Origin of the sequence: Myxococcus sp. AB025B, assembly GCF_006518215.1 — a bacterium.
Classification (GTDB): Bacteria; Myxococcota; Myxococcia; order Myxococcales; family Myxococcaceae; genus Myxococcus; species Myxococcus fulvus.
The window spans coordinates 1-44,562 of sequence record NZ_SRLW01000040.1; the positions used below are offsets into that span (position 1 = coordinate 1).

A 44,562-nucleotide genomic window follows, 5' to 3' on the forward strand; every position below is an offset into this window, starting at 1 on the left:
CGTCCACGTCGGGGAACTCCTCGGCCTCCTCGCCAAAGGAGGACCATCTCGGTTTGGTTTCACCGAGGAGCTTCCCTCTTTTCCGCGCCTCCGTCCTTGCCGACTACACACTTATAGGGACACGACCACCTCCACCTGGGTGGACACCGCCGGCAGCGGCAGCGTGAGGTACGCCGAGCGTCCGCTCATCAGGTACGTGCGCAAATCGCCGCCCAGATCACTCACGCCCTGGAAGGACTGCGCGAACGCCCGCTTCGGGTCCTCCGCGCGGGCCAGCCGCGTCTGGAACGCATCGAAGCGCTCCGGGTGCATGTTGATGAGGTAGTGCACCCAGAGCCACGCGGAGGCGTAGTGCTGCTGGCTCTCCGCGCCGCTGAGCAGCTCCTTCTGGTCCCACTCCCACAATTCGTCGATGCCGAGCCAGCCGTTGCGTGTCACGTAGTTGCGGCTGTTCGCGTTCACCCGGCCGAGCACCGCCTCGCCCGTGCTGGGCTTGATGTGCGTGGTCTCCAGGTACTGCGCCAGTCCCTCGGCCAGCCAGCGCGGCTGCCGCAGCAGGACATGCTGGCTCAGGTAGTGCGCCAGCTCATGTGTCTGCAGTTGCAGCTCGGGCCCGTTGTCCAGCAGGTAGCCCTCGCCCGACATGACGAGCAGCGGGCCACGCTCCGTGGTGGACACGAAGCCGACATAGCGGCCCTGGGTGAACTCCGCCAGCTCACTCGTGTTGCGCAGCAGGATGACGTCGAGCGAGCCCGGAGGATTGAAGTCCGTGCCCCACGCCAGCAGCAGCGCCCGGCGCAGCTTCTCCAACTCGATGGCCGACTTCGCGGCGACCTCCGGCGACAGGTCCGTGTGCATGCGGAAGTGCTCGCTCCTCACCTCCGACCAGGCCCGGCCACCCTCGCGCGGACACAGCGCTCGCGAGCCCGCGCAGCCCGAGAGCACCAAAAGCCCCAGCAATCCCATCCACACCTTTGACATTGGCATGCGGGGCTTCTGGCACATCCGCTCCACGATTCCCACGGACCCCGGGGTGGGTTCATCCCACTCTCATGATGAGTCCTTGGCGCCCCAATCAAGATGTCAGGGGAATCCAGGGCACGAGCGCCTCCAAGTCGGCGGCGTCGCGCAGGAGCACGACGTCCATTGAGCCGGAGATGTCCTCATCCCCGCCCCACAGCCGCGACACCGCGCCGCGGAGCGCCTCCAGCTCGAGCGCGGCGTGCGTGGCCGTCTGGGCCTCCACGTTCGTCAGGACGCGGAAGTGTAGGCTGCGGACCTCGGTCCAGGCCGCGTCCTCCTCACGGGGAGATACTGCCCGCGTGCGCGCGCAGCCCGACATCATCACCAGCATCCACCCCACCCAGAGAACCCGGAATGCCATCCGCGATTCTTGTCACGGCCGTGAGGCGGGATGCGACTCATTCCTTCGCGGAGCCACCCAGGATGCGCGGCGCGGAGTGATGCACCGTCATCCTGCTCAGCGCTCGACGGTGACGCTCCCTCGACCCGGGTGAACGGTGGGAGGGCCACCGCTTCGACTCCAGCTCAGTGCAACCATGCAGTCCGGGAACCCGGTGAGGGAGGGGGAACGGTCCATGCCGTGAGCAGGTGCTTGCAGCTCCGCGAGGCGGTAGCCGCGAGGCATGAGACCTTGCTTCGCGAACGACCTGGGGATTCCCGTGAGGTGGACCCTGGAAACATGTTCCAGGAGAAGTGCGACGCCTTCCCCAGGTTGGAAGCGAGGAAGACTTTGAATCGCGAAGGGCGTGATGAGCCAGAAGGGCTCATCCGTGGGGGAAGAGCGCCTCAACAGTTCGGGATGCTGCGCATCCGTGGAGCCATGGTGGGCGACCTTGAGGGCCGCATGCCTCGGCGCATTGCCGTCGAAAGCCAGGACGTTGGTCCATCCCTGCCCCGGGTTCTCCACCAGGTCGGAGCCCAACACGAGTCGTAGCCCCTCCCATTCAACCTGGAGCACGGTGGAGATGCAGTTGGCATCGAACTGCTTGCCCGCTGCCCCTTGTTGAAAGGCTTGAGTCCGAGCCTCGGGCGAAGGAGCCAGCACCTTGACCCGGGCCTCTCCCAGCGGAATGACCTCCCCTTGCCTGAGCTCCAGTCGACAGGAAGGGGCGCGTTCCCAGCGGTCGAAGATGGTACTGATGGCTTGTTTCGCCACCGCACCGTCGTAATACCGGGTCAAGCAGGTGAGGTCGTCGTCACGTATCCCCTTCGCGGACCACACGAGCCCGATCCTTGGCCAGTCCGTCGGCTCCGTGTCACTCGTCGCCGCGTCGATGACCTCCGATACGCCCTTGGCATGGTCGAGGTGTGGATGCGTCAAGATGATGAGCGATGGGACCGCACCGTAATGGTCCATCAACTGCTGCCCATAATGCTTCCCGCCCACGGAGCACCCGTCCATCACCAGCCAATGGTTGGGGGGCGCCCGGATGGCCACCAGCTCCCCCATTCCGGGTCCGAAGACGAAGAGCTGCAGGGCGTTGGTATCAAGCGCCGGGAGGTCCACGCCGCAGATACCTGTCAGGAGGAGGGAAGAGGGACGGCAGGTCTACATCCTCGAAGGGGGTGACGGGATGGCACCGCAGAAACTCCGTCTCCCCCTTGAACTTGATGACCTCCACGAAGGTCCCCGCCGAAAGAAGCTCCTCGCGGTCCTTCGTATCCAGCGCGAGCGCCTGGTACTCCTCGATGCTCAGGTCCCTCCAGACGAACGAGGGCTCCTCGCCAGGGGGCGGCGGGAGCGCCATCCGGAGATGGACCTCGGTCGAACTGGCTTCCGCGATACGCCCCGGAGCCCAGTGCTCGACCCGCGCGCTGTCCGCGGCCCTGTGCAGCAGATGCGGACCCTTCCACTGCTCCTCAGGCGAGATGTGCGGGGGGAACACCTCGTCACCCGAGGCCGCGACCCAGAGGGCGTCATGCAATCGTCTCAACGCTCGATACCAGGGGAGCCCTGGGCGTAGCTGCAGGGGGACGTCATTCAGTACATCGCGGGCGAATTCGAGCTGGCCCCGATGAAGAAGGAGTCGTGAGAGCGCTCCGTGAAGCTCCCGATAGAGAGGTTCGTTCAGCGAGGAGCCGGAGGGGAGCAGCGCATCGAGGGCCGCCTCCCAGGCGCTCCTCGCCTCTCGCACCCTGCCTCGCGTGACGAGGAAATTGATGTGCCGGCCGTGGTACCAGACATGCGAGGGGTTTGCCCGGATGGCGCTCTTGAAGTGCGCCTCGACCTGTTGAGGGCTCTGCGCGAGGATGTCGAGGTTGTAGCCGAGATAATGGTGGGCGTAGGCATCGTCCGAGTCATGGGCGAGGGCACGCTTGTAGGCCTGAACCGCCTCGTCATGACGACCCTGCTGGCTGAGGACCTTCCCCAAGGCGTCATACTGCTCGACGAAGAAGAGGGAGCGCTCCAGGAGCTTCGTGGCGTCACCTGCGTGGGTCAGGTGATGGATGACCTCGAGCTCATGGCGTACCGCGGCCCGGACCTTGAACTTCTCGTTGGAGTGGCGGTAGCGCGCGTCGTGGTAGCGGGCCGCCTTTCGATGCGCCTGGATGCGTCCGTGGGAGGTCAGCCACTGCCAGCGGGTAGCCTCCTGGGCGATGGACTCATGCAGGAGCAGGCCTTCCGGAGGACCGAAGAGGAAGGTCTGGCGCAAGAGACTCTGACAGCGTGAGGAGAGCTCACCTGCGCCCATGTCATCGAGCGCTTCCAGGTCGAAGGGCACCCTGAGGAGCGCCAGACGCCCGAGGACCTGCTTGAGGTCCGCGCTTTGCGCTCCCACCTGTTCGAGCAACTGGCCGATGAGCTTGTGCAGGGCATGCCGCGGCCCAGCGGCCTTGGTGGGACTGGTTCCGGTGGCGACGAGCCCCACGCGCAACCTCAGTTCCAGCGGAGACTGGTCCGTGAGGAGGTCTCCTCCGGCTGCCAGCAACTGCGTCGCGGCGGACGCGAGGACAGGGTCCCAGTTGTCGGGAGAGAGAATCTCCGAGGGAGCTGAGCGCCTGGCGACCTCGACGACATGTGCTTCTGGAAGCGTGCTGGAGGTCGCGACGACCTTCCTGAGCCCTTTGATGTTGAGCAGGGTCCGGGACAGGTCCGCGGCGCGGTCCGCGAAGACCGAGGAGAGTGGGCCTGGGCTCGCGTCGAGGAGGGGCTCGTCGAAGAGGACCAGTGTCCGGGGAGCGCGGCTGACGAGCTGATGTGTGACGTCCTCGAGCTTCCCCTTCCAACGGACGTCGTTGCGCTTCACCTTCTGGAGGAGCTTGTTGTCGTCGAGCTGGGCCGCGAGCTCCACGAGCGCCACGAGCCCGGAGTCCAGGCTCTGCTCACCCTTCGGCGGAGCAATCAAGACGACATCCTTGAACGCGCCGAGTGGGCTCGACGCGAGTTCTCTCAGTGCCGATGATTTCCCCGCGCCGGTCTGCCCCGACAGCACCACCGTGTTCGCGCCGTCATCCAAGGCCTGTCGAACCTGGGTGACAGCCTGTCGGACCGAGAATGGAGTGACCTGCGTGCCCACGAAACCTCCGGTGACGCGCTTCTATCATGGGCCATCCACCCTTACCTCGGCCAGGTGGAGCGAATCCGCTCAGGACCCGACGCTCTCTGCCTCCACTCCAGGGACGGAACAACGCCTGTTTCGTAGAGCTATCCTTGCTTGTCGCCACCCAGGATGCGCGGCGCGGCGGCGCGGTGGAAGCCCTCGTAGGGCTTGGAGGCGCTGGTCTCCTCCAGTGGAAAAATCTTGGTGTTGCAGGACGCGCCACCGTCAATCTTGATGACCTCGCCGGTGATGAACGCGGCCACGTCCGACAGCAGGAACACAATCGCGCCGCTCACCTCGGCCTCGGTGGCGAGCCGGTGCAGGGGCACCTCCTGCTTGAGCATGGGGATGAGCGCCTTGACGCCCTCGTCCTGGTAGCTGTCCATGCCGCTGGAGGCCACCCAGCCGGGCGCCACCGCGTTGACGCGCACCCCGGCGAAGGCCCACTCCACCGCCGCCGTCTGCGTCAGGTTGAGCATGCCCATGCGCGCCGCGCCCGAGTGCCCCATGCCCGGCATGCCGCCCCACGCGTCCGCGAGCATGTTGACGATGGAGCCGCCCGTCTGGCTCATCGACTGGTTGAACACCTCGCGCGCCACCAGGAAGCCCCCCGTCAGGTTGGTGGCCACCACCGCCTCGAAGCCCTTCTTGGAGATGGCCGACAGCGGCGAGGGGAACTGTCCGCCCGCGTTGTTCACCAGCCCGTGGATGCGCCCGCGCGCCGCGACGATGCGCGCCACCATGGCCTTCACGCCCTCCTCGTCGCGGATGTCCACTGTCTCCAGCGAGCACTCACCGCCGTCCTCGCGGAGCTCCGCCGCCACCTTCTCCAGCTTGTCCGGCTTGCGGCCCACCAGGATGACGTGCGCGCCGAGCGCCGCCAGCTCGTGCGCCGTACAGCGGCCGATGCCACTGCCGCCTCCGGTGACGATGATGTTCTGTCCCTTGAACAACCCCGGCGCGAATACGGAGCGGTAGCCCATGTTCTCTCCCGATGTGGCCCCGCCCGAGTGTCGTCGGGGCGTGTTGTCGCGAACGTCGCGGCCCGTCAGTCCTCCGCCTTGCGCCCGGACCGGGGACGCAGCGCGTCCTCCAGCGTGAGCGCCCAGCGGTGGAGAATCTTCTTTCGCCGCGCGCTGTCGTCGCGCAGCAGGTTCGCCAGCCCCAGGCCGCGCACCAGGTCCAGCGTCGCCTGCACCAGCTCGCGCACGCCCGGCTCGCGCTCGTCCACGCCGAGCAGCGACACCGTCAGCCGGTGCACCTCCCGCCCCACCTTCGTCTCCACCGGCACCAGCTGCGAGCGCAGCTCCTCGTCCGTGCTCGCCGCCACCCACAGCTGCACGGCCGCGACGAACAGCGGGTGCGTGTAGAAGCCCGCCAGCATGTGGAGGATGCTCTCCGTGCGCCGCTGGTCCGCCGGCAGCCGGGCCGCCCGCCGACCGAGCTCCTCCATCTGCTGATGGCCCACGTACTCGACCGCGGCCGCCACCAAATCACCGCGCGTGGGGAAGTGGTGCTGACAGGCGCCGCGGGACACGCCGGCCCGCTCGGCGATGACCGTCATCGTCGCGCCCGCCCACCCCAGCTCCGACAGGGCGCTGATGGCCGCCTCCATCAGTCGCTGCCGGGTGACGCGGCTGCGCTCCTGCTCCTGTCGTCCTGTCGCGGCCGGTGCCTCGCTCACGAGGTCAGCTTGGAAGCCGCCCTGGAAAAAAGCAAGCGCGCTTGCTTTTTTAGGCATGGCCTCCCACACTGCTCCGCATTCAGGCAGGACGTGGAGAGCGCATGAGCGAGTCCCCCCTCCGTATCGGCAACGCGTCGGGTTTCTACGGTGACCGGTTCTCGGCCGTCCGGGAGATGCTCGAGGGCGGCCAGCTGGACGTCCTCACGGGCGACTACCTGGCGGAGCTGACGATGTTGATTCTCGGTCGGGACCGGATGAAGGACCCGGCCACCGGCTACGCCAAGACCTTCCTGCGGCAGATGGAGCAGTGTCTGGGATTGGCGCTGGAGAAGAAGGTGCGCATCGTCGCCAACGCGGGGGGCCTGAATCCGGCCGGACTCGCCGAGGCGCTGCGCGCGCTCAACGACAAGCTGGGGCTCAAGGCCCGCATCGCGCACGTGGAGGGGGATGACCTCTCCGGCAGCGCGGACGCGCTGGGCCTGGGCTCGCCCATCACCGCGAACGCGTACCTGGGCGGCTGGGGCATCGCCGAGTGCCTGCGCGCGGGCGCGGACATCGTCGTCACCGGCCGCGTGACGGACGCGTCCCTGGTGGTGGGGCCGGCGGCCGCGCACTTCGGCTGGAAGAAGGATGACTGGGACAAGCTCGCGGGCGCGATGGTCGCGGGCCACGTGCTGGAGTGCGGCACGCAGGCCACGGGCGGCAACTACTCCTTCTTCAAGGAGCTCGACGTGCGCCGTCCGGGCTTCCCGCTGGCGGAGGTGTTCGCGGACGGCTCGTCCGTCATCTCCAAGCACGCGGGCACGGGCGGCGCGGTGACGGTGGACACGGTGCTCGCGCAGCTGCTCTATGAAGTCACGGGAGCGCGCTACGCGGGGCCGGACGCCACGGCGCGCTTCGACTCGATTTCGCTGACGTCGGAGGGCAAGGACCGGGTGCGCATCAGCGGCGTGCGCGGCGAGCCGCCTCCGCCCACCGTGAAGGTGTGCCTCAACCACCTGGGTGGCTACAAGAACGAGGCGACGTTCGTCCTCGTGGGCCTGGACATCGAGGACAAGGCGCGGCTCATCCGCGAGCAGATGGAGGCGGCGCTCACGCGCAAGCCGCGCGAGGCGCACTGGACGCTGGTGCGCACGGACCGCGAGGACGCGGCCACGGAGGAGCAGGCCGCCGCGTTCCTGCGCGTGGTGGTGAAGGACCAGGACCCGAAGCTCGTGGGCCGGGCGTTCAGCGGCGCCGCGGTGGAGCTGGCGCTGGGCACCTATCCGGGCTTCACCATGACGGCGCCGCCCTCGGATGGCGCGCCGTATGGCGTCTACACGCCGGCCTATGTCGACGCGAGCAAGGTGGAGCACGTGGCGGTGCTGCCCGACGGCACGCGCACCGTCATCCCGCCGCCCGCGCAATCTCAGGCACTGGCGCCGGTGGAGCCGCTCCCGTTGCAGGAGCCGCTGGCCTCGGGGCCGACGCGCCGGATGCCGCTGGGGCAGCTGGTGGCGACGCGCAGTGGTGACAAGGGCGGCATGGCGAACATCGGCGTGTGGGCGCGCTCGGACGAGGCGTGGCGCTGGCTGTCGCACTTCTTGACGGCGGAGAAGCTGAAGGAGCTGCTCCCGGAGGCCGCGGCCTTCCCGGTGGAGCGGCACGTGTTCCCGAAGCTGCGCGGGTTGAACTTCGTGGTCGATGGAATCCTGGGCGAGGGCGTGTCGTCGTCGACGCGCTTCGACCCGCAGGGCAAGGCGCTGGGCGAGTGGCTGCGCTCGCGTCACGTGGACATTCCCGAGTCGCTGCTGCGCGAAGGAGAGGGGTGAGGCCGATGCCGAGAATCACTTCCAAGGTCAACCCGGGCTCGGAGACGTTCCAGGCGCAGCGCGCGGACATGCTCGCGAGGCTGGGCGAGCTGCGCGGCGTCGAGGCCAAGGTGCGCGCCACCGAGGAGAAGGCGCGCGAGAAGTTCCACAAGCGCGGCCAGCTGCTGCCCCGCGAGCGGCTGATGATGCTGCTGGACCGGGGCTCGCCGTTCCTGGAGCTGTCCACGCTGTGCGGCTACGGCTACCACGACGACAGTGACGGCTCGCTGGCGGGCGGCAACAGCATCGCGGGCATCGGCTACGTGTCCGGGGTGCGGTGCTTCGTCTTCGTGAACAACTCCGCCATCAAGGGCGGCACCGCGTCGCCGTGGGGTGTGCAGAAGGCGCTGCGCGGGCAGGCCATCGCGCTGCAGAACAAGCTGCCCATGGTGTCGCTGGTGGAGAGCGGCGGCGCGAATCTGATGTACCAGCAGGAGATCTTCATCCCGGGCGGAGAGACCTTCTACAACCAGGCGCGGATGTCCGCGGCGGGCATCCCGCAGGTCACCGTGGTCCATGGCTCCAGCACGGCGGGCGGCGCGTACCTGCCGGGTCTGTCCGACTACGTGGTGATGGTGAAGAAGAAGGCGAAGGTGTTCCTCGCGGGCCCGCCCTTGCTCAAGGCGGCCACGGGCGAGGTGGCCACGGACGAGGACCTGGGCGGCGCGGAGATGCACGCCACCGTCGCGGGCACGGCGGACTACCTGGCCGAGGACGACGCCGACGCCATCCGCATGGCGCGCGAAATCGTGTCCAAGCTCGGCTGGAACGAGCGGCTGGCGGCCCAGGCGATGGCGCCCTACGCGGAGCCGCTGTACTCGCCGGACGAGCTGGCGGGCGCGATTCCGGCGGACTACCGCAAGCCGTATGACTGCCGCGAAATCATCGCGCGCATCGTGGACGGCTCGGAGTTCACGGGCTTCAAGGACGCGTACGACGCGCACACCGTCTGCGGCTGGGCGAGCCTGTTCGGCGGGCCCATCGGCATCATCGGCAACAACGGACCCATCAGCCCGAAGGGCGCGACGAAGGCGGCGCAGTTCATCCAGCTGTGCTGCCAGTCGAACACGCCCATCGTGTATCTGCAGAACACCACGGGGTACCTGGTGGGGACGCAGCCGGAGCAGGGCGGCATCGTCAAGCACGGCTCGAAGATGATTCAGGCGGTGGCCAACGCCACGGTGCCGCAGGTGACGCTGCTGGTGGGCGGCTCGTTCGGCGCGGGCAACTATGGAATGTGCGGACGTCCGTTCCATCCGCGCTTCATCTTCGCGTGGCCCAACGCGCGCACGGCGGTGATGGGCGGCGAGCAGGCGGCGAAGGTGATGTCCATCGTCTTCGGCGAGAAGCTGGCGCGTGGGGGCGAGGTGGTGGACGAGGAGGCCCTCCGCGCCTTCACTCAGCCCATCGTCGACCAGTTCGACAAGGAGTCGCATCCCTTCAACGCCTCGGCGCGGCTGTTCGACGACGGCATCATCGACCCGCGCGACACGCGGCGGGTGCTCGGGTTCGTGCTGTCCATCTGCCGTGAGGCGGAGGCGCGGCAGGTGAACCCCAACAGCTTCGGCGTCGCACGCCTGTGAGAGGAGCGGACGGGATGGAGCGTTTCAACAAGGTCCTCATCGCGAACCGGGGTGAAATCGCGGTGCGGGTGATTCGCACCTGCAAGCGGCTCGGCTTCCGGACGGTGGCGGTGTTCTCGGAGGCGGACCGGGGCGCGCCGCACGTGCTCGCCGCGGACGAGGCGGTGCCCATCGGCCCGTCGCCCGCGAAGGAGTCGTACCTGGTCATCGAGAAGCTCATCGGCGCGGCGAAGGCGTCGGGGGCACAGGCCATCCACCCGGGCTACGGCTTCCTCTCCGAGAACGCGGCCTTCGCGCGCGCGTGCAAGGACGCGGGGCTGGTGTTCATCGGTCCGGACGCGGAGGCCATCACGCTGATGGGCAACAAGCGTCAGGCCAAGCTGCGGATGATTGCGGCGGGTGTGCCGTGCATCCCGGGCTACGAGGCCTCGGACGCGGATGATGACGCGCTGGCGAAGGAGGGCGAGCGCATCGGCTTCCCGCTGATGGTGAAGGCGGCCGCGGGCGGCGGTGGTCGCGGCATGCGGCTGGTGCACGAGGCGTCGCAGCTGAAGGCCGCGCTGAAGGGCGCTCGCTCGGAGGCGACGAACGCGTTCGGCAGCGGTGAGCTCATCCTGGAGCGCGCGGTCATCAACGCGCGGCACGTGGAGATTCAAGTCTTCGCGGACGAGCACGGCAACGTGGTGCACCTGGGCGAGCGCGACTGCTCGGTGCAGCGGCGTCACCAGAAGATTGTCGAGGAGAGTCCGTCGCCGGCGGTGCTCCCCGAGCTGCGCGAGAAGATGGGGCAGGTGGCCGTCACGGCGGCCAGGGCGATTGCCTACAAGGGCGCGGGCACCATCGAGTTCCTGCTGGCGCCGAACGGCGAGTTCTACTTCATGGAGATGAACACGCGTCTCCAGGTGGAGCACCCCGTCACCGAGCAGATTACCGGGTTGGATTTGGTGGAGTGGCAGCTGCGGGTCGCCTCCGGGGAGAAGCTGCCGCGCGCGCAGGAGGACATCACCTGGACGGGCCACGCCATCGAGGTGCGGCTGTGCGCCGAGGACCCGGCGAACCAGTACGCGCCGCAGGCGGGGAGGCTGCTCACGTGGCGGCTGCCTTCGCGTGAAGGTGTGCGCATCGACCACGGCGTGCGCGAGGGGCAGGACATCCCACCCTTCTACGACTCCATGCAGGCGAAGGTGATTGCGTACGGCGCGGACCGCGAGATGGCGCGGCGGCGGCTCGTGGAGGCGCTACACGAGCTGACCGTGTTCGGTGTCACCACGAACAAGGACCTGCTGCTGCATGTGCTGGAGGATGGCGCGTTCCGCTCGGGGGCATACGACACGGGCTTCATCGGCAAGCACGCGGACGGCGCGACGCTGGAGCGGCTGTACCGCACGAGCACTCGCGAGCGGGCGCTGGCGGCGGTGGCGCTGTTCCATGACGAGGCGCTGCGGCTCTCCAGGACGCGCGGGGTGGATGCCTCGCTGGTGAACTGGAACACGGCGTATTCGCACGCGGTGACGATGACGCTCGAGGACCGGAGCGGCGAGGCGAAGGTCTCCGTGCGCCCGGTGACGGCGGATCAGTACGAGGTCGTCACGGGCGAGGAGAAGCTGGAGGTCTCCGTGCTGGGCCTCGCGGAGGGTGTGTTCGACCACGCCGTCTCGGGGGCGCGGGGGCGCGGGCGGTATCTGCGCGCTGGGGACTCGCTGTGGTTGGATCTGGGCACGGGGGCGCGGTGCCTCACGGACGTGACGTTCCGTCCGCCGAAGTCGGCGGAGGGCGCGGGGACGGGGCGGCTGCTCGCGCCGATGGATGGCCGCATCCTGCGCGTGGAGACGAAGCCCGGGGCCACGGTGAAGCCGGGGGACGTGCTCGTCGTCCTGGAGGCGATGAAGATGGAGTTCCAGCTCGTCGCGGACATTCCGGGCACGGTCGAGGCGGTGAACGCCTCGGTGGGTGGTCAGGTGAGCGCCAAGGCGTTGTTGGTGGTGCTGACCCCGGAGGCGAAGCCGAAGGAAGCGTGAGGTCGCGAGCAACGGGGCGCTCGCATCGTCGAGACATGGACGCTCGCCGGGCGTCCGTGTTGCGAGGTCGCGCGGTGGGCGGCTACTCCGCCCGTCCATGCGCGCAATGGTGCTTCCCCGCTTCGGCGGTCCTGAGCTGTTCGAGGTTCGTGATGTCCCCGCTCCGACGCCGGGCCCCGGGCAGCTCGTCGTCCGTGTCCTGGTGTCGGGCACCAACCCCGTGGACGCGAAGCTGCGGCACGACGGCTCCTGGGCGGGGCTCAAGCCGCCCGTCGTCCTGGGCTACGACGCGTCGGGCGTCGTCGAGCAGGTGGGCCCGGGCGTCACCGACTTCAAGTCGGGGGACGAGGTCTTCTACACGCCGGAGATTTTCGGCAACCCGCATGGCTCCTACGCGGAGCTGAACCTGGTGAACGCGAGCATCGTGGCGCGCAAGCCTTCGAGCATCTCGCATGAGGAGGCCGCGGCGATTCCGCTGGCGGGAGGCACCGCGTGGGACGCGCTGGTACGCAGGCTCCAGGTGCAGGTGGGCGAGACGGTGCTCATCCACGGCGGCGCGGGGGGCGTGGGCTCGTTCGCGGTGCAGATTGCGAAGGCGGCGGGCGCGCGGGTGCTGGCGACGTCGGGCCCGGGGAACCTGGAGCTGCTGCGAGAGCTCGGCGCGGACCTGGCCATCGACTACCGCAAGGAGGACGTGGCGCAGGTGGCGCTGCGGGAGACGGGTGGGAAGGGCGTGGATGCGGTGTTCGACACGGTGGGTAGCAACATCGTCCCGAGCATCCCCGCGACGCGGCCTTTCGGGAGGCTTGCGACCATCCTCGATGTGAAGGGCGATGTGTCGGGGATGTACCCGCGCAACCAGACGTTGCACGGGGTGTTCCTCACGCGCGAGCGGCGTCGGCTGGATGAGATGACGGCGCTCATCGAGCGCAAGCAGCTGCGCCCGGTGGTGGACCAGGTGCTGCCGTTGGAGAAGGTGGGGGACGCGCACCGCCGGCTCGACTCGGGGCACGGGCGGGGCAAGGTGGTGCTGACGGTGGCGAGCAAGTAGTCGCCTGTCACGAGGGGCCTGGGTGGAAGCTCAGGCCTCGCGTCGGTGGCTCAGCGCGAGGATGGCGAGGCCGATGACACAGAGTGCCGCGCCCGCCGCGCAGACGCCCGTCCAGCCGGCGTGGGTCCACGCGGTGGTGCCGAGCCAGGAGCCGGCCGCGCCGCCGGCGAAGTAGGTCACCATGTAGAGCGTGTTGAGGCGGCTGCGAGCCTCGGGGCGCAGGGCGTAGACGCGGGTCTGGTTGGAGATGTGGTTGCCCTGAACGCCCAGGTCGAGCAGCACGACGCCCAGGGCGATGCCCCACAGCCAGCGCCCCAGCGGCCACATCACGACGAAGGACAGCAGCAGCACGCCGATGGCGAACATGTTGATGCGCCGGCCTCCGTGCGAGTCCGCGTAGCGACCGACGACGGGGGCGATGAGCGCGCCCACCACGCCGATGACGCCGAAGAGTCCGGCGACCTGGGGGCCGTAGTGCTCGGGGAGGCTCTCCAGATACAGGGCGAGCGTGGACCAGAAGACGCTGAAGGCGCCGAAGGTGAGGGCGCCGAGCACCGCGTGGATGCGCAGCACGGGCTCGGTGCGCGCCAGGTGGACGAGCGAGCGCATCAGCTCCGGGTAGGGCATGGCGGCCACGGGCGGCTGCGAGGGCAGGGTGAAGCGCAGCACGACGGCGAGCAGGAGCATGAAGCCCGCGGCGAGCCAGAACATGGCGCGCCAGCCCAGGTGGGTGCCCACGAAGCCGGCGGCGGTGCGGGACAGGAGGATGCCGATGAGCAGGCCGCTCATCACGGTGCCCACCACGCGGCCGCGCTGCGCGGCGGGGGCCAGGTGCGCGGCGAAGGGGACGAGGAGCTGGGGGACGACGGTGGTGGCGCCCACGAGGAAGCTGGCGATGACGAGCCAGGGCAGGGTGGGGGCGAGCGCGGCGCCGACGAGGGCCAGGCTCACGAGCGCGGACATGGTGACGATGACGCGTCGTCGCTCCAGGCTGTCGCCGAGCGGGACGATGAGCAGCATGCCCGCCGCGTAGCCGACCTGCGTGAGCGTGGGCACGAGGCCGAGCATCCCGCCCGAGGCGCCGAGGTCCCGGCCGATGTCTCCGAGCAGGGGCTGGTTGTAATAGAGGTTGGCGGCGGTCGCACCGGAGGCGGCGGCCATGAGCCACACGAGTCCGGGGCTGAGCGTGGCGTGCGGCGATTCGGAAGGTGCTGACGTGGACATGGCGGACGCGGCGCACTCTCCACCCGGGGGCAGGTCGGGTCCAGCGCCACGTGCGTGCGGTCGTGCTCGCTTGCTCTGGAGGTGCCACACACGGTCCGAGTGCGGGTCGGTATAGGCTTCGAGGATGGCTGGAGTCCCCTCGTCTGGAAGTCTGCCTGTCATCGAGATGTCCCCGCTGTTCGATGCGTCCCGCTCCGAGGCTCGGCGGCAGGTGGCGCGAGACATCGAGCAGGCGTGTCGTGACACGGGCTTCTTCTATGTCTCGGGCCATGGGGTGCCCGACGCGCTCCTCGCGCGCATGGAGGAGCTGAGTCACCGCTTCTTCGCGCTGCCGCGTGAGGCGAAGGAGGCGATGGACATGGCGCGGGGTGGCGCCGCGTGGCGCGGGTGGTTTCCGTTGGGAGGAGAGCTCACGTCGGGCAAGCCCGACCGCAAGGAGGGGCTCTACCTGGGCACGGAGCTGGGGCCCGAGCATCCGCGCGTGAAGGCGGGCTGGCCGTTGCACGGCGCGAACCTGTGGCCCGAGGACCTGCCGGAGCTGCGCGGCGTGGTGCTCGAGTACATGGACCGGGTGACGCGCGCGGCGCATGCGCTGATGGAGGGTGTGGCGGAGAGCCTGGGATTGGAGCGGGATTATTTCCACCGTGCGTACACGGCGGACCCGACGGTGCTGTTCCGCATCTTCCACTATCCGGCGGAGCCGGAGCCCGTGGACGGTGAGGAGCGCTGGGGCGTGGGGGGGCACACGGATTATGGATTGCTGACGCTGCTCGCGCAGGACACGAACGGTGGGCTGCAGGTGAAGTCACGAAGGGGTTGGGTCGAGGCGCCGCCGATTCCCGGGACGTTGGTGTGCAACATCGGGGACATGCTCGATCGGCTCACGGGAGGTTGGTATCGCTCCACGCCGCACCGGGTGAAGAACGTGAGTGGGAGGGACCGGCTCTCGTTCCCGTTGTTCTTCGACCCGGACTTCGCCGCGGAGGTGCCGCCGCTGCCGAACGTGGCGGTGGATGAGGACCGTGCGCAGCGATGGGATGGCGCGAGCGTCCATGCCTTCAGCGGGACGTATGGGGACTATCTGCTGGGGAAGGTGTCGAAGGTGTTTCCCCAGTTGGTGCGGCGGGTGCTGTAGCCTCGGTTTCGCATGTCTACAAAGCCCCAGCCCTACACGACGCTCCCCGGTGCGCGGTTCGAACCCCTGGCCACGGACGAGGGCCTCGCGCGCTACGACCTGCTCGGGGTCAGCGATGATTCGGGCGAGAGACCTGTTGCTGAGCGACGAGGCCCAGGTGTTCATCGAGGGGGACCTCAAGTTGACCGGCAACCTCGTCACGAACGTGACGGATGCGGCGCATCTGGTCGTCCACGGTGAGGCGAAGTTCAGCGCGTGGCTGCGCCCGAGTCAGCGTGGCGCCGTCTATCTCCCGGAGTCGGTGCCGGACCCCATCGAGGGGGATGCGCTCAAGGAGAAGCGGGTTCCCACGCTGAGTTCGTCACAGTCCTGGGTCGAGCACGTGCTGTCGGGACAGCGACTGTTGCGCGACTGAGGAAGCTCAGGCTTCTTCGTCGGGCAGGAGCGTACGGAGAAGCGCGTCGTCGGGACCGAGTGGGCGCCAACCCGTGGGGGGCGGGTTGGCGAAGAGAGCGTCGCTCACCTCGCGTACACGCTGCTCGTGCGTTTCAGGAGTGATGCCGAACCACAACCCGAGTGCCTTGGCGACCTTGAATCGGTTGTCGTCATCCATCACCGCGGGCCATCCGTCGGGAAGAGAACCCCATAACTCGCGCACGAGCTGTCCCCGTATCAAGCGCGTGACCTGGTGGCTTCGCTCCGCTTCGGCGACCAATCCGTTGTACACCTGTATCCCAGCAATATCGTCCGCACCCAATTCCTGAGCGAGCGCCACCAACGATGCCGTGGGGCGGGCCTCGGCGAAGGCAGTGAGCGAGTCGTAACCTCGGTCACGAACGCGCTCGTACAGACGGGCCTTCCAGTTTCCTTGCCAGGGCTGCCCGTCGGTCATCGGCTTGCTCCCTTGGTGAACTGGATGGGGATGTAGAAAGCCTTCATGCGCTCCGCGACGATGTCCAGGACCTGATTCCGCGTCAACACTCGACCTGTGAGGGCCTCGGTTTGGTGCAGAGTCCGCATGATCATCCGATTCCACTCGTCGGGCCACGTGCGTCCCAGCTTCCAGTTGCCTCCACCGTGAATCGCCTCATGGTGGGCCTGCTCCAACCGGACGCAGAACTGGTCGATGTCCATGTCCCCCTTGAAGCCGCGCTGCTCGAACCACTTGCGGTGCTCTCTCGGTAGGACATGGTGCCGTGGCGGCTCGGCCATGCCCGCGCCGGCTCTGCCTGTCACCCGCATGCCGCGCACCTCGGGGCTGTCTCCCAGGGCTTCACGCACTCCCTCCGGGAGCTCCTGATTCGCCTGGGCCATCAGCACCTGGCCACCGTGGATGCGGACCGCCGCGCTCACCGCCGGCGCGGAGATGACGCCCGCCTGCACCAGCCGCCGCCCCGCCATCCGGAGCAGCGCCAGCTCCATGTTCGGGTCCTCTACCTCCGAGGCCTCACCCATCCAGACCATCGCGCTCCCCAGCTCGCCACGCGCCCACGTCAGCTGCCGCGTCCCCTGCTCGAGATACCGCCCGAACACCCCGTCGAACCCTCGCCCCCCGAAGTCCGACGGGCGCTCCTGGAGCACGGCCAGCGCCGCCCTGCTCTCACCCAGAGACCCCTTCACCTCATCGACGGAGTGCAGGACCGCGCCGTGCACCGACGCCACGTCCTCGCGCCCACCCCGCGTCGAGCCCTCACCGAACCGCTGGTACCGCAGCAGCCCGTGGTCCTCGGAGGCACAGCCCATCACGAGCCACAGCGACACCACCATCCATCGCGCCATACCCATCCCAAAGCAAAGGGCCCGTCACCCACCCGGATGACGAGCCCGCTCCAACCCAGACGAACAGCCGCTTCAGCGCGACGTCGGCGCCTCACCGCGGGGAATCATCCGTCCCCCGAGCATCGTGATGCGCTTCGCCGCCAGTCGCTCCCGAGCCTCCGGATGGATGTCCTGCGGCGTCCACTTCAGGTCGTGGTCGAACTCCACGTGCACGGACTCGACACCCTCCTGGCCCGTGAGCCGCTGCTCGATTTCGCGCATGAAGTACGCGGCCATCATGCACATGGGCGAGGTGATGTGCAGACGCACCGTCACCTTCCCTTCCTGATGAACCACGCTCTCGATGAGCCCCATCTCCCCGATGCCCAGCGGCACGCCCGTGGCCAGGCTGCATGGGTCCGGAATCTCCTGGATGCGCTCGCGCAGCGCGCTCTCCACGGGCGTCACGGCCGCCCTCCCTGGTAGCTGTACGGCTGGATGTTCCCCTTCGCCTTCTTGCGCGCGAACTCGTCGTTCGCGATGCGCTTCTTCACCGCCTCCACATCCACGCCCGCGTAGCGCGCGTAGTTGTCGCAGAGAATCATCCGCTTCACCTCGGGCGTCACCTGCATGCCGCACACCTGGGTGAGCTCCTCGGGCAGCTGGAAGTCGTTCCAGAACTTCTCCAGCGCCGGCTGCGGGTGGCTGAACACCGTGCCGGAGCCCCACATGATCTTCGCGGGGCCCGCCCACTTGAGCAGCTGCGCCAGCGACTCGGCGAACCAGCGCTCGCGCTTCACCAAGAGCGCCCCCGTCACCTCCAGATTCACATACACGTTGGGGAACAGCGACAGCTGCATGCCCGTCTCGTCCAGGAACGCCATGCCGCCGTGGACGATTTCGAAGTTCAGGTCCGGGAACGCATCCGCCGCGCCGCCGATGTCGTCGACCTTGTACGCCTCGATGGGCACCGCCCCCATCGGCAGGCCCTTGTGCACCGCGATGTTCTTGATGCCCAGCTTCTGCGCCCGCTCGAACAGCGGGAACGCGATGCGCGGGTCATCCATCCGCCAGCCGGTGTGCTTGAACGAATCCCCCAGCCACGCCGCCGGATAGAGCTTCAGCCCCGTGGGCTTGAGCTCCTCCACCTGCTTCTCCAGGTCCTCCAGCGCCGCCGTGCCCCGCAGCGGGTCCACGCCCGCGTACACCAGGAAGCGGTCCGGGAAGCGCCGCTTGATGTCGAGCGTCTTCTCGTACGAGCACAGCCCGTCCGTGTAGAGCGTCTGCAGCGGCAGCACGTGGTGCACCGCGAGGTCGACGTCGCTCTCCACGAAGAGGATGTGGGCCAGCTCGTCCACGGACCAGTCCTTCATGAACTGCTCCGGCTTCACGACACGGTGCGTGTCGCCGGACAGCCCCGAGTGCAGGCCGAAGATGAGCTGGGCCAGGGATTCGGCGTACTTCCCGGCACGCCAGTTGGACGGGTGCAGGTTGTACGCGTGCGTAACCGCATCGATGACGAATCCGCCGCCAATCACCAGGGAACTCCCTTCAGGGGCGCGCCGGGACATCCGGCGCGGTGGTTTCATTCCAGGCCGGAGACATCACCGTCAACCCCGACGGCCAATACCTCTCCGACCAACTGCTGAATCATCTGCGCGTCGAACGGCTTCTCGATGCGCGGGTTGGGAATGCGCTCCAGGAACTGTCGCGCCCGGGCCGTGTACGAGCCGCCGGTGATGAAGATGAAGCGCAGGCTCAACCCCGGCTCCCGCTCACGCACCCGCTCGTAGACGTCCATGCCGGTGATGCCCGGCATCATCAGGTCGCAGAAGATGGCGTCGAACGGAGCGCCCGAGTCCAGCTTCGCCAACGCCTCCTCGCCGCTGCTCACCACCGTCACCTGGTGGCGCTTGCCGATGATGCGCGCCAGCGAGCGACCCACCGCGGGCTCGTCGTCGATGACCAGCATCCGGCCGGCGCGCTCGGACGAGGGCGGCAGCAGCACGGGCACCTCGCGAGGCGCCGCGTCCGCGGGCGCGGGGGGCAGCAGCACCGTGAAGGTCGTCCCGTGGCCCGGCTCGCTGCGCACCGTGATGTCGCCGCCCAGGCCGCGCATGATGCCGTGGCAGATGGACAACCCCAGGCCCGTGCCCGAGCCCACCGCCTTGGTCGTGAAGAACGGGTCGAAGATGCGCGCGAGCACGCTGGGCGGCATGCCGCTGCCCGAGTCGCTCACGTCCACCGCCACGCCCCCGTGGGGCCCCGGGCGCACCCAGAGCGTCACGTGCTGGTTCGTCGGGTCTCCCTCGGGGATGGCCTGTGCCGCGTTGACGACGAGGTTCAGGAACACCTGCCCCAGCCGCGACGCGTCCGCGTGCACCAGCGGCACGTCCTCGTACTTCTTGATGACCTGCGCGCGCGGGCGCAGCTCGCTGGAGGCCAGCTTGAGCGAGAACTCCAGCGACTCGCGCACGTCGAGCAGCTCGCGCCGCTCCTCGTCCTGGCGCGAGATGTACTTCAGGTCCCGGACGATGTTGCGCACGCGGGTGGCGCCCTCGTGCGCCTCCTTGAGCAGCTCCACCGTGTCCTTCAGGGTCATGGACCAGCTCGGCGCCAGCGCGCCGCCGTCGGGCAGCGTCCTCCCCAGCTCTCCGCCCAGCCGGTGCATCGCGTCCAGGGCCGACTCCAGGTTGGCCATGACGTAGGTGAGCGGGTTGTTGATTTCGTGGCCCACGCCCGCGGCCAACGTGCCCGCGAGCACCATCCGGTCCGACTGGAGCAGCTGGGCCTGCATGCGCTTGCGCTCGGTGATGTCGCGCGCCATCACCACGACGGCGCCCACGCCGTCGAAGTCCACGGGCAGCCCCGCGCTCTCCGCGTCGAACCAGGTGCCGTCTCGGCGCAGGTAGCGAATCTCGCGCAGCGGGGCCAGCTCGCCCCGGGCCACCACCGCGTGCACGCGCTGGCGCACCATGTCCAGGTCGTCCGGGTGGACGATGGTCCAGATGGACCGGCCGATGAGCTCGCTGGCGTGCTCGTAGCGCAGCGCGCGCAGCAGCGTGGGGTTCACGTACACGAAGCGCTGGTCGCGGTGGACGAAGATGACCTCGGGCGCCGTCTCGATGAGCTTGCGGAAGCTCTCCTCGGAGCGGTGCAGGGCCTCCTCGGTGCGCTTTCGCTCGGTGACGTCCTCGAAGGCGAACAGCCGGTAGCGGGACTCGTCGCCGCTGGCGCCCATGGGCGTGGACAGCCGGCGCAGGGTGCGGCCGTTGGTCAGCTGCGCCTCGTCCGCGTGCAGCGGCGGAGGGGTGTCGGCCTGCGTCGCGGGGACCAGGCGCAGCACGCTCGCCGCCTCACCCGCGCGCAGGCAGTGGCCGAGCACATCCTCGTGGGTCACCTGACCCTTGCGGATGGCGCTCTCCAGCGACTCGATACCCCACAGCTGGCAGAAGCGGCGGTTGGCGTAGAGCACCGCGCCCGTGCGCACCTCCACCACGTAGAGGCCCAGGGGCAGGCTGTCGCTCATCGCCCACGGCGGCAGCGGACCGCCAGACTCGGACGTGCTGGGGCCGGGCTCGAGCGCGGGAGGCGACTCCAGCCTGCGCACCGTGCAGTACAGCGGGCCGCCCACCGCGGAGCAGGCGACGCTCCACACGAGCCACGCCCACGTGCCGTCCCGACAGCGCCACCGACAGGAGAAGCGGGTGGTGCCCATCCTCCGCGCCAGCGACTCCAACCGGGAGTCCACCTGGGCGAGGTCCTCGGGATGGATGAAGCCCCGATAGCCCTCCAGCCGCAGCTCCGTGGGAGACCAACCCACCGTCACGTTCCAGGCCGGGTTGGCTTCCAGAATCCGCCCCTGCGAGCCCAGCACCGCGAACAGCTCGGTCGAGAGCTCGAAGAATCGGTGAGCCCACTGCTCCATCAACATTGCGTTCCTTCGACGTCCTGAGGCTCGACACACCACGGCCCTGGGGGGAGGTCATGGCGTCGCTGGGGTGCGTGACGGGGACTAACGTGCCTTCAGCGACATAGACACCATTTCTGGAAAAAATGCATGTCCGTATTTCTTTGACCCAGGGGAGTGAATGGGTGCCCGGGTGCAGGGCAACCACAGGGCCGAGCCCTGACGGTGGGGCTCAATTCCTGTCGCATTGCTGGAACCGCGCGAGCGCTCAGGTGGGGCGGCGCAACAGATAGAAGACGTAGCCGTAGGCGTGGCCGTGGTGACGGTAGAGGTCCGTCTCGGAGTGGGCGCCGGCGATGACCTGGCGGAGGGGCTCGTCGGCGGTGGGGGCGAGGCGCCGGGCGCGCTCGAGCAGCGGGGTGTAGTAGTCGTCCCACCACGCGGAGGGCGGGAGGGTGAAGGTGTCCAGCACCTCCATGCCCGCGGCGAGGGCGGCAGCGCGGTTCTCCTCGACGGTGCCCATGGTGGGGTAGCCCTGGGCCCAGAACTCCACGGCCTCGGCGGGGCGGGTGTCGGTGAGCCAGGTGCACTCGGTGATGGCGGCGAGGCCGCCGGGTGCGAGCAGGGGCCGCCAGCGCGTGAGGCCGGGGCCGAAGCCCAGATGGTAGATGGCCCCCTCGGACCAGAGCAGGTCGACGGATTCGTGGGGGAGGTCGAGCGTCCCCATGTCCTGACAGCGTGTCTGGATGAAGGCTTGCAGTCCTCGCGCGCGGGCGTCCCGTTCGAGCTGGTGGAGGAAGGGTGGGTGGAGATCCACCGCGAGGATGTGGGTCCGCAAGGCTTCGGCGAGCGCCAGCGTCTGTCTTCCGTTGCCGCAGCCCAGGTCCACGACTCGCGGGGTGGGTGGCAGGGATGGGAGGCGGCGGAGGGCGTCCAGGGTACAGGCGTCGCTGCCGGGGCCCAGGCGTGGCAGGCCACTGTAGAGGGTGAAGAAGGCGGCCTCGGGTGTCATGGGTCACCCTCCGTTCGTGAGCAGGGGGACCTGTTTCCAGTGCTCCTCGATGCGGTGCTTGCTCTCGGTGGAGAGGGGGAGCTGTGGGTGGAGGGAGGACCAGGTGTCCAGCGTGGCGGCGACGGTGTCCTTCACGGTGGAGAGGACTTCGTCTGGGGGGAGGTCGAGCTTGCGGGCCAGGCGCTCGAAGCTGGCGAGGGTGACGTCCTCGAAGCGCTTGGAGCGCGCGAGGTTCAGGGCCAGCGAGTCCTTGGGCATGTACTGGATGGTGGAGACGAAGTCGTAGGCGGGCGAGAGCGTGGCCTTGATGCCGTCGGGGTAGAGCAGGGACCAGTTCTTGTGGTGGGCGTCGCCGTTGCCGATGGCGATGTTGAAGACGAGGCGGCGCAGGAACTCGTTGAGGGAGTCTCGGCCGGCGACGCGGAAGATGACGTTGGCGACGGTCTCGTAGTTGAACTTCTTGTACTTCTCCTCCGAATAGAGGCCGAGGACCTGGGCCATGTCTTCCATGTGGATGCGCTGACCCGGGGAGGGACGGTCGAAGCGGCGGATGGCGTAGGCGAGGTCCTCGCGGAGGGTGATGCCCTCGGGGAGTCCCTCGAGGTCGCTGACGTTCACGAGCATCAGCTCCGGCACGGTGATGCCGATGGCTCGGGCCCACGTCATCATGGAGAACTCGTTCTCCGGCACGTGGTCGTAGCGGTTGTCGGGGAGCTTGAGGATCCAATCGCCTCCGCGGCCGCCGGTGGGGAGCGTCAGTCCTCGGTCCTTGCGCAGCATGGAGAACTTGAGCTGGACGCCCGCGAGGGAGAAGCGGAGGGGCTCCTCGTTGCTCGAAGTGGTCGAGGGCTCGGGCTCCTCCTCGGGGGCGGGGGCGTCCCAGCGGAGGCTCGTGGCGGGTCGGACGATGAGCGCGCCGGGGAGGTCCTCGCCGAGACGGGCGATGAGGAAGAACTCGCGCTGCTTGGCGACCTGCTCCCGCTCTGCGATGAGTTCGCGGAGTGGACCTTCCGGGAGGAGGTTGGAGAAGAAGGACGGGAGCCGCATCCGGCTGCTGTAGCGGCGGGTGAGGTCGTCCTCGAAGGACTGGCCCAGGATGGGACGAGGGGCGCGCTGGCGATAGGCGTCAGAGAGGACGAACTCGATGCGCTCGTCCGAGAGCAGCGTGAGCGTGCCGACGTGGACGTCGTTCAGGTGGACGTCGAGGATTCCGGAGGAGTTGGGATCCATGTCAGTCCTCTTCGTCGGAGATGACGAGTGACTGGATAGAAGGGCGTTCCGATTCATCCCATCTCATTTTGGAATAAAGGAACGCCTCGAAGTGTGTCGCGATGGTTTCAGCCCGCAGTGCGAGGAAGTCCTCAACTCGTTTTTGCTCCAAGGCCAATCGTGCGTTTGGGGAGATGAGATGACTTTGGAGAATCTCTGGTTCAGTGAGCGCCGAGCGGAGGATTTTCACCGGAGACGCGTCAGGAATCTCGGGGTGAGAGAGCTGGTTGGCGATCTCCCGGCGATGATCCGGTATGAGGTCATCAAAGCTACGAGGCGAGGCACCGACACCAGCCGGCAGGATGGGAATGAACGCGGCTGCGCCCTGTTCGCTCAGGAGTGCTGAAGTATCGAGTTTCCGTCCAGTGAGGAGGTGTCGGGGGCGAGCATCCATCATTGCCAGGTGAATCCAGGCACTAAGCCCGGACCACATGAATATTCTGAGATCGACGACGTGACCTATCGCAAAGCTGCTCTCGATGGACCCTGCGGGAAGAGAAGGTTCGTCGGTTCGCGTCAGCGCAAAAAACTGTTGAATGGAGTGCTCTTCGCTATCGCTAACGCTGTTTATGTATTTGCCGATCGAGGAACGATGGAAACCGCAATAAGCACGAATGAAGAGATCTAGCCAGAGCCAACGACTCAGCAGTGTTCTTGAACGGGGGCTGGGGGTGGGATGGAGATGGAAGAATCGAGCAAGGACAAGAAGTGGATAGGTTTGCTGTAGAAGAAAGCTGCGGTGAGGGAAGCCTGCGTCGAGCTTGAGGAAGATGATTGCGTCGCGAAGCGCTTCGCTTGTTTGGGCCAGAACAGGAGCTAGATTCTCATCTTCGCGCAGTTGCGTCTGGAAACTCTGTGTGTAGTTCAGCCCTTGCGTCGCGAGGACTGCTTGGACCAAGAACTCCGGGTCAAAACTACCGAAGCCCAGTTCTTCTAGTTCCTGCGATATGGCCTGCAGGTCGAGGCGCCTTTTCCCTGTCGTGCTTCCATATAAGGCATTGAAGACCTCTTCCTGACTCAACGGCTTCCCCGATGTGTTCAGCCGCTTGAAGATGATGCGAAGGGTCTGTTCCTCGTCAGCGTCGACGATGTACGCGGGGACCTGGAACTCACGAATCGCCTTGCCGAACCGGATGGCCGACTTCGTGTGCTCTGGGTGTTGAGCGCGGCCCGGATAGCGGTCCAGCCACTCCAGCAGGTGCTCGCTGTTCAGCGTGACGTTCAGCGGGAGCCAGTGAGTCTTGAACTCCTTCGTGTCGTCGGGGTGGATGATCTCCTCGGTCTCCAGGTCGAAGAAGAGCGAGAAGTCATCCTGCCCTCTCGTCTCTGCGGCCTCCTCTCGCAGTAGAACAGTGGCCAGGGACGAGAGGCGTTGCTGTCCATCCACCACCCACAGGGCCTGCGACGACGACGGCGCATCGATGCGCAACGGGCCATACTGGAGCCGCTCCGCCGGCGCCTCGTGCTTCCAGAACAACAGCGTCCCGATGGGATACCCCCGGTATACGCTGTCGAAGAGAGCGCGGACGTCCTCGGCGGTCCATTTCAAGGGGCGCTGGAACGAGGGGACTCGGACCTCCCCTCTTTGGACCTTGTCCATCAGGTCCTCGATGCTGAAGGCCGTCGCTTGGGGGCGTCGCGTCAGGTTGGAGGGCATGGTTCTCCTCGGACGGCCTCTAACACGCTGGCGGACAGGGCCTGGCTTCAACGGCACCATGTCTGTTCTTGGGATCCACCTACCTTGGCCTACGTTAAATATCCATGTCGCTGTAAAATTGAACCACTTCCTGGGAAAAGTTGTTCGCTTGTACGCTGAGTGAGGTGCCGGGCTTGACGGCGTTGCGAATGATCTTCAACATGCCCGCCACGTTTCCTCCCTAAAGAGTGAGACGCAGCGGCGGCTATCGCCTCCCCCAAAAGCGATACCGTCGTATGAAGTCCCAGTTGAGCCCCGCGCGCCGCGTTCCCCCTCTCGGCGCGCGGTGGCCCCTGGGATTCTCCGAAATCCTCTCCATAGTCGCCAGGCAAGCGTCCGTGACTCGCACGGTGCGTCGAGCGCATCTGGCTTGCGAGCCCTGAGGGCCGGGCGGAGAGTGGGCGCCTCTTCCGGAGGTCCTCTTGCCCGTCTCCACGCTCATCCTGTCGTCATCCCTGGCGCTGCAGCTCGTGTCGGGCGCAGCCCCCGCCGCTCCCGCGAAGCCCCAGGCCCCCGCGAGGTCCGCCGCGCCCGCGAAGAAGGCATATGCGCCGCCGCTGGCCGTGGCGGAGAAGCTGGTGGGCCCCGCGCTGACGGAAGGACACTCCTACGCGCGCCTCGCGGAGCTGACGGATGGGATTGGCCCGCGCCTGTCGGGCTCCGAGGGCGCCGCCGCCGCGGTGCAGTGGGCCCTCAAGAGCTTCAAGGCCGACGGCGTGAAGGCATGGACCGAGCCCGTGAAGGTGCCTCGCTGGGTGCGCGGCGAGGAGCGCGCGGAGATTCTCCCTTCCGCCACCACGCGCGGCCATCCGCTGTTCATCCTCGCGCTGGGTGGCAGCCCGCCGACGGCCCCCGAGGGCCTCACCGCCGAGGTGGTGGAGGTGACGTCGCTGGAGGCGCTCGCCACGTTGGGTGACTCGGTGAAGGGGAAGATTGTCTTCTTCAACCACACCATGTCGTCGCCCGCGGACTACGGACGCTTCGCGGGGCTGCGCGGTCGAGGCCCGGCGCTCGCGGCGAAGGCGGGCGCGGTGGGCTCGCTGGTGCGCTCGCTGGCCACGGCGTCGCTGCGCACGCCGCACACGGGCTCCACCCGCTTCGATGACGAGGGGCCTCGCATCCCCGCCGCGTCGGTGACGACGGAGGAGGCGGACCAACTGCACCGTCTGCTCGCGAAGGGGCCGGTGCGCGTGAAGATGGTGCTCGGGTGCTCGGAGTTGCCGGACGCGGACTCGCACAACGTGGTCGCCGAGGTGCGCGGCCGTGAGAAGCCGCAGGAAATTGTCCTCATCAGCGCGCACCTGGACTCGTGGGACGTGGGCACCGGCGCGCATGACGACGGCGCGGGCGTGGTGATGGTGATGGAGGCCGCGCGGCTCATCGCGAAGCTGCCGCAGGCGCCCCGGCGCACGGTGCGGGTGGTGCTGTACATGAATGAGGAGAACGGCCTGCGCGGTGGCCGCGCGTATGCGGAGGCGCACGCGGCGGAGCTGTCCAAGCACGTGGCCGCCATGGAGATGGACTCGGGTGGCGGGCGGCCGGTGGCGGTGAGCCTGCGCTCGGGCCCGGGTGGCAAGGAGCTGCTGGAGCCGTGGCTGTCGCCGCTGGTGGCGCTCGGCGCGGCGCAGTTCTCCACGCGTGAGGCGGGCGGAGCGGACATCAGCCCGCTGCTCCCCGCGCGCGTGCCGTTCTTCGGCGTGGAGGTGGATGCGAGCCGCTACTTCGACGTGCACCACACGCACGCGGACACGTTGGACAAGGTGGACCCGCAGGACCTGGCGCGCAGCACGGCCGCCACCGCGTGGGTGACGTACGCGATGGCCGAGTCCCCGGACACGCTCGCGCGGCCGGAGGCTCCCACCGCGCCCCCGGGCGGCGGTGCGCCGGTGGCCGCGCCTCCGAAGGCTTCGTCGGGGCACTGAGCAGGGGAGGGGGCTCGGGATTCCGAGCCCCTCCGTGGCGCCTGAGCGGGCTTGAGGTTCGGTGACTTAATTTTGTCGATATGGCGAAAATGCCGGCAAATTGCCGGCTTTTTTGCCGGCATCATGCCAGTATCGACAAAATTGAATGAAGCCCGATAGACCCCACTTCAGGGAAGAGTTCTGGAAGGACCCGCCGACGCTTCCGGCGGGCGTGGAGCTGGTGCGTCAGGAGGGGTTGATCATCCCGCGGACCGGTCCGGGAGGAGAGTCGGCGTATGACCTCGCGGAGGTCCGACTTCCGGAGGCCAGGGTCCCGGTGCTGTTGAGCTACCGCGCGCCCCTGTTCCCCGCGCAGGTGGTGGCCCAGAAGGACAAGCTGCTGTCGCTCCGCGAGCAGCTTCGTCACCGGGAAACGGATTTCGACAAGCTGCCGACCTTCCGTGTGCCGATGCTCGTCACCGACTCCGCGTCGCCTCGCGTGGTCGAGGCCTGTGCGAACGAAGAGCTCGCGCTGGTGGATCAACGCGGCACGTTCTTCCTGCGCACCGGGAGCACCTTCATCCGGATTCAGGGGCGCGGTTCCGCGAACCGTGTCCCGCGTGAGCCCGTGTTCCATGGCAAGGGCAGTCGCATCGTGCGTGTGCTGCTCGAGTCTCCTGGTCGCCGCTGGACGGTGCGCGCGCTCTCGGACCTGACCCAGACGAGCTACGCGTATGCGCATGGGGTCATCAAGCGACTCACCCAGGAGGGACTGGTGGACGTCGGTGGCGGCGTGCGCCTTCGCGAGCCCGTGGGGCTGCTCAAGACGTGGATGAAGCACGGGCGTCCCACCGCCATCTCGAAGGAGGGGTTCAACGCGCCCTCCACGACGTCGCAGGCGCTCGAGGCGGGGTATCGGAGGCTGAGCTCCCAGGGGATTCGCTCCATCTTCTCCCTGGCGAGCGGCCTCGAGCCCGAGGAGCGATTCGTCTCGGGGCTGCCCCACGGGCTCTATCTCTCCGGTTCGCAGGAGGCGGCCATCCGCGCCTTCGAGCTGCGCCGGATGACGCCGCACAACTTCTGGATTCTCCGCGCGGAGCCCTCCGCAGAGACGGAGGTGGGAGGCATCTATTTCAGTCCGCGCGCCCTTCCCCATGGCCCGGGTGTATCGCTCCCCCAACTGGCCGTGGACTTCCAGCACAGCGGCGGGCGCGGCGAGGAACAGGCGGACGAGCTGCTGCGTCGCTTCGCGAGGTCGTTGCCGCTCGTTGAGGACTTCGAGTGACCGACGAGGAGCGGTTCGACGAAATCCTGGGCGAGCTCCGGGAGCTGTTGCTCGACCTGGGAGCGCTGTCGACGCCCGTGATGCTCATCGGTGGACAGGTGCTCGCGTTGGAGTCGAAGCGTCGCGGAGGCTCGGGGGTCATCGCCGTCGAGACGGACACGGGCGTGGCCGTGGAGCGGGGGTTCTCGTTCGAGCCCGACCTGCTGTTCGACATGGACGGCTCGGAGTTCATGGCGGGCCGGCTCCCCGAGGTCTTCTCGGCACGAGGCTTCTCCCGACGCTTGAGGGATTACCGTTGGTCGAAGGACCTGCCCAGTGGCCAGCGCATGGACCTGGACCTCTTCGCGCCAGGTGATGCCGAGCTCGAGGCGTTGCCGACGCAGATGACGCCGCTGCTGGACTCTCGCGTCGCCTTGCGTCGGAGCCAGCGTGTGTCACTCCCCGTGGGCGGCAAGTCCCTGGCGATTCTCCTGCCCGACGCCGTGGGCTTCCTCACGATGAAGGAGCGCGCCAAGCGCGAGCAGCGGCCCACGAAGTCCAAGGACAGCTTCGACATGTTCGTCTACGTCAAGCTGGTGGGGACGCAGTCCACACGCGAAGCACTCGACTCGGCGGGGGACGAGGGCGCGCTGTTGCGAGCGCGGCTGAAGACGCTCTTCTGGAGCAGGGACGCGGCGGGCGTTCAGGATGTCCTCACGTACGCGTCGCAGCATTCCTCCGACGAGCAGGAGTTGTTGGCGCAGGCCGTCGTCGACCTGTTCGACGAGCTGTGAGGTCCACGCACACGCGGGGGAGGGGAGGCGGGGACAGGCACCCGCCCGCTCGCTCTCCGAGGTCTCCGTTGACGCTCCGGGTTCGTCATGGTTGCTTCGCGCCCGGCCCGGCTCGGCCCGCCGGGGGGTGGTGGGTGCCTCGTGAAAGTGAATGACGGAGACTCGCGAAGCCTGCGCGACCATGCCTTCTCGTCCGTGGTGGGCTGGCTCGCCGTGGAAGCAAGGCGTCTGCCCAATCCCGTGCCGCTGCTGTCGGGCCTGTGTGAACGGCTGACCGCGTGCGGTGTGCCCGTGTCGCGCGCCTCCATCGTCCTCTTCACGCTGCACCCGCTCCTGCACGCCCGGAGCTTCCGCTGGCGCCTCGGACATGGCGCCACCGCCGAGGTCCACCCCCACGGTCTCCAGCACCTGCCCGCGTTCTCGAAGAGCCCCTTCAAGGCCCTGCGCGAAGGGCTGCCCGTCATCCACCGCCGCCTGGAGCAGCCGCTCCCGGACGGCGACTTCCCCATGTTCACCGAGCTGCGCGCCGAGGGGCTCACCGAGTACCTCGCGCTGCCGGTGTGCTTCAGTGATGACTCGCGCCACGGCGTCTCCTGGGCCACCTCCGAGCCCGGGGGCTTCACGGACGCGCACCGCGCCCTGCTTCACGAGCTGCAGCCCATCCTGGAACTGGTGCTGGAGGTCTTCGCGCGCAAGGACATGACGGGCGTGCTGCTCGACACGTACCTGGGCCGCGACGCGGGGCGCCGCGTCCTCCAGGGACAGATTCGGCGCGGCGACGGCGAGACGACCTCCGCCGTCATCTGCCTGAGCGACTTGCGCAGCTTCACCGCGCTGTCGGATGCGCTGCCCCGTGACGCATTGCTCGAGCTGCTCAACGCCTACTTCGAGACGATGGTCGGCGCCTTCCACTCGCACGGCGCGGAGGTGCTCAAGTTCATGGGCGACGCCGTGCTGGCCATCTTCCGCATCGACGACCACGCCCTCGTGGAGGACCGCTGCGCCGCCGCCGCGCGCACCGTGCACGAGGCGGTGCGTGCCAGCGAGCAGGACAACGCCTCGCGCCGCCGCAGGGGCCTGCCCACCTACGAGTTCGGCGCGTCGCTCCACGTCGGCGACGTGATGTACGGGAACATCGGCGCGTCGGACCGGCTCGACTTCACCGTCATCGGCCCCGCCGTGAACCTGGCCAGCCGCATCGCGGGCCTGTGCGCGGGGCTCAACGAGCCCGTGCTCCTCTCCGAGTCCTTCGTCTCCCACTACCGTGGCGACGTGAAGGACCTGGGGCACCACCCCGTCAAGGGCGTGCCCCACCCCGTGCGCATCTACACGCTCGACTCGGAGTCCTCCGCGCTCACCGCCGCGTGAGCCCGGCGCTGTCCGGTCCGTGGCGGTGACACCCGGCACACCCCTCCCGTGTGCTCACACAGTGTCGGCTCGGTCCGCCTCCGTGCTCGTTGCGCGCCGCCGAGCTCACTCCGTGGGCGCCGTTGCACGCGCGCGCCCGCGTTGCAGGGGTTGCTCAGGCAGCCTCAGGGTCACCAGGAACGCGAGCAGCGCGACGAAGATGGCGCAGCGGTACACCGCCTCCACCGCCCGCGTGAAGGACTCCTTCAGCGCCAGCGCCGTCCGGTCGACCGCCTCCATCGCCCGCTGCTCCTTCGCGTCCACAGCGGAAACCGCTGACTCCGCCGCAGGCTGCTCGCGTGCGTTCGCATCAGAGGACGCTGCTTCCCGTACCTCCGGGCGCTGAAGGGCCTGCCGCTCGGCCTCCAGCTCCGCGCGCACGCGCTCCTTCACCTTCTCCGCCTGGAAGGCCGACTGCGCGGGGCCCGCCTCGCTGCCTCCGACACCGGGTACCGCGGACGCCAGCTCGGCGCGCAGCTTCGGCGGCAGTCCCTCCGTGGCGCTCGCCACGCGGGTGCCCAGTTGATGCGACAGCGTCGTCGCGAACACCGCGCCGAGCAGCGCCACGCCCAGCGTCATCCCGAGCTGACGGAAGAACGTGGCCATCGCCGTGGCCACGCCGATGCGCTGGGGTGACACCGCGTTCTGGATGGCCAGTGTGTAGAGCGGAATCGACGGTCCCAGGCCCACGCCCACCAGGACCATCTTCACGGTGACCTCCGTCTGCGTCGACGTGGGCGTCAGCGTGAACCCCATCACCGTGAAGCCCACCATCAACACCACCAGCGAGCCCAGCATCAATCCCTTGTACCGGCCGATGCGTGACACCAGTTGACCGCTCAGGATGTTGCCCGCCACCACGCCCAACGTCAGCGGGGTCAACGTCAGCCCCGAGTGCGTGGCCGACAGCCCCACCACGTTCACCATGAACAGCGGCAGGAACACCACGCCCGACAGGAACACCGCGCCGATGACGAACACCGCCGCGTTGCCCAGCGCGAACGTCCGGTCCTGGAACAGCTTCAGGTCCAGCAGCGGCTCCCGCGCGCGCCTCTCCTCGCGCAGGAACAACCCCGTCCCCACCGCCGCGAGCGCGAACAACCCCAGCACCTGCCACGAACTCCACGCCCAGCCGCCACCGTGCGCCACCTGCTCCGCGCCACGCCCCAGGCTGAGCGCGAGCAAGAGCGGCACCACCGCCAGCGCCAGCAGCACCGCGCCCGTCACATCCAGCTTCCCGCGCGAGGCTCCCGGCGGCTTGAGCGCCGGCATGCGCGAGAGCACGAGCGCGAGCGCCACCGCGCCCACCGGCAGGTTGATGAAGAACACCCAGTGCCAGCCCAGCCGGTCCGTGATGAAGCCTCCCGCCAGCGGTCCCACCACGCTCGACAGGCCGAACATCGCGCCGAACAGGCCCTGGTACTTGCCTCGCTCGCGCGGCGGATAGAGGTCCGCCACCACCGACAGCGACGCGGTGAAGAGCGCCGCGCTGCCCACCCCCTGCACCGCGCGATACAGGATGAGCGTCACCGTCGAGCGCGACACGCCGCACAGGAAGCTGCCCAGCAGGAACACGACGATGCCCGCCGCCAGCACCACGCGCCGGCCCAAGAGGTCCGACAGCTTCCCCCACACGGGCACCATCATCGTCGACGCGACCAGGTACGACGTCGTCAGCCACGGATAGAGCGCGGGGGAGATGCCCAGGTCCGCCTGGATGGACGGCCCCGCCGTGGCCACGATGGTCTGGTCCAGCGCCGCGAGCAGCAGCCCGAGCAGCGCGCCCGACATCGTGAACACCCGCTGTGCACGGGTGACCGTGAAGGGCGCGGCGGCGGGGGGCGTGGCGGACGGGGCCATGGTCTCGGGGCGTCCTCCGGCGCGCAAGAGCCACCCATGAAGGTGACGCCTGCGCACCGGATGCGCCAGCGCTCATGCACGGCAGGTCGCTCGTCGAACATCCCTGAGCACCGCCAGCCGTCATGTCCACGCGCGTCGAGCGCGCACCGGCGCTTCGCTTGACAGTCCGAAGAGGCGGACAGTACATACCGCCCCATGTTGGTGCCCGGACCTCGGTCCGAGCTTAAAAGGGAACCCGGTTCGAATCCGGGGCTGCCCCGCAGCGGTAAGTGAGAACGAGCCTCGTCATCCGCACTGGTTCCCTCGTGGAGCTGGGAAGCGACGAGTCGTAGGAAGCCGGCCCCCAAGGCCGAAGCGCTCACGAGCCCGAAGACCTGCCCGCATCCGACCGTGGGAGAAATCCACGGACGGTTTCGACCTGGAGCCGCGTGGGACGGCCGGAAGGTTCGAGCGGCGCTCGTGCCTCGACGGGCCCTCACGCGCGCTCGACTTCTCCGACCTCCATCCCCCGTGTCTCCAGTCGCCCGTGGGGGCGAAGGTCGGTCCGTGGGCTCCAGTCGGGGCCTGGTGTGCGCTCACGCGCGCATTGTGACTGCCCTTCTTCCGCGCGGGAGCCCTGTCGGGCGACCTCCGGTCGTCCGCGCTGCGTGGAGGACGGACGATGCGGGACGAAGCCAGGCACACGGTGCGCTACCCCGAGGGGAACGTGCTGCTGCGCAACCTCGCGCGCGACTTCCCCGTGGTGACGCACGGCCAGGGCGTCCACCTCTTCGACGCGAGCGGCAAGCGCTACCTCGACGCCTCCGCCGGAGCGCTCGTGGCCAGCGTGGGCCACGGCAACCGCGAGGTGGCGGACCGCATCCACGAGCAACTGCTGCGCGTCGCCTACGTCAACGGCACCCACTTCACCACCGACGTCACCGAGGAGCTCGCCGCGCGCCTGTGCGCCCTCGCGCCCCAGGGGCTCACGCGCGCCGCGTTCCTCGGCTCGGGCTCCGAGGCGGTGGAGGCCGCGGTGAAGTTCGTGCGTCAGCTCTGGGTGGAGCGAGGCCAGCCCCAGCGCGGCAAGGTCATCGCGCGCGTGCCCGGCTACCACGGCAACACGCTGTACGCGCTCTCGCTGTCGGGCCGGCCCCACTACAAGACCTTCTTCGGCCCCCTGCTGGCGGAGGTCGTCACCACGCCCGCGCCGTACCCGTACCGCTCCGGGCTGGAGGACTACGCGCAGGACGGCGCCGAGCACTACGCGCGGCTGCTCGAGGAGACGATTCGTCGCGAGGGCCCCGACACCATCGCCGCCTTCATCGCGGAGCCCGTCATCGGCTCGTCCGCGGGCGCGTCACCTCCGCCGCCCGGGTACTTCGAGCGGGTGAGCGCCGTGTGCCGCGAGTACGGCATCCTCACCATCGCCGACGAGGTCATGTGCGGCTGCGGTCGCACCGGCCGCTTCTTCGCCAGCGACCTGTTCCACTTCACCCCGGACGTGCTGGTGCTCGGCAAGGGCATCAGCGGGGGCTACGCGCCCCTGAGCGCGCTGCTCATCCGCGAGGAGCACCTGGAGGAGCTGCGGCGGGGCTCGGGCGGCTTCATGCACGCGCAGACCTACCTCCAGGCGCCCGCGATGACGGCGGCGGGGCTGGCGGTGCTCGACTACTACGAGCGGCACGACCTGGTGGCCCATGCCGAGCGCGTGGGCGCGCACCTCCAGCGCCGGCTGCGTGAGGCGCTGGGCGCGCTGCCGCACGTCGGCTCCGTGCAGGGCGTGGGGCTGATGGCCGGCATCGAGCTGGTCGAGGACACCGCGAGCAAGCGCCCCTTCCCGCGCGCGCGCAAGGTCATCGAGCGGCTGCTCGCGGCGCTGTTCGAGCGAGGGCTCGTCCTCTGGTCCAACACGGGCCACGCGGACGGGACGAACGGGGACCTGCTCATGGTCGGCCCCCCGTTGGTCATCACCGAGGCGGAGGTCGACGAGCTGGTCGACACGCTCGCCCGCGGCATCCACCACTTCTTCCAGGAGGCGTCATGAGTTTCCGCATCACCTACTCGGTGCTGGAGGCGGACCTGTCCGCGCTGCACGCGCGGTTCGACGAGGCGCTCACCGCCGTGTGCTCGAAGCTGGGCGGAGAGCTGCCGTCGTGGCTCGGCGGCGAGGCGTTCCGGAGCGGAGATCTGCTTCAGAGCCGCAACCCCGCGCGGCCGGACGAGCTGCTCGTCTCCGTGCACCGCACCCCCGTGGCCGAGGTGGACCGCGTGGTGCGCGTGGCGCGCGAGGCCCAGCGCGGCTGGGGCGCGACGCCCTGGCAGGAGCGCGTGCGCATCCTCCGTCGCGCCGCGGACCTCATCTCCGAGCGGCGCCTGGAGCTGTCCGCGCGCATGACGCTGGAGGTGGGCAAGAGCCGGCTCGAGTCGCTCGGTGACGTGGAGGAGTCCGCGGACCTCTTGCGCTACTACGCCGGTCAGCTCGAGCAGGCGGACGGCTACTCGCGGCCCATGGCGCGGCTGTCCCCCAACGAGGACACGCGCAGCGTGCTGCGGCCCTACGGCGTCTTCGTCGTCATCTCGCCGTTCAACTTCCCGCTCGCGCTCGCGGCGGGGATGAGCGGCGGCGCGCTGCTCGGCGGCAACAGCGTCATCCTCAAGCCCAGCGAGGAGACGCCCTGGTGCGCGGAGGGCCTGTACCAGGCGCTCGTCGACGCGGGCCTGCCTCCGGGCGTCTTCCAGGTCGCGCACGGCGAGGGCGAGACGGTGGGCGCCGCGCTGGTGCGCCACCCCGGCATCGACGGCGTGTCCTTCACCGGCAGCAAGGCGGTGGGCATGGCGCTGCACCGGCAGATGTCCACGGGCCGCGTGCGGCCGTGCCTCCTGGAGCTGGGCGGGAAGAACCCGGCCATCGTCTGTCGCGACGCGGACCTGGAGGCCGCCATCGAGGGCTGCTTCCGCTCCGCCTTCGGCATGTCCGGTCAGAAGTGCAGCGCGCTGTCGCGCATCTACGTGCACGAGTCGCTGTACAACGCGTTCACCGACGGCCTCGCCGCGAAGGCGCGCGGCGCGCGGGTGGGGGACCCGTCGCTCGCGTCCGTCTTCACCGGCCCCGTCATCAACGCCGCGGCGGTGAAGCGCTTCGAGCGCGCCGTGGACGAGGCCCGCCAGGATGGCGCGGTGATTGCGGGAGGAGGACGTCCCCGCCTGGATGCGGCGCTCGCGAAGGGGTACTTCGTGGAGCCCACGGTGGTGGCGCTGTCGCACGGACATCGCCTGATGCGCGACGAGCTGTTCCTGCCCTTCGTCGGCGTGACGCGCTTCTCGACGTTGGACGAGGCGCTCCGGCTGGCCAACGACTGCGACTACGGCCTCACCGCGGGCATCTTCAGCCGCGACGCCGAGGACGTGGAGCGGTTCATGGCCCAGGCCGAGGCGGGCGTCCTCTACGCCAACCGTCGCACGGGCGCGACGACGGGCGCGTGGCCCGGCGTGCAGTCCTTCTGCGGCTGGAAGGGCAGCGGCGGGTCCGGCAAGGGCGGCTGCGGCCCCTACTACGTCGCTCAATTCCTGCGCGAGCAGGCGCAGACACGGATGGGCTGACGCCCTCGACAGGAGATCTCCATGACCATGCTCCATCCCGAAGTGAAGACCGCCCTGCCGGGGCCGAAGGCGCGCGCCATCATCGAGCTGGACCAGCGCTTCAGCTCGCCCTCGTACATCAAGGAGTACCCGCTCGTCGTCGAGCGCGGCGAGGGCCCGTGGGTCCACGACGTCGACGGCAACCGCTTCCTCGACTTCATGGCGGGCATCGCCGTGGCCTCCACGGGCCACGCGCATCCGCACGTGGTGAAGGCCGTCCAGGAGGCCGCGGGCCGCTTCCTGCACATCTGCGGCACGGACTTCTACTACGACGCCTTCTCGAAGCTCTGCGCCAGGCTCGCCGGCTACCTGCCCGAGATGGGACCCAAGAAGGTCTTCCTCACCAACTCCGGCACGGAGGCGGTGGAGGGCGCCATCAAGCTCGCGCGGCACCACACGCGCCGCCAGTACATCGTCGCCTTCAAGGGCGGCTTCCACGGGCGCACCTACGGCGCCATCTCGCTCAACTCGTCGAAGGTGGCCCAGCGCGCCTTCTTCGGGCCGCTCCTGCCCGGCGTCATCCACGTCCCGTACGCCAACCCGTACCGCTGTCCCAATGGCTGCGCGCCCCAGGCGTGTGGCGACGCGTGCAACCCGGCCCTGGCGCTGGAGCGCGAGTGGTTCGTCAACCACGTGGACCCTCGCGAGGTGGCCGCCATCTTCGTGGAGCCCATCCTCGGTGAGGGCGGCTACGTGGTGCCCCCAGCGAGCTTCCTGACGGAGCTGCGCCGCATCTGCGATGCGCACGGCATCCTGCTCGTGTTCGACGAGGTGCAGTCGGGCATCGGCCGCACCGGGCACATGTTCGCGGCGGAGCACTTCGGCGTGATGCCGGACATCCTGCTGTCCGCCAAGGGCATCGCCTCCGGCATGCCGCTGGGCGCCATCATCGCGAAGGAGTCGGTGATGACGTGGCCTCGCGGCTCGCACGGCAGCACCTACGGAGGCAACCCCGTGTGCTGCGCGGCGGCGCTCGCCACGCTGGACGTGGTGGAGGGGCTGCTCGACTCCGTGCGCGCCACCGGGGCGCTGCTCCAGCGTGGGCTGCGGGAGCTGCAGTCTCGGCACCCCGTCATCGGCGACGTGCGTGGCGTGGGCCTCATGGTGGGCGCGGAGTTCGTGGACCCCGCGACGCGCGAGCCCGCGAGCGCCTACGTGGGCGAGCTGGAGCAGCTCGCGTTCCGCAAGGGCCTGCTGCTCTTGTCGTGCGGCAAGTCCACCATCCGCTTCGCGCCGCCGCTCGTCGTCGGCGAGCACGAGGTGGCCGTCATGCTGCGCATCCTGGAGGAGTGCCTGCGCGAGCTGTCGCTCGACGTGTCCAAGGTCGCGCCCGCCCGGGTCGCGGCGGGGGTGAAGCTGTGAAGCCTGGCGCCGTGGACAAGCGCTGCTCCATGCGCGAGGCCATCTCGGCCAGCGTCAAGGACGGCAGCTCCATCGTCATCGACGGCTTCACGCACCTCATCTGCTTCGCCGCGGGCCACGAAATCATCCGCCAGGGCGTCAAGGACCTCACGGCCATCCGGCTCACCCCGGACCTGGTCTACGACCAGCTCATCGAGGCGGGTGCGGTGAAGAAGCTCGTCTTCAGCTGGGCGGGCAACCCCGGCGTGGGCAGCCTGCACGCGCTGCGCCGCCGCGGCGAGGCGTCCTCCACGGAGCGGCTGGAGCTGGAGGAGTACTCGCACTTCGGGCTGCTCTCGCGCTTCCTCGCCGCGAGCGCGGGGCTGCCGTTCTGGCCGCTGAGCAACTACCAGGGCGCGGACATCGCGCGGGTGAACCCGGCCATCAAGACGGTGCGCTGTCCGTACACGGAGCGGGAGCTGGCCACCGTGCCCGCGCTCCATCCAGACGTGGCCATCATCCACTGCCAGCGCGCGGACGCGGAGGGCAACGCGCAGGTGTGGGGCCTGCTCGGCTCGCAGAAGGAGGTGGCCTTCGCCGCGCGCAAGGTCATCGTCGTGGCCGAGCAAATCGTGCCCACCGAGGTCATCCGCAAGGACCCCAACCGCACGCTGGTGCCCGGCATCATCGTGAGCCACGTGGTGCACGAGCCCTGGGGCTGCCACCCCAGCTTCGTGCAGGGCTTCCACGACCGGGACAACGACTTCTACGTGAAGTGGGAGGACATCTCCCGCAAGCCGGAGACGTACCGGGCCTGGCTGGAGGAGTTCGTCCACGGCGTGAAGGACCGCCAGGGTTACCTGGCGAAGCTGGAGACGGGGTTGCTCGACAAGCTGCGCGCGAAGGCTCGCGTCTGCGAGGGGGTGGACTATGGGTACTGAGAACAACGTCTCCACCGCGTCCGAGCGGATGGCGTGGCGCGCGGCCCAGGAGCTCCACGACGGCGACGTCGTCTTCGTGGGCATCGGCCTGCCCAACCTCGCGTGCAACCTGGCGCGCGCCACGCATGCGCCGGGCCTGTTCATGATCTACGAGTCCGGCGCCGTGGGCGCGATTCCCGAGCGGCTGCCCGTGTCCATCGGCGACCCGTCGCTCGTCACGGACTCGCTCGCGGTGGTGGGGCAGGCGGACATCTTCCAGTGCCTGCTCCAGCGTGGGCTCATCGAGGTGGGCTTCCTGGGCGGCGCGCAGGTGGACCGGTGGGGGAACATCAACACCACCGTCATCGGCGACTACGCGAACCCCAAGGTGCGCCTGCCCGGCAGCGGCGGCGCGTGCGAAATCGCGGTGCACGCGCGGCGGCTGCTCATCGTCATGCGCATGGGCAAGCGGACCTTCGTGGAGAAGTGCGACTTCATCACGAGCCCCGGCCACCGGATGAACGGCAGGACGCGCGCGGAGCTGGGCCTTCCCGGCGGTGGACCGACGCGCATCATCACCGACCTGGGCGTGCTCGACTTCGATGCCACCGGCGAGGCCGTGCTGTCCGAGGTCTACCCCGGCGTGACACCCGAGCAGGTGCGCGACGCGTGTGGCTGGTCGCTGCGCGTCGCCGACTCCGTGCGCACCACGGGTGAGCCCGACACGTCCGTGCTGTCGCTGCTGCGCGAGCGGTTGGACCCGCGGCGCCTCTATCTCTGAACGCACCCTCCCGGAGCCCATCTCATGGCAGAGGCCTTCATCGTCGACGCGGTCCGTACCCCCATCGGCCGGTTCCGAGGCGCGCTCAAGGGCGTGCGGCCGGATGACCTCGCCGCGCACGTGCTGCGCGCGGTGCTGGAGCGCAACGCACTGGACGGCGCGCGCGTCGACGAGGTGTTCCTCGGCTGCGCGAACCAGGCGGGCGAGGACAACCGCAACGTGGCGCGCATGGCGCTGCTGCTCGCGGGCCTGCCGCGCTCGGTGCCTGGCGTCACCGTCAACCGCCTGTGCGCCAGCGGCCTGGAGGCCATCATCCAGGGCTGCCGCATGATTCGGCTGGGCGAGGCGGACATCGTGCTCGCCGGCGGCGTGGAGTCGATGACGCGCGCGCCGTGGTCCATGCCCAAGCCCGAGGACGGCTTCCCCTCCGGCAAGTGGGAGGCGTGGGACACCGCCCTGGGCTGGCGCTACCCGAACCCGAGGCTCGCCGCCCTGTTCCCGCTGGAGCAGATGGGCGAGACGGCGGAGAACGTGGCCGAGCAGTGGGGCATCGCCCGCGAGGCGCAGGATGGCTTCGCGCTCGCGTCGCACCGCAAGGCCGTGGCCGCGCAGGCCGAGGGGCGCTTCGCCCGCGAGCTCATCGCCGTGGACGTGCCCCAGGCGAAGGGCGCTCCCGTGCGTGTCCAGGTGGACGAGGGCCCGCGCGCGGACACGTCGCTGGAGCGGCTGTCCGGCTTGAAGGCCGCGTTCCGCGCGGGTGGCAGCGTGACGGCGGGCAACTCCTCCACGCTCAACGATGGTGCGTCGGCGGTGCTGCTGATGAGCGAGGCGGCGCTGAAGTCCTCGGGTGCCACGCCGCTGGCGCGCTTCGTGAGCAGCGCGAGCGTGGGCGTGGACCCTCGCGTCATGGGCATGGGGCCGGTCGGCGCGTCGCGCGCGGCGCTGGAGCGCGCGGGGTGGAGCGTGGACTGCGTGGACCTGGTGGAGCTCAACGAGGCCTTCGCCGCGCAGGCCCTGGCGTGCATGCGCGAGCTGAAGCTCCCGTCGGAGAAGGTCAACGTCAACGGCGGCGCCATCGCGCTGGGGCATCCGCTGGGCTCCAGCGGGGCGCGCGTCGTCACCACGCTGGTGCACGAGCTGAAGCGTCAGGGCGCGCGCCGGGGCCTCGCCTCGCTGTGTGTCGGCGTGGGGCAGGGGCTCGCGCTGACGGTGGAGCGCTGATGCGAACCGAAGAGCCGCGTCACGAAGCCCGGGAGGAACGCTTGTCCGCCACGCTGCACATCTACCCCGCGACCGAGGCGATGCCCTGGCACTACCACTTCGATTGTCCACACGGGCACGAGGAGTCCGGCACGCTCGAGTCGCTCGACGCGCTGGCGGACGTGCTGCGCCGCTGGGGCCGCCACCTGGTGGACCTGCCGTGGACGGTGCTGCCCACCTTCGGTGGCGCGGCGCCAGCCCGCACCGAGGGGGTGTGGAGCTGGGATGACACGCGCGTGCTCGTGGGCGCGGAGGTCCACGCGCTGACACTGTGCCCTCGCGAGCCGGCGTAGGGCGCTAGATGCCCTTCATCCGGCAAGCATCGGAAACAGGGCCGCGACGACGGACATAGCCTCTTGCGCCTCACGACTTCCGGCGGGGGGCGCCTTGCGCCGGAGCGTTCGAGAGGAGCGACCATGCCGCGTCTGTCCTTCGTCGTATCGGTCTCCATGCTGTTGGCCGTCCTGGGGGGGTGTGACGACCCGGACCCCCCGGAGCCCCAGCCCGAGCCAGGTCCGGAGCTGTCGGAGACGCCGCTGTGGCAGGTGAAGGGCACCATGACCGAGGCGGGGGAGTGCTTCGGTGGCTCGGTGGTGCTCGCGGACTTCGATGGCGATGGCCAGAAGGACCTGGTGGTCGGCTCATTGCCCTGCCAGGTGCTGCTCGCCCCCACGCGCCATCCCGGGGGCGTGTACATCTTCAAGGGGCAGCCTCCCTACTTCTCCAGCGAGGCCGCGTCCGCGCGGATGAGCTGGACGAACACGCATCCGCAGACCTCCGGGATGCAGTTGCGCGTGAGGGCGGGCGAGGTGAACGGGGATGGGTTCGCGGACCTGCTCGTCCAGGGGCGCTATGGCAGCCAGGTCTTCCTGGGCCAGGCGGACCTGAAGGCGATGCTGGCCGCGCCCGCCTTCCGCGCGCCGGGCAATGGCCTCTTCCTCAGCAGCCTCTTCGCGGACCTGGATGGGGACGGACGCGACGACCTCATCGTGAGCCGCGCCACCGAACAGAGCTTCTACCGGGCGACCCCGGGCTCGGAGCAGGGCCCCTTCACCCTCGTGCACTCCCGCCCGGGTTACTACGCCATCGAGGTGGTGGGGGATTTGAACGGGGACGGCGCCGACGACGTGCTCATGACCCAGCAGACGGGAGGCCGCGCGTACTTCCTGGGTTGCAAGCCGGGCAGCACCTTCGCGTGTCAGGGCCTGCTGTCGGCAGAGCCCGTGCGCGATGAGCCCTTTCGGATGGGCTATCGGCTCCCGGACATGAACGGAGACGGGCACCGGGAGGCCGTCGCCTCCGCGGACAACGGGCCGTACTCCGTGCACCTGTCCGAGCCCGATGGGACGTACGCGTCGACCGCCATCTGGTCCACGCAGGGGGACCCGGCCTTCCCGCTGCTGGGCGGCTTCCAGGCCGTGGGCGACCTGGACGGCGACGGTCACCGCCAGGACTTCGTGATGGGCTCCCTGGGACGGCTCTACTTCTTCTCGCCCAAGGAGGACCTCTCGCAGTCGCTCCACCCCGTCTGGGCCTGGCCTCGCGCGGACACCATCCCCAACGGCTATGAGAACTACCGGCGCTACAGCGTCGAGGTGCCCGGGGACCTCAACGGCGATGGCCGTGATGACCTGATTGTCGCCTCCGTCCCGACCGGGGACCTGCTGGAGCACCCCATCGGGGACGTGGCTGTCTTCTCCGGAGGGCGCGTGCCGAAGTCGCCGGCGCAGCCTCCCCACCTGATGGCCGCCAGGTCCTGCGGCCTGAACCTGGACCCGGTGAACGGCAAGCCCGACCTCACCGTGGACCAGGATGTGCTCGAGCGCACCGCGCACGTGACGTGGAAGAACTTCCCCGCCGACTCCTGCGAGGTGCAGGAGCAGTGCGTGCTCGCGCCGGGGCGCCGCAAGCTCCTGCGCTTCAGCACGTCCATCATGAACCTGGGAAACAAGGCCGCCATCTTCCCGCCCATCGAGGAGAACCCGGACATGTATGTCTTCGACGAGTGCCACGGCCACCACCACCTGTCGAACTTCGCCGCGTACGAGCTGCGCGACGCCCGGGGGAACCAGGTGATGTCCGGCCGCAAGCAGGGCTACGCGCTGGTGGACGTGCAGAGCTACTGCGCGGACGCGGAGCCGTGGAACTACTACGAGCCGATGGGCATCTCCGCGGGCTGGTCGGACATCTACACGCTCGACGTGCCGTGCCAGTGGGTGGACGTCACGGACGTGCCGGACGGCACCTACACCTTCCAGGTCAGCGTGGACACGCGCGACATCGTTGACGAGGGGACGGTGCACCCCAACACCGTGTCCTTCCCGGTGCGCCTGGAGGGAGACACGGTGACGGTGCTGCCGTAATCCTGCGGGGCCATGAGCCCCGAGCGCCCGCTGTACCTGGACCACAACGCCACCACCCCCGTGGACCCGGAGGTGGTGGAGGCCATGCTGCCGTACCTGCGCGAGCACTTCGGCAACCCCTCCAGCGGCCACGCGTACGGCCGCCGTGCCCACGCGGCGCTGGAGGAGGCCCGCTGCAAGGTCGCCGCGCTCATCGGCGCGAGGCCCGACGAGGTGCTCTTCACCTCCGGCGGCACAGAGGCCAACAACCTGGCCATCCGAGGCACCGCCGAGGCGCGCGCGGACCGGCGCCACCTGCTCACCTCCGTCATCGAGCACCCCGCCACGAAGCTGCCCTGCGACGCGCTCGAGTGGCGCGGCTGGCGCGTGACGTGGCTGCCCGTGGACGCACAAGGGCGCGTGCGCGTGGAGGACGCCCGCGAGGCGCTGGACGCGGCGGGCGGCGAAACCGCCCTCGTGTCACTGATGCACTCCAATAACGAAACGGGCGTGCTGCAGCCGGTGGCGGACCTCGCGGCCCTCGCGCGTCGCCATGGTGCCAGCGTGCACACCGACGCGGCGCAGTCGGTGGGCAAGGTGCCGGTGGACGTGACGACGCTCGGCGTGGACCTGCTCACGCTGGTGGGCCACAAGCTGCGCGCCCCCAAGGGCGTGGGCGCGCTGTACGTGCGACAGGGCACGCCGCTCCGGGCCGTCACGCTCGGCGGCGGGCAGGAGCGGGGCCTGCGTCCCGGCACCGAGAACGTCCCTTACGCCGTGGGGCTGGGCGTCGCGTGTGAGCTGGCGGAGCGGCGGCTCGCCCAGGGCACCCAGGCGATGCTCGCGCTGCGCGAGCGGCTGTGGACCGGACTGCGAGACGCGGTGCCGGGGCTGGCCTTGAGCGGGCAGGACGCCGAGCGGCTGCCCAACACGCTCAACGTCCGCTTTCCCGGGGTTCGGGGTGGGGCGGTGCTGGCGGCGACGCCGGAGGTGGCCGCGTCCACCGGCTCGGCGTGCCACGACGGGGGCGAGACGGCGTCGCCCGTGCTCCGGGCCATGGGAATCCCGGAAGCGGACGCCCTGGGGGCGGTGCGCTTGTCCCTCGGACCGGACACCTCTCAGGAAGAAGTCGCGCGGGCGGTGGTTGTGCTCGCGCGCGGGTGGAAGCAGGTGGCGGGCTGAAAACTTCCGTGCAATCACCCGACCTCGTCCGGCGTAGGGCGTTCTACCGGGGCAGGCCAACGGTGCGGCGCCACCCACCGGCGCGAGAGGGTTTCACGTGAGCTTCAGGGTCGACGTGTGGGAGGGAGGGCGCATCGCGCTGTTCTCCCTGCGGGCCAACCGGCTGCGCACGGTGCTGACGACGGTGGGCATTGGCGTGGGCGTGTGCACGCTCTTGGCCATCGTCGGCATCATCCAGGGCATCAACCAGTCCTTCGCGGACCAGCTCGCGCAAATCGGCGCGAACACGCTCCAGGTGTCCAAGTTCCCCTGGACCATGCGTGGAGACTGGTGGGAGTACCGCAACCGGAAGAACCTGTCGGCGGACCTGGTGGAGCCCATCCTCCAGGCCTCCGAGCACGTGGTGGCCGCCGCGCCGCTCTACTACGACCGGGTGGAGGCGCGCTTCCTGGAGCGGCGCATGGCGTCGGTGACGGCGCTGGGCACCACGGCGGACTACGCCATCATCTCCTCGTTCACGGTGGACAAGGGCCGCTTCCTGACGGACGCGGACGTGGACAACCGGGCGCAGGTGGCGGTCATCGGCGCGGAGCTGGCGCGCACGCTGTTCCCGGGCCTGGACCCGGTGGGCCACCGCATCATCCTGGGCTCCAAGCCCTACCGCGTGGTGGGCTCGCTGGAGGCCAAGGGCACCATCCTGGGGGAGAACCAGGACACGGTGGTGGTGGTGCCCTTCCGCACCTTCCAGGCGGACTTCGGCAAGCGCAACTCGCCCAACATCGCGGTGTCGGTGGACTCGCCGGACAACGTGCTCAAGGTGCAGGACCAGCTCACCGTGGCGCTGCGGCGCGAGCGCAGGACGCCGCCGGAGGCGAAGGACGACTTCGCCATCAACCGGCCGGAGCAGCTGGCCAACATGTACGCGCAGCTCACCGGCGCACTCTACGGCGCGGCCACGGGCGTGGGGCTGATTACCCTGCTGGTGGGCGGTATCGGCATCATGAACATCATGCTGGTGTCCGTGCGCGAGCGGACGCGGGAGATCGGCGTGCGCCGTGCGCTGGGGGCCAAGAAGCGCACCATCATCCTCCAGTTCCTGATGGAGGCGGCCAGCGTGTCCGCGGTGGGCGGGAC

Annotated in this window: 36 protein-coding genes and 1 riboswitch; of the genes, 20 read left to right on the top strand and 16 right to left on the bottom strand. The window is 69.1% G+C overall.

All coding sequences use genetic code 11. From position 1 onward, the window contains the following. Positions 1-111: 111 nt before the first annotated feature. From FL311_RS09110 to FL311_RS09135, 6 genes are all read right to left on the bottom strand, one after another. Positions 112-987 (bottom strand): DUF1570 domain-containing protein, encoded by an 876-nt coding sequence (locus tag FL311_RS09110; RefSeq protein WP_228556771.1) that lies wholly within the window; start codon positions 985-987, stop codon positions 112-114. A gap of 88 nt (positions 988-1,075) precedes the next feature. Next, the gene (locus FL311_RS09115) at positions 1,076-1,384 is read right to left on the bottom strand and encodes a hypothetical protein (RefSeq protein WP_141324549.1); all 309 of its coding nucleotides are present in this window, start codon (positions 1,382-1,384) and stop codon (positions 1,076-1,078) included. A gap of 96 nt (positions 1,385-1,480) precedes the next feature. Beyond that, complete coding sequence (locus FL311_RS09120; RefSeq protein WP_141324550.1) at positions 1,481-2,530, bottom strand: hypothetical protein; 1,050 nt, start codon at positions 2,528-2,530, stop codon at positions 1,481-1,483. Next, positions 2,511-4,541 (bottom strand): tetratricopeptide repeat protein, encoded by a 2,031-nt coding sequence (locus FL311_RS09125; protein ID WP_141324551.1) that lies wholly within the window; start codon positions 4,539-4,541, stop codon positions 2,511-2,513. The genes FL311_RS09120 and FL311_RS09125 overlap by 20 nt, the downstream gene beginning before the upstream one ends. A gap of 128 nt (positions 4,542-4,669) precedes the next feature. Continuing rightward, positions 4,670-5,548 (bottom strand): SDR family oxidoreductase, encoded by an 879-nt coding sequence (locus FL311_RS09130; RefSeq protein ID WP_141324552.1) that lies wholly within the window; start codon positions 5,546-5,548, stop codon positions 4,670-4,672. 65 nt (positions 5,549-5,613) lie between these two features. Beyond that, the gene (locus FL311_RS09135; protein WP_223749425.1) at positions 5,614-6,249 is read right to left on the bottom strand and encodes a TetR/AcrR family transcriptional regulator; all 636 of its coding nucleotides are present in this window, start codon (positions 6,247-6,249) and stop codon (positions 5,614-5,616) included. 101 nt (positions 6,250-6,350) lie between these two features. Between FL311_RS09135 and FL311_RS09140 the strand changes: the two genes are divergently transcribed. The 4 genes from FL311_RS09140 (at position 6,351) to FL311_RS09155 (ending at position 12,751) form a co-directional block, all read left to right on the top strand. Next, positions 6,351-8,060 (top strand): acyclic terpene utilization AtuA family protein, encoded by a 1,710-nt coding sequence (locus tag FL311_RS09140; protein WP_141324554.1) that lies wholly within the window; start codon positions 6,351-6,353, stop codon positions 8,058-8,060. 5 nt (positions 8,061-8,065) lie between these two features. Then, positions 8,066-9,682 carry an acyl-CoA carboxylase subunit beta gene (locus tag FL311_RS09145; RefSeq protein ID WP_141324555.1) on the top strand — a complete coding sequence of 539 codons (1,617 nt, stop codon included), beginning with the start codon at positions 8,066-8,068 and terminating at the stop codon, positions 9,680-9,682. Positions 9,683-9,696: 14 nt separating this feature from the next. Then, positions 9,697-11,700, top strand: a complete 2,004-nt coding sequence (locus FL311_RS09150) for an acetyl-CoA carboxylase biotin carboxylase subunit (RefSeq protein ID WP_141324556.1) — start codon at positions 9,697-9,699, stop codon at positions 11,698-11,700. A 106-nt stretch (positions 11,701-11,806) separates the two neighbouring features. After that, positions 11,807-12,751 (top strand): zinc-dependent alcohol dehydrogenase family protein, encoded by a 945-nt coding sequence (locus tag FL311_RS09155; protein WP_228556772.1) that lies wholly within the window; start codon positions 11,807-11,809, stop codon positions 12,749-12,751. Positions 12,752-12,781: 30 nt separating this feature from the next. On the opposite strand, the gene FL311_RS09160 is transcribed toward FL311_RS09155, so the two are convergent. Beyond that, positions 12,782-13,975: an MFS transporter gene (locus FL311_RS09160; protein WP_141324558.1), complete on the bottom strand. Its 1,194-nt coding sequence runs from the start codon at positions 13,973-13,975 to the stop codon at positions 12,782-12,784. Positions 13,976-14,099: 124 nt separating this feature from the next. Between FL311_RS09160 and FL311_RS09165 the strand changes: the two genes are divergently transcribed. Continuing rightward, complete coding sequence (locus FL311_RS09165; protein WP_141324559.1) at positions 14,100-15,110, top strand: isopenicillin N synthase family oxygenase; 1,011 nt, start codon at positions 14,100-14,102, stop codon at positions 15,108-15,110. Positions 15,111-15,225: 115 nt separating this feature from the next. Beyond that, the gene (locus FL311_RS09170) at positions 15,226-15,525 is read left to right on the top strand and encodes a hypothetical protein (protein WP_141324560.1); all 300 of its coding nucleotides are present in this window, start codon (positions 15,226-15,228) and stop codon (positions 15,523-15,525) included. A 6-nt stretch (positions 15,526-15,531) separates the two neighbouring features. Here the strand turns inward: FL311_RS09170 and FL311_RS09175 are convergent, their stop codons facing one another. The 8 genes from FL311_RS09175 to FL311_RS09210 all read right to left on the bottom strand — a co-directional run bounded on the left by FL311_RS09175 (position 15,532) and on the right by FL311_RS09210 (position 24,716). Next, a complete protein-coding gene (locus tag FL311_RS09175; RefSeq protein ID WP_141324561.1) occupies positions 15,532-16,002 on the bottom strand; it encodes an NUDIX hydrolase in 471 nt (156 codons plus the stop codon). Beyond that, positions 15,999-16,889 (bottom strand): DUF2380 domain-containing protein, encoded by an 891-nt coding sequence (locus FL311_RS09180; RefSeq protein WP_228556773.1) that lies wholly within the window; start codon positions 16,887-16,889, stop codon positions 15,999-16,001. The genes FL311_RS09175 and FL311_RS09180 overlap by 4 nt, the downstream gene beginning before the upstream one ends. A gap of 72 nt (positions 16,890-16,961) precedes the next feature. Continuing rightward, positions 16,962-17,336 (bottom strand): metal-sulfur cluster assembly factor, encoded by a 375-nt coding sequence (locus FL311_RS09185; protein ID WP_223749418.1) that lies wholly within the window; start codon positions 17,334-17,336, stop codon positions 16,962-16,964. Further along, positions 17,333-18,406 (bottom strand): amidohydrolase family protein, encoded by a 1,074-nt coding sequence (locus FL311_RS09190; protein WP_141324563.1) that lies wholly within the window; start codon positions 18,404-18,406, stop codon positions 17,333-17,335. The genes FL311_RS09185 and FL311_RS09190 overlap by 4 nt, the downstream gene beginning before the upstream one ends. Positions 18,407-18,453: 47 nt before the next feature. Then, positions 18,454-20,796 (bottom strand): PAS domain S-box protein, encoded by a 2,343-nt coding sequence (locus FL311_RS09195; RefSeq protein ID WP_228556774.1) that lies wholly within the window; start codon positions 20,794-20,796, stop codon positions 18,454-18,456. A gap of 250 nt (positions 20,797-21,046) precedes the next feature. Next, positions 21,047-21,790 carry a cyclopropane-fatty-acyl-phospholipid synthase family protein gene (locus FL311_RS09200; RefSeq protein ID WP_141324565.1) on the bottom strand — a complete coding sequence of 248 codons (744 nt, stop codon included), beginning with the start codon at positions 21,788-21,790 and terminating at the stop codon, positions 21,047-21,049. Positions 21,791-21,793: 3 nt separating this feature from the next. Continuing rightward, positions 21,794-23,020 carry a type II toxin-antitoxin system HipA family toxin gene (locus tag FL311_RS09205; RefSeq protein ID WP_141324566.1) on the bottom strand — a complete coding sequence of 409 codons (1,227 nt, stop codon included), beginning with the start codon at positions 23,018-23,020 and terminating at the stop codon, positions 21,794-21,796. Between the two features lies 1 nt (position 23,021). Beyond that, a complete protein-coding gene (locus FL311_RS09210) occupies positions 23,022-24,716 on the bottom strand; it encodes a DUF262 domain-containing protein (RefSeq protein ID WP_141324567.1) in 1,695 nt (564 codons plus the stop codon). A gap of 461 nt (positions 24,717-25,177) precedes the next feature. On the opposite strand from FL311_RS09210, the gene FL311_RS09215 reads away from it, so the two are divergent. The 4 genes from FL311_RS09215 to FL311_RS09230 all read left to right on the top strand — a co-directional run bounded on the left by FL311_RS09215 (position 25,178) and on the right by FL311_RS09230 (position 30,082). Further along, positions 25,178-26,677: a M20/M25/M40 family metallo-hydrolase gene (locus FL311_RS09215; RefSeq protein WP_141324568.1), complete on the top strand. Its 1,500-nt coding sequence runs from the start codon at positions 25,178-25,180 to the stop codon at positions 26,675-26,677. Between the two features lie 145 nt (positions 26,678-26,822). Continuing rightward, positions 26,823-27,941 (top strand): hypothetical protein, encoded by a 1,119-nt coding sequence (locus FL311_RS09220; RefSeq protein ID WP_141324569.1) that lies wholly within the window; start codon positions 26,823-26,825, stop codon positions 27,939-27,941. Next, positions 27,938-28,714 carry a hypothetical protein gene (locus tag FL311_RS09225; RefSeq protein ID WP_141324570.1) on the top strand — a complete coding sequence of 259 codons (777 nt, stop codon included), beginning with the start codon at positions 27,938-27,940 and terminating at the stop codon, positions 28,712-28,714. The genes FL311_RS09220 and FL311_RS09225 overlap by 4 nt, the downstream gene beginning before the upstream one ends. A gap of 141 nt (positions 28,715-28,855) precedes the next feature. Further along, positions 28,856-30,082 (top strand): adenylate/guanylate cyclase domain-containing protein, encoded by a 1,227-nt coding sequence (locus tag FL311_RS09230; RefSeq protein WP_141324571.1) that lies wholly within the window; start codon positions 28,856-28,858, stop codon positions 30,080-30,082. A gap of 105 nt (positions 30,083-30,187) precedes the next feature. Here the strand turns inward: FL311_RS09230 and FL311_RS09235 are convergent, their stop codons facing one another. Next, the gene (locus tag FL311_RS09235) at positions 30,188-31,981 is read right to left on the bottom strand and encodes an MDR family MFS transporter (protein ID WP_141324572.1); all 1,794 of its coding nucleotides are present in this window, start codon (positions 31,979-31,981) and stop codon (positions 30,188-30,190) included. Positions 31,982-32,163: 182 nt separating this feature from the next. Continuing rightward, a riboswitch (cobalamin riboswitch) is annotated at positions 32,164-32,378 on the top strand. 264 nt (positions 32,379-32,642) lie between these two features. On the opposite strand from FL311_RS09235, the gene FL311_RS09240 reads away from it, so the two are divergent. The 10 genes from FL311_RS09240 to FL311_RS09285 form a co-directional block, all read left to right on the top strand. After that, positions 32,643-34,007: an aspartate aminotransferase family protein gene (locus FL311_RS09240; RefSeq protein WP_141324573.1), complete on the top strand. Its 1,365-nt coding sequence runs from the start codon at positions 32,643-32,645 to the stop codon at positions 34,005-34,007. Continuing rightward, positions 34,004-35,563, top strand: a complete 1,560-nt coding sequence (locus tag FL311_RS09245) for an aldehyde dehydrogenase family protein (RefSeq protein WP_141324574.1) — start codon at positions 34,004-34,006, stop codon at positions 35,561-35,563. Before FL311_RS09240 ends, FL311_RS09245 begins: the two co-directional genes overlap by 4 nt. A 21-nt stretch (positions 35,564-35,584) precedes the next feature. Further along, positions 35,585-36,964, top strand: a complete 1,380-nt coding sequence (locus FL311_RS09250) for an acetyl ornithine aminotransferase family protein (RefSeq protein WP_141324575.1) — start codon at positions 35,585-35,587, stop codon at positions 36,962-36,964. 11 nt (positions 36,965-36,975) lie between these two features. Further along, positions 36,976-37,884 carry a CoA transferase subunit A gene (locus FL311_RS09255; protein ID WP_141324576.1) on the top strand — a complete coding sequence of 303 codons (909 nt, stop codon included), beginning with the start codon at positions 36,976-36,978 and terminating at the stop codon, positions 37,882-37,884. Next, the gene (locus FL311_RS09260) at positions 37,874-38,644 is read left to right on the top strand and encodes a CoA-transferase subunit beta (protein WP_228556775.1); all 771 of its coding nucleotides are present in this window, start codon (positions 37,874-37,876) and stop codon (positions 38,642-38,644) included. Before FL311_RS09255 ends, FL311_RS09260 begins: the two co-directional genes overlap by 11 nt. Positions 38,645-38,668: 24 nt before the next feature. Further along, positions 38,669-39,865: a thiolase family protein gene (locus FL311_RS09265; RefSeq protein WP_141324577.1), complete on the top strand. Its 1,197-nt coding sequence runs from the start codon at positions 38,669-38,671 to the stop codon at positions 39,863-39,865. Continuing rightward, a complete protein-coding gene (locus tag FL311_RS43990) occupies positions 39,865-40,197 on the top strand; it encodes a hypothetical protein (protein WP_194869129.1) in 333 nt (110 codons plus the stop codon). Before FL311_RS09265 ends, FL311_RS43990 begins: the two co-directional genes overlap by 1 nt. 123 nt (positions 40,198-40,320) lie before the next feature. Further along, positions 40,321-42,267 carry a lysyl oxidase family protein gene (locus tag FL311_RS09275; RefSeq protein WP_141324578.1) on the top strand — a complete coding sequence of 649 codons (1,947 nt, stop codon included), beginning with the start codon at positions 40,321-40,323 and terminating at the stop codon, positions 42,265-42,267. Positions 42,268-42,279: 12 nt separating this feature from the next. After that, positions 42,280-43,428, top strand: coding sequence for a cysteine desulfurase family protein (locus FL311_RS09280; protein WP_141324579.1), 1,149 nt, complete (start codon positions 42,280-42,282; stop codon positions 43,426-43,428). A 97-nt stretch (positions 43,429-43,525) separates the two neighbouring features. Further along, a partial coding sequence (locus tag FL311_RS09285; RefSeq protein ID WP_141324580.1) for an ABC transporter permease occupies positions 43,526-44,562 on the top strand: 1,037 nt, incomplete at its 3' end.

Coding starts and splice junctions, on each gene's coding strand:
- FL311_RS09110 (WP_228556771.1), bottom strand. CDS start 987: ATGCCAATGTCAAAGGTGTGGATGGGATTGCTGGGGCTTTTGGTGCTC.
- FL311_RS09115 (WP_141324549.1), bottom strand. CDS start 1,384: ATGGCATTCCGGGTTCTCTGGGTGGGGTGGATGCTGGTGATGATGTCG.
- FL311_RS09130 (WP_141324552.1), bottom strand. CDS start 5,548: ATGGGCTACCGCTCCGTATTCGCGCCGGGGTTGTTCAAGGGACAGAAC.
- FL311_RS09140 (WP_141324554.1), top strand. CDS start 6,351: ATGAGCGAGTCCCCCCTCCGTATCGGCAACGCGTCGGGTTTCTACGGT.
- FL311_RS09145 (WP_141324555.1), top strand. CDS start 8,066: ATGCCGAGAATCACTTCCAAGGTCAACCCGGGCTCGGAGACGTTCCAG.
- FL311_RS09150 (WP_141324556.1), top strand. CDS start 9,697: ATGGAGCGTTTCAACAAGGTCCTCATCGCGAACCGGGGTGAAATCGCG.
- FL311_RS09155 (WP_228556772.1), top strand. CDS start 11,807: ATGGTGCTTCCCCGCTTCGGCGGTCCTGAGCTGTTCGAGGTTCGTGAT.
- FL311_RS09160 (WP_141324558.1), bottom strand. CDS start 13,975: ATGTCCACGTCAGCACCTTCCGAATCGCCGCACGCCACGCTCAGCCCC.
- FL311_RS09165 (WP_141324559.1), top strand. CDS start 14,100: ATGGCTGGAGTCCCCTCGTCTGGAAGTCTGCCTGTCATCGAGATGTCC.
- FL311_RS09170 (WP_141324560.1), top strand. CDS start 15,226: ATGATTCGGGCGAGAGACCTGTTGCTGAGCGACGAGGCCCAGGTGTTC.
- FL311_RS09175 (WP_141324561.1), bottom strand. CDS start 16,002: ATGACCGACGGGCAGCCCTGGCAAGGAAACTGGAAGGCCCGTCTGTAC.
- FL311_RS09180 (WP_228556773.1), bottom strand. CDS start 16,889: ATGGCGCGATGGATGGTGGTGTCGCTGTGGCTCGTGATGGGCTGTGCC.
- FL311_RS09195 (WP_228556774.1), bottom strand. CDS start 20,796: ATGGAGCAGTGGGCTCACCGATTCTTCGAGCTCTCGACCGAGCTGTTC.
- FL311_RS09200 (WP_141324565.1), bottom strand. CDS start 21,790: ATGACACCCGAGGCCGCCTTCTTCACCCTCTACAGTGGCCTGCCACGC.
- FL311_RS09205 (WP_141324566.1), bottom strand. CDS start 23,020: ATGGATCCCAACTCCTCCGGAATCCTCGACGTCCACCTGAACGACGTC.
- FL311_RS09210 (WP_141324567.1), bottom strand. CDS start 24,716: ATGCCCTCCAACCTGACGCGACGCCCCCAAGCGACGGCCTTCAGCATC.
- FL311_RS09220 (WP_141324569.1), top strand. CDS start 26,823: ATGAAGCCCGATAGACCCCACTTCAGGGAAGAGTTCTGGAAGGACCCG.
- FL311_RS09235 (WP_141324572.1), bottom strand. CDS start 31,981: ATGGCCCCGTCCGCCACGCCCCCCGCCGCCGCGCCCTTCACGGTCACC.
- FL311_RS09240 (WP_141324573.1), top strand. CDS start 32,643: ATGCGGGACGAAGCCAGGCACACGGTGCGCTACCCCGAGGGGAACGTG.
- FL311_RS09245 (WP_141324574.1), top strand. CDS start 34,004: ATGAGTTTCCGCATCACCTACTCGGTGCTGGAGGCGGACCTGTCCGCG.
- FL311_RS09250 (WP_141324575.1), top strand. CDS start 35,585: ATGACCATGCTCCATCCCGAAGTGAAGACCGCCCTGCCGGGGCCGAAG.
- FL311_RS09260 (WP_228556775.1), top strand. CDS start 37,874: ATGGGTACTGAGAACAACGTCTCCACCGCGTCCGAGCGGATGGCGTGG.
- FL311_RS09265 (WP_141324577.1), top strand. CDS start 38,669: ATGGCAGAGGCCTTCATCGTCGACGCGGTCCGTACCCCCATCGGCCGG.
- FL311_RS43990 (WP_194869129.1), top strand. CDS start 39,865: ATGCGAACCGAAGAGCCGCGTCACGAAGCCCGGGAGGAACGCTTGTCC.
- FL311_RS09275 (WP_141324578.1), top strand. CDS start 40,321: ATGCCGCGTCTGTCCTTCGTCGTATCGGTCTCCATGCTGTTGGCCGTC.
- FL311_RS09280 (WP_141324579.1), top strand. CDS start 42,280: ATGAGCCCCGAGCGCCCGCTGTACCTGGACCACAACGCCACCACCCCC.